The sequence below is a fragment of the Paenarthrobacter sp. CC6 genome (assembly GCF_040560085.1).
GTDB classification, from domain to species: domain Bacteria; phylum Actinomycetota; class Actinomycetes; order Actinomycetales; family Micrococcaceae; genus Arthrobacter; species Arthrobacter nicotinovorans.
Genome location: NZ_JARDAN010000017.1, coordinates 55,505 through 102,363, shown reverse-complemented (window position 1 = coordinate 102,363; position 46,859 = coordinate 55,505). Strand labels below are relative to the sequence as shown.

42 protein-coding genes (1 of these 42 cut by a window edge) are annotated in these 46,859 nt (G+C 63.7%); 14 read left to right on the top strand and 28 right to left on the bottom strand.

Annotated features, from left to right (window positions below; genetic code table 11):
* Window positions 1-113: 113 nt before the first annotated feature.
* The 5 genes from PV760_RS16560 to PV760_RS16540 form a co-directional block, all read right to left on the bottom strand.
* A complete protein-coding gene (locus PV760_RS16560; RefSeq protein ID WP_039239489.1) occupies window positions 114-812 on the bottom strand; it encodes a TrmH family RNA methyltransferase in 699 nt (232 codons plus the stop codon).
* A 78-nt stretch (window positions 813-890) separates the two neighbouring features.
* Complete coding sequence (locus tag PV760_RS16555; RefSeq protein WP_354628271.1) at window positions 891-2,165, bottom strand: hypothetical protein; 1,275 nt, start codon at window positions 2,163-2,165, stop codon at window positions 891-893.
* Between the two features lie 258 nt (window positions 2,166-2,423).
* Window positions 2,424-4,667, bottom strand: a complete 2,244-nt coding sequence (locus PV760_RS16550) for an FtsX-like permease family protein (RefSeq protein WP_354628270.1) — start codon at window positions 4,665-4,667, stop codon at window positions 2,424-2,426.
* An 11-nt stretch (window positions 4,668-4,678) separates the two neighbouring features.
* Window positions 4,679-5,389, bottom strand: a complete 711-nt coding sequence (locus tag PV760_RS16545) for an ABC transporter ATP-binding protein (protein ID WP_018779446.1) — start codon at window positions 5,387-5,389, stop codon at window positions 4,679-4,681.
* Window positions 5,386-5,913: a PadR family transcriptional regulator gene (locus PV760_RS16540; RefSeq protein WP_018779447.1), complete on the bottom strand. Its 528-nt coding sequence runs from the start codon at window positions 5,911-5,913 to the stop codon at window positions 5,386-5,388. Before PV760_RS16540 ends, PV760_RS16545 begins: the two co-directional genes overlap by 4 nt.
* A gap of 117 nt (window positions 5,914-6,030) precedes the next feature.
* Between PV760_RS16540 and PV760_RS16535 the strand changes: the two genes are divergently transcribed.
* Together PV760_RS16535 and PV760_RS16530 are read left to right on the top strand one after the other, a co-directional pair.
* The gene (locus PV760_RS16535; protein ID WP_110505386.1) at window positions 6,031-6,861 is read left to right on the top strand and encodes an HAD-IIA family hydrolase; all 831 of its coding nucleotides are present in this window, start codon (window positions 6,031-6,033) and stop codon (window positions 6,859-6,861) included.
* A 12-nt stretch (window positions 6,862-6,873) separates the two neighbouring features.
* Window positions 6,874-7,575, top strand: coding sequence for a tyrosine-protein phosphatase (locus PV760_RS16530; RefSeq protein ID WP_354628269.1), 702 nt, complete (start codon window positions 6,874-6,876; stop codon window positions 7,573-7,575).
* Window positions 7,576-7,589: 14 nt separating this feature from the next.
* On the opposite strand, the gene PV760_RS16525 is transcribed toward PV760_RS16530, so the two are convergent.
* The 16 genes from PV760_RS16525 to PV760_RS16450 form a co-directional block, all read right to left on the bottom strand.
* Window positions 7,590-8,714 carry a thioesterase domain-containing protein gene (locus PV760_RS16525; RefSeq protein ID WP_039239485.1) on the bottom strand — a complete coding sequence of 375 codons (1,125 nt, stop codon included), beginning with the start codon at window positions 8,712-8,714 and terminating at the stop codon, window positions 7,590-7,592.
* 105 nt (window positions 8,715-8,819) lie between these two features.
* Window positions 8,820-9,404 carry an orotate phosphoribosyltransferase gene (gene pyrE, locus PV760_RS16520; protein ID WP_018779451.1) on the bottom strand — a complete coding sequence of 195 codons (585 nt, stop codon included), beginning with the start codon at window positions 9,402-9,404 and terminating at the stop codon, window positions 8,820-8,822.
* A gap of 10 nt (window positions 9,405-9,414) precedes the next feature.
* Window positions 9,415-10,398 (bottom strand): LacI family DNA-binding transcriptional regulator, encoded by a 984-nt coding sequence (locus PV760_RS16515; RefSeq protein WP_039239484.1) that lies wholly within the window; start codon window positions 10,396-10,398, stop codon window positions 9,415-9,417.
* A gap of 90 nt (window positions 10,399-10,488) precedes the next feature.
* On the bottom strand, window positions 10,489-11,772 hold the full coding sequence (gene mmsB / locus PV760_RS16510; protein ID WP_018779453.1) for a multiple monosaccharide ABC transporter permease: 1,284 nt from the start codon (window positions 11,770-11,772) through the stop codon (window positions 10,489-10,491).
* Between the two features lie 5 nt (window positions 11,773-11,777).
* Window positions 11,778-13,307, bottom strand: a complete 1,530-nt coding sequence (gene mmsA, locus PV760_RS16505; protein ID WP_020608553.1) for a multiple monosaccharide ABC transporter ATP-binding protein — start codon at window positions 13,305-13,307, stop codon at window positions 11,778-11,780.
* A gap of 123 nt (window positions 13,308-13,430) precedes the next feature.
* Window positions 13,431-14,555, bottom strand: a complete 1,125-nt coding sequence (gene chvE / locus PV760_RS16500; RefSeq protein ID WP_026267409.1) for a multiple monosaccharide ABC transporter substrate-binding protein — start codon at window positions 14,553-14,555, stop codon at window positions 13,431-13,433.
* Window positions 14,556-14,898: 343 nt separating this feature from the next.
* Entirely contained in the window at window positions 14,899-15,447 is a 549-nt protein-coding gene (locus PV760_RS16495; protein ID WP_052247098.1) for a gluconokinase, read from the bottom strand.
* Window positions 15,437-16,666, bottom strand: coding sequence for a D-mannonate dehydratase ManD (gene manD, locus PV760_RS16490; RefSeq protein WP_039239482.1), 1,230 nt, complete (start codon window positions 16,664-16,666; stop codon window positions 15,437-15,439). The genes PV760_RS16495 and manD overlap by 11 nt, the downstream gene beginning before the upstream one ends.
* Window positions 16,667-16,688: 22 nt before the next feature.
* The gene (locus PV760_RS16485) at window positions 16,689-18,014 is read right to left on the bottom strand and encodes a mannitol dehydrogenase family protein (RefSeq protein WP_354628268.1); all 1,326 of its coding nucleotides are present in this window, start codon (window positions 18,012-18,014) and stop codon (window positions 16,689-16,691) included.
* Entirely contained in the window at window positions 18,011-19,405 is a 1,395-nt protein-coding gene (uxaC, locus tag PV760_RS16480) for a glucuronate isomerase (RefSeq protein WP_039239477.1), read from the bottom strand. Before uxaC ends, PV760_RS16485 begins: the two co-directional genes overlap by 4 nt.
* Before the next feature lie 2 nt (window positions 19,406-19,407).
* Window positions 19,408-20,340 (bottom strand): sugar phosphate isomerase/epimerase family protein, encoded by a 933-nt coding sequence (locus tag PV760_RS16475; RefSeq protein ID WP_193590783.1) that lies wholly within the window; start codon window positions 20,338-20,340, stop codon window positions 19,408-19,410.
* Window positions 20,337-21,533 carry a Gfo/Idh/MocA family protein gene (locus PV760_RS16470; RefSeq protein ID WP_018779461.1) on the bottom strand — a complete coding sequence of 399 codons (1,197 nt, stop codon included), beginning with the start codon at window positions 21,531-21,533 and terminating at the stop codon, window positions 20,337-20,339. The genes PV760_RS16475 and PV760_RS16470 overlap by 4 nt, the downstream gene beginning before the upstream one ends.
* Window positions 21,530-22,378: a sugar phosphate isomerase/epimerase family protein gene (locus PV760_RS16465; protein WP_079582481.1), complete on the bottom strand. Its 849-nt coding sequence runs from the start codon at window positions 22,376-22,378 to the stop codon at window positions 21,530-21,532. The genes PV760_RS16470 and PV760_RS16465 overlap by 4 nt, the downstream gene beginning before the upstream one ends.
* Before the next feature lie 2 nt (window positions 22,379-22,380).
* Window positions 22,381-23,316: a carbohydrate ABC transporter permease gene (locus PV760_RS16460; protein WP_018779463.1), complete on the bottom strand. Its 936-nt coding sequence runs from the start codon at window positions 23,314-23,316 to the stop codon at window positions 22,381-22,383.
* Window positions 23,313-24,374 carry a carbohydrate ABC transporter permease gene (locus PV760_RS16455; protein ID WP_039239471.1) on the bottom strand — a complete coding sequence of 354 codons (1,062 nt, stop codon included), beginning with the start codon at window positions 24,372-24,374 and terminating at the stop codon, window positions 23,313-23,315. The genes PV760_RS16460 and PV760_RS16455 overlap by 4 nt, the downstream gene beginning before the upstream one ends.
* A 12-nt stretch (window positions 24,375-24,386) precedes the next feature.
* Window positions 24,387-25,751 carry an ABC transporter substrate-binding protein gene (locus tag PV760_RS16450; protein WP_354628267.1) on the bottom strand — a complete coding sequence of 455 codons (1,365 nt, stop codon included), beginning with the start codon at window positions 25,749-25,751 and terminating at the stop codon, window positions 24,387-24,389.
* Window positions 25,752-25,878: 127 nt separating this feature from the next.
* Between PV760_RS16450 and PV760_RS16445 the strand changes: the two genes are divergently transcribed.
* From PV760_RS16445 to PV760_RS16420, 6 genes are all read left to right on the top strand, one after another.
* Window positions 25,879-26,895, top strand: coding sequence for a LacI family DNA-binding transcriptional regulator (locus PV760_RS16445; RefSeq protein ID WP_018779466.1), 1,017 nt, complete (start codon window positions 25,879-25,881; stop codon window positions 26,893-26,895).
* 68 nt (window positions 26,896-26,963) lie between these two features.
* Window positions 26,964-27,785 carry an NAD(+) synthase gene (nadE, locus tag PV760_RS16440; protein WP_039239469.1) on the top strand — a complete coding sequence of 274 codons (822 nt, stop codon included), beginning with the start codon at window positions 26,964-26,966 and terminating at the stop codon, window positions 27,783-27,785.
* A 217-nt stretch (window positions 27,786-28,002) separates the two neighbouring features.
* Window positions 28,003-28,656 (top strand): PadR family transcriptional regulator, encoded by a 654-nt coding sequence (locus PV760_RS16435; RefSeq protein WP_018779468.1) that lies wholly within the window; start codon window positions 28,003-28,005, stop codon window positions 28,654-28,656.
* A gap of 76 nt (window positions 28,657-28,732) precedes the next feature.
* On the top strand, window positions 28,733-29,491 hold the full coding sequence (locus tag PV760_RS16430; protein WP_281445283.1) for a MerR family transcriptional regulator: 759 nt from the start codon (window positions 28,733-28,735) through the stop codon (window positions 29,489-29,491).
* 44 nt (window positions 29,492-29,535) lie between these two features.
* The gene (locus tag PV760_RS16425) at window positions 29,536-30,132 is read left to right on the top strand and encodes a TetR/AcrR family transcriptional regulator (RefSeq protein ID WP_354628266.1); all 597 of its coding nucleotides are present in this window, start codon (window positions 29,536-29,538) and stop codon (window positions 30,130-30,132) included.
* Between the two features lie 53 nt (window positions 30,133-30,185).
* On the top strand, window positions 30,186-30,779 hold the full coding sequence (locus PV760_RS16420; RefSeq protein ID WP_354628265.1) for a hypothetical protein: 594 nt from the start codon (window positions 30,186-30,188) through the stop codon (window positions 30,777-30,779).
* A gap of 13 nt (window positions 30,780-30,792) precedes the next feature.
* On the opposite strand, the gene PV760_RS16415 is transcribed toward PV760_RS16420, so the two are convergent.
* Window positions 30,793-32,394 carry a molybdopterin-dependent oxidoreductase gene (locus PV760_RS16415; RefSeq protein WP_026267410.1) on the bottom strand — a complete coding sequence of 534 codons (1,602 nt, stop codon included), beginning with the start codon at window positions 32,392-32,394 and terminating at the stop codon, window positions 30,793-30,795.
* Window positions 32,395-32,532: 138 nt separating this feature from the next.
* Here PV760_RS16415 and PV760_RS16410 point away from each other — a divergent pair, with 138 nt between their 5' ends.
* The 3 genes from PV760_RS16410 to PV760_RS16400 all read left to right on the top strand — a co-directional run bounded on the left by PV760_RS16410 (window position 32,533) and on the right by PV760_RS16400 (window position 37,665).
* Window positions 32,533-34,044, top strand: a complete 1,512-nt coding sequence (locus PV760_RS16410) for an aldehyde dehydrogenase family protein (protein WP_018779473.1) — start codon at window positions 32,533-32,535, stop codon at window positions 34,042-34,044.
* Window positions 34,045-35,685, top strand: a complete 1,641-nt coding sequence (locus PV760_RS16405; protein WP_281444780.1) for a GMC family oxidoreductase — start codon at window positions 34,045-34,047, stop codon at window positions 35,683-35,685.
* 372 nt (window positions 35,686-36,057) lie between these two features.
* A complete protein-coding gene (locus tag PV760_RS16400) occupies window positions 36,058-37,665 on the top strand; it encodes an APC family permease (protein WP_052247096.1) in 1,608 nt (535 codons plus the stop codon).
* A gap of 93 nt (window positions 37,666-37,758) precedes the next feature.
* Here the strand turns inward: PV760_RS16400 and PV760_RS16395 are convergent, their stop codons facing one another.
* The gene (locus PV760_RS16395) at window positions 37,759-38,976 is read right to left on the bottom strand and encodes an acyl-CoA dehydrogenase family protein (protein ID WP_354628264.1); all 1,218 of its coding nucleotides are present in this window, start codon (window positions 38,974-38,976) and stop codon (window positions 37,759-37,761) included.
* Between the two features lie 132 nt (window positions 38,977-39,108).
* Between PV760_RS16395 and PV760_RS16390 the strand changes: the two genes are divergently transcribed.
* Window positions 39,109-40,827: an AMP-binding protein gene (locus PV760_RS16390; protein ID WP_079582487.1), complete on the top strand. Its 1,719-nt coding sequence runs from the start codon at window positions 39,109-39,111 to the stop codon at window positions 40,825-40,827.
* Window positions 40,828-40,851: 24 nt separating this feature from the next.
* Window positions 40,852-41,361 carry a MarR family winged helix-turn-helix transcriptional regulator gene (locus PV760_RS16385; RefSeq protein WP_018779478.1) on the top strand — a complete coding sequence of 170 codons (510 nt, stop codon included), beginning with the start codon at window positions 40,852-40,854 and terminating at the stop codon, window positions 41,359-41,361.
* Window positions 41,362-41,393: 32 nt separating this feature from the next.
* On the opposite strand, the gene PV760_RS16380 is transcribed toward PV760_RS16385, so the two are convergent.
* Entirely contained in the window at window positions 41,394-42,773 is a 1,380-nt protein-coding gene (locus tag PV760_RS16380) for an HNH endonuclease (protein WP_354628262.1), read from the bottom strand.
* Between the two features lie 127 nt (window positions 42,774-42,900).
* On the opposite strand from PV760_RS16380, the gene PV760_RS16375 reads away from it, so the two are divergent.
* Window positions 42,901-43,602 (top strand): TenA family protein, encoded by a 702-nt coding sequence (locus PV760_RS16375; RefSeq protein ID WP_189076707.1) that lies wholly within the window; start codon window positions 42,901-42,903, stop codon window positions 43,600-43,602.
* 49 nt (window positions 43,603-43,651) lie between these two features.
* Here the strand turns inward: PV760_RS16375 and PV760_RS16370 are convergent, their stop codons facing one another.
* The 4 genes in view from PV760_RS16370 to PV760_RS16355 are tightly spaced (at most 43 nt apart) and all read right to left on the bottom strand, a layout consistent with a single transcriptional unit that may run on beyond the window.
* Window positions 43,652-44,431: an enoyl-CoA hydratase gene (locus PV760_RS16370; protein ID WP_354628260.1), complete on the bottom strand. Its 780-nt coding sequence runs from the start codon at window positions 44,429-44,431 to the stop codon at window positions 43,652-43,654.
* A 43-nt stretch (window positions 44,432-44,474) separates the two neighbouring features.
* Entirely contained in the window at window positions 44,475-45,398 is a 924-nt protein-coding gene (mmsB, locus tag PV760_RS16365) for a 3-hydroxyisobutyrate dehydrogenase (RefSeq protein ID WP_039239434.1), read from the bottom strand.
* A 43-nt stretch (window positions 45,399-45,441) separates the two neighbouring features.
* Window positions 45,442-46,506 (bottom strand): enoyl-CoA hydratase/isomerase family protein, encoded by a 1,065-nt coding sequence (locus PV760_RS16360; protein ID WP_055973816.1) that lies wholly within the window; start codon window positions 46,504-46,506, stop codon window positions 45,442-45,444.
* A protein-coding gene (locus tag PV760_RS16355) for a CoA-acylating methylmalonate-semialdehyde dehydrogenase (protein WP_018779484.1) crosses the window boundary here: on the bottom strand, window positions 46,506-46,859 show its end. Its footprint extends 1,146 nt past the window's final position; 354 of the gene's 1,500 nt are visible here — the last part of the coding sequence; its start codon lies off the right edge, out of view; its stop codon occupies window positions 46,506-46,508. Before PV760_RS16355 ends, PV760_RS16360 begins: the two co-directional genes overlap by 1 nt.

Sequence of the window (46,859 nt, the reverse complement as noted above, 5' to 3'; positions counted from 1 at the left end):
ACGCGCAGCCTTGGGGAACAACTTGACCATAAAACGCTCCATCAATCAGAGCGTTGCAACGACCCTATGACTTTGCCGCACCGGGACTGTCATTAAGTGCCACCTCGGGGAAGCTACGAGACCGGCTGTTGGAACACGTGGCGGCGCACCCACGCGTGCATGGCGATGGCCGCCGCGGAGGCCGCATTCATGGACCGGGTGGAGCCGAACTGCTCAATGGACAGGGTTGCGACGGCGGCATCGTGCACCTCAGGCGTGAGGCCGGGGCCTTCCTGCCCGAACACCAGGACGCAGTTCTTCGGGAGATCGTACGTTTCAAGCGGTACGGAATCCGGGAAGATGTCGATGCCGATCACGGCAAGCCCCTCCCCCTCGGCCCACTGGACGAAGTCCTCAACCGTGGGGTGGTGGCGGACGTGCTGGTAGCGGTCGGTGACCATGGCCCCGCGACGGTTCCACCGCCGTCGGCCAATGATGTGGACCTCCTTGGCGAGGAAGGCGTTGGCGGTCCGCACCACGGTGCCGATGTTGAGGTCGTGCTGCCAGTTCTCAATGGCGATGTGGAAATCGTGCCGCTTCGAATCGAGGTCGGCGACAATAGCTTCGTGCTTCCAGTAGCGGTACTGGTCAACCACGTTGCGCCGGTCGCCGTCACGCAGGAGGTCCGGATCCCAGTGCTCGCCAACCGGCCACTCGCCTTCCCAGGGCCCGACGCCGACCTCCGCCTTCGCTTCGGCCTCGCCTTCTGCGGTGGTCCCCTCCGGGGACGCGGCAGGGGCGGGCAGGGCTGTGTTGGGGGGAAGGTCAGTCACCCCTCAACTTTAGCCCTGCCGTTTCCCCGCTTGGGTCCGTGGCCCGATTGAGCCCGTGGCCCGTTGGAGCACGGGTTCCTAGCCCATCTTCCACTTGTTGATGCGGTACGAGTTGGCCAGCTGCTCGAAGAGACCCGGGTGCGCGTCCCAGTAGGTCTTGTGTCCGCTGACACCGAGCATCTGCGGAGTGCCCCATGGCGTCACGGAGAACAGGTTCACTGCCTGGATGGCCTCGCCGCGGGCGTTGGTGCAGGTGAATCCGACAACCACAGCCGCGCCACGACGGAACTCACGGATCTCCGGTATGGAGGTCTTGAAGTCCGAGGCGCACTTGTGGCCTACCAGGTTCTGCGGCAGTTCAGTGGCTGTCATGCCCTTGTACCGGGCCTCGATATCTTCCAGGGCCTTCTTGATTTCCGCCGGATCCTTGCCGAACTTGCCTTCCTCGGATTCAGCGAAGAAGGCATAGGCGAGCGCGATCCCGTCGCCGTCGGTCTCCACCGTGCCTTGGGCCTTCTTCTGGATCTCTTCGCCCGTGGTGGGGTCCTTGGTGATGCCGAATGATTCGTCGTGGGTCCACTCGGCCAAGTACTGGAAGGACGATTCGCCCGTGACCCATTTGCTGAACAACGGGTCGCCGTCCGCTGGAACGTTGCTGGGGCCCGCGAAGTTCTCCCATGCTGACGGCAGCGGGATGGCCCCGGCCGGGATGTCGGTGGACGCCGACGCGTCACCGGAAGGCTCAGCCTCGGCGGACGGATCCGCAGACGGCTCAGCGGCCGCATCCGACGCCTCGTCCGAGGACGTGACCGAAGGCGACGGCGAGTCAACGGCAGTCGGCTTGGTCAGGGACGGAATCAACCAGGTGAACGCCACGACCAGGGCAATGATCACGACGACGGCGACACCGCCGAGGATCAGGAACAGGGACTTCTTGTTGTGGTCACCCGGGTTCTGGCCGGGTCCCGTTGGCTGGCCCGGGTAGGGGCCGCCGGGCGGTGGGAAACCGGGCTGGTTGGGGTTGCCAGGGTGGCCCGGGTAACCCGGCTGGTTGGGGTTGCCGTGCTGGGCCTGCTGCAAGGGGAAGGCCTGGGTGGGATCGTGCTGTGCAGGAAAAGCCTGCGTCGGCGCGTCCTGCGGCTGGGCTGGCTGCGGCTGGCTCGGTTGCTGGCCTTCCGGCCGTTGCTGGCCCTCCGGCTGCGGCTGGCCTTGCTGCTGGGCTTCCGGCTGGTACATGGGCTGCGCTTGCCCGGGCTGGTACTGGCGGTACTGCTCTTTGCCCGTGTCGTAGCGTGGCTGCGGTACGCCGTCCGGATTGTAGGGAGGCTGGGGTACGCCGTTGTTGTTGCTCATGGCAAGGCCCTTTCACATGCTGTGGGCACCGGAACATCCTTGCGGACACAACCGGTGGTCTATCCGGAACGAGGGACCTGCTGAAGCGGACGGCGTGGTGCTCACCGTGTCGATCCCCCGACCCACGGTGCCGGCGTGCGAGCACGCCGCAATCAGTCCAGCGCCGCATCCAGGCCGGCGCCGGAACAAGCGTAGACCAGGCCGGCGCGCCCAACGCAAGTCACGCCGTCGAAATGCCGGGGCCCAACGGGAAGCGCATCACTCAAAACGGGTGGCTGTCATGGCCGCATTTCCACGGATGAGGCCGAAGGTTCCCGCTACGGCGCAACAGGAAAGGGCAAGGCTCACCGCCAGAGCAACGAAGTAGCCGGGTTCCGGCCAGGCCACTTGATAGTTGTCGTTGATGGCCGTCACCATGAGCCAAGCGGTCAGGAAGCCGAGGCTCACGGAGAGCAGCAAAACACTAAGAAGGGGGACGACAGCTTCACGGGTGATGATCCCCCGAAGCACAGAAGCGGGCATCCCCATGAGCCGCATGAGGCCGAAGACGCGTTTGCGGTCCATGATGGCCGCAGCGGTCCCGACAGCCAGGGACAACCCGGCGATGGCAACCGCGACGAACATGCCCAGATATGCCAACGCAGCCAAACCCTGGATCAGGCGGCGGGACGATTGCAGTTGGACATCGGGGGTGGCACTCGCTGGTGTGGCCGTTGCGGCCGAGCTGTCCAATACTGTCCGGGCGCGGTCCATGGCCTCAGGCGTGCCGTCCGTCCCGAGCACCACCACCACGGGGACCAGACCCTCGAGGCTTCCGGCCGGCGCCGGTCTCAGCGACAGCGGTTGCGCGGTCCAAAAGTAGAGGAAGGTCCCGTCCACAGCGACGACCCCGGAGGAAGGGATGTCTTTGAACCCCAACTCCAAGGCGTCCTTGCTGGTGAAGACGAGCTCGGACCCAGCGCCGGCTTCAGACAACGCGGCGGGGCCGTATCCGATAACAGCACTCCGGATGCCGGGCTTGGATGTGGCCTCCGAGACGGTCCGCGCCACAGAGGCCTGCAGCTCCCCCGGCCGTTCTGTATCCCCGGAACGGACCGTCGCCTGCAGACTCGTGGGCTGAAGGAGACCGGGCCGCGCCACGGGACCCTCGTCCGACTGGACAATACTGGATGCCCCGGCAAACACGGACACGACGAAGACGGCGACAACCAAACCGGAGACCGAACGGAAAGTCGCCACCGGGGTCCTCTGGATGCGGCTGGCCGCGATGACCGCGGCTGCACTCCCGGCGTATCGCAACCCGGCACGGCTCACGGTCCTGGTCATCCAGGGGCCGATCACCACGATCCCCGCCAACACGGCCATGAAGCCAACTACCAACAAGGGCGACTCAAGCCAGGGAAGCCGGATTTTCAGGACACGGATGATAACCACAGCCGATCCCATGAAGAGCAAGCCAAGAAGCAGCGGCAATGCGCGCCAGGCCGTGGGGACTTTGTCGTGCACGGTCCTGTTCACCCCCAAGGGCCCCACGTCGGCACGGGCGGTCCTTAAAGCGGCAACCAGCGCTGAGGCTCCCACCACCATGGCCACCACCATCACTGCAGCAGTCCACCCGGTGTGCAGGTCCGTGGCGAACATCCTGCTGCCGTTGACCGGTACCTCCGCCGCCAACGGGGTCAAGACGACGGCCAAACCCGCACCCACGACCGCGCCGATAAGGCCGGGAATCATAACCTCAGCGGCGGCTATCCGTGAGACCGTGCGTGTTGACGCTCCGATGAGCCTCAGTGTGGCAAAGCGTTCCCGACGCTGCGCGGCACCCAGCCCAGTGACGATGCTGATCAACAGCAGCACCGGAAAGAACACCGCGAGGGCGCCGATCATCAATACTGTGACGTAGCTGGCCGCGCTGCCCCCGTAGGGGTTGCTGGTAAAGTCCGACACGATGGCGGCGCTACCGCCTCGGCGAAGCTCAGCTTCCTGCGCACCCGTGATGACCATCAGCGAGTCCGGGCCCGGGAGTGCCGAGTCATCAATGATGCCGGCGAATTTACCGAATCGGTCGCCCAGCTGGTCCCCGGGCGTGGATTCAATAAGCCTCTGCAGGGCCGGCGATGCGTAGTAGCTTCCTGGTTCAGGCGGCCTGCCGATCCCGGGAATTTCCATGGTGGTGGACGGCAAGGCGGCGAAGTCGCGCCGCTCGATGAGTTTGTCCCGGAAGACCTCTGCGCCCCTGGTACGCATCAGCACGCTATCCGGCGTCAAAGGTATGGGGGCTGCGCTCCCTGAAGCGTCGAGGGTCCCGGAGACGGAGGGACTACCCGATTCGCGGAGCCACGCGCCGCGATCGTCCCGTGCCTGCAGCCCGTTTGCTCCACCCCATAGCAATAACAACAGGCAAACCCCGACGGCGACGCCTCCCGCGATTCCGGCAAGCCTGCCGTAGGCGGACCGGCTTCCAAGCACCGCGAGGCGCAACAAGCCTGTGTTCAGTCGCATCTTTCCGGCATTCACGGGGACACCCGGTAGCCGGCACCCAGGACGCCGTCGCGGACGATGACTTCCCGGTCGGCGTAAGCAGCGGTGCGGGCATCATGGGTAATCATCACTACCGTGGTTCCCGCCTGACGCACAAGTTCCAGCATCAGGGTCAGGACAGCTTCCGAGGCCAGTGAGTCGAGGGCACCGGTAGGCTCGTCCGCAAACAACAAGGCAGGGGAGGTCACCAGCGCACGGGCAACCGCCACACGCTGGGCCTGGCCACCGGACAGTTCACCAGGCAACTTGGCACTCAGGCCGCCCAGCCCGAGCTGCTCCAGGAGGTCCGAAGACCTACGGAGGGCCTCCTGGCGGTTGATCCCGTCCAGGAGCAACGGAAGGCTGACATTGTCGGCGGCCGAGAGCTCCGGCAGGAGCTGCCCAAACTGGAATACGAACCCAAACTCCGTCAATCTCAGGCGCGAGCGTTGGGGTTCGCGCAAGGAACTGATGTCGCTGGGGGTTCGTCCGGAAGGGCTGTAGGTGACGGAACCGGCGTCGGGCGTCAGGACGCCTGCCAGGCAGTGCAGCAGGGTGGACTTTCCGGATCCGGAAGGGCCCATGACGGCAAGAACTTCTCCCGGGTGGACATCGAGGTCGATGCCTCGCAGTGCCTCCGTTGGGCCGAAGGAGTGGCGGAGACCGCGGGCACTGAGGATGGGGGCTGTGTTGTCTGTGGTCATGCGCCCAGCAGCTCCTTCGTGAGTTGGGTCAGACGGGCACTGGTAAGGTCCATCCACCGCAGGTCCGCTTCGATATGGAACAACCCGTGGTCACACATCAGGACCTGCAGCAAGTCCGCGTCCTTCTTGAGCCTGGTCAGTTCACGCATCCGGGCCATGTGCTCGCTGCGCTGCAGGTCAAGGAGCCGCTCAGCATCGTCGTGAAGGAGCAGGGCGATCACTGTCTTGGCGAACAGGTTGCTTTGCAGTGATTCCGAGGGGACGTCCGGGGTGAACAGCCATTCGCGGACCTTGGCCTCACCGGCCAGTGTGATTTCGTACTTTTTGCGGTCGGGACCGCCCCCGGTCTCTTCTCCCAGTGCGCGGATCAGTTCGTCGCGGACCATGCGCGCCAGAGTTGAATACACCTGCCCGAACGCCAGGGCTTTTCCGGCCCCGAAGTATCGGTCATAGGAGTGCTTGAGGTCGTAGCCGTAACTGGCTTCGCGGCTCAAGAGGCCAAGGAGGGTAAGTGAGTTGTTCACGACTCCATCTATACACTCAGTTTATAGTTAAACACCAGCACCGCTACGTGATGTCCGGCAGCCCGAATGATGAAAGACTGGGAAGCAGTGCATGACCAACCCCAGCCGGAGGCAAATATGGCAGAAGAAACCACGCCCCACCCGTCCACGTCGGTTTACCGTAATGGCCACGAGATCGAATGCTGGCTCACGGACATGGACGGCGTCCTCGTCCACGAAAACCAGGCCATCCCCGGCGCAGCCGAGCTCATCCAGCGCTGGGTGGATACGTCCAAGCGCTTCCTGGTGCTGACCAACAACTCCATCTTCACCCCGCGCGACCTCGCAGCCCGCCTCCGTGCGTCCGGCCTGGAAGTCCCCGAAGAGAACATCTGGACCTCCGCGCTCGCCACAGCCCAGTTCCTCAAGGACCAGGTGCAGTCCTCCGATTCGGGCAACCGCGCGTACACCATCGGCGAGGCCGGCCTCACCACCGCCCTGCACGAAGCCGGATTCATCCTCACGGACACCGACCCCGATTTCGTGGTCCTCGGCGAAACCCGCACCTATTCCTTCGAAGCGATCACCATGGCCGTCCGCCACATCCTGGCCGGCGCCCGCTTCATCGCCACCAACCCGGACGCCACCGGCCCTTCCAAGGACGGTCCGATGCCCGCTACCGGTGCCATCGCGGCCATGATCACCAAGGCCACGGGCCGCGAACCGTACATCGTGGGCAAGCCGAACCCCATGATGTTCCGCTCCGCCATGAACCAGATCGATGCCCACTCGGAGACCACGGCCATGATCGGCGACCGCATGGACACGGACATCGTGGCCGGCATGGAAGCGGGCCTGCACACGGTCCTGGTGCTCAGCGGAATTACGCAGCGCGAGGAAATCGTGTCCTTCCCCTTCCGGCCCAACCAGATCCTGAATTCAGTGGCCGACCTGAAGAGCCAGATCTAAGAAGGAACCACCATGGCTGTGCTCAATCTGCGTCCCCTGGCGGGGGGACGGATTCTCAGGGGGAGCCAGCCGTTCGGCTTGGATGCCGCGGCAACGTCAGGGTTCCTGGTGGAACACGGCATCCAAGCCATCGTTGACCTGCGCAGCGAGCTGGAGCGCTCGCTGGTTCCGTGGTTGGTTCACGACGGCGGCGGCGGGCCGGCCGCTGCAGCCCCACCCGCCGTCGAACTCATCCATAACCCATTGGACCCCAACACCATTGCGGGATCGCTCCAGGCCGTGGAGACGGCCGAGGACCTGGGCGAGCTGTACCTCGGCTGGATCCGGCTGCGGCCCGAATGGGTGGCTGAGGCCCTGCGACCCGTGGCGCGTGGCAAACGCACGCTGGTGCATTGCTCGCTGGGCAAGGACCGGACCGGCGTGGTTTCCGCGGTCGGGCTCCTGGCAGCAGGCGGGACCGAGGACGACGTAGTGGCTGACTATGTGGCGACCACCGCCAACCTGCCGGACGTCCTGGAGGTCATGGCCGAAACATGGCGGCTCAGCGTCCCATCAACTCCGGCAGAGTATTTCAGCCCCGACCTCATGATCCTGCAGAGCCCGGAAGCTGCCATGCGGCACTTCCTGGCCGGATTCTCCAAGGAATTCGGCGATGTCCGCGGCTTCCTGCGTGAAGCGGGCCTTACCGCCGTCGAGGTTGCAGCGTTGCGCTGAACGCTCCAGCCACCTTACGCAGGCCTGATGATCTTCCCATTGGGCTCCTGGTACGACGGTTCCTCCGGTTCGGGCGGCAGGGGCAGGAGCTCATCCTGTACCTTTTCCAGCAACGGCCGGTATACGCCGGCGTTCCACTGCGGACTCGCGTGCGCCGGCCGTGCGCCCTCGGTACTCAGGGTGGGCAGGGCCATGTTGGCGCCGAAAACCTTGCTCCATCCCGCACGCGCCGATTCGTAGTCCACGGTGCCGTCCTTGGAGTTGCCCATGAACGCCATCTTGGCGCCGCCGATCTTGCCCGCGAACCGCAGCCCGTCAAAGTGGTAGATGTAGGCCGACTCGGTCTGGATCAGCACACTGGAGGGCGCGATGGGCGAAAGCTGTTCCATCGTCTGATCGAGGATCTGCCGCCACGTGCGCTCGTCCTTGTGAACCACGCGCTCCCCCAGCTCATAGCCCCCGCGCAGCACCGAAGGAATGCGGAAGCCGTTCTCATAAAGGAACACAACGCCGTCGAACCAGCTCTGGTCCAGGACATCTGCGCGGCTGAACGGACTCGAATCCAGGACAATCACCTGCGTTTCCACGCCATGGAGTTCCAGCAGGCGTGCAGCAACCTGGGTCGCGAGCATTCCGCCAAAGCTGTGACCGTAAAAGTACAGCTTCTCCAGTTCCAGCTCGCGGACATGCAGGATGATTGCGCGGACTACTTCATCGACGTCCAGGCCCAGATTGGAATATCCGACGGCGGCCAGGCGGCCGCGTTGGTGCAGTGCAGGACGCAGCGAGTTGAGGATCCACTGCGCTTCTTCCCAACTGGTTTTGTACCCGGGAAAGAGGATCCAACTGGCTTTGGGAAAGTACAGGTCCGAGTACGGATCCGGGACCCGAAGGATCTTGGTGGCCCGGCGCTCCGCCTGGACACGCCTGGTGAATAGCATGTCCCCGGCCAGGGCTGCGGAAATGCCGGCGTAGGTCAGGAAATTACGGCGGGACGTCTTCTTGAGCCGGGCAGCGTAAGGCAGGATCCGGGCCCAGGAGCCCGGATCCCCCGCCGTTTCAGGTTCCGGAGTTACCGGCGCCGGAGGGTTTTCAGTCACCTCCGGCGGCGCCGGCAGCTTCCCTACTTGAACGTCCACGCAGCAAGCATAGGCTTCGGCGGCACTGCCTTACATCCCCGCAGTTTGTGCACAGCCGGTGCCCTTAAGATGTGCTCTTGCAATCAGGAACCGGACGGACTCTGTTTAGTCCAGGCCCAGTTCGTCCTTGCCGAAAGCGAAGAGGTACGGAACGCCGGTTTCGGCTTCGATCTTCTCTTTGGCACCGGTGTTGCGGTCCACGATCACAGCCACGGCCACCACGTTGCCGCCCGCCTTGCGGACACCTTCGACGGCGGTCAGCGCGGACCCGCCGGTGGTGGACGTGTCCTCGAGGACCACCACGTTGCGGCCTTCGACTGAGGGACCTTCCACCTGGCGGCCCATGCCGTAGGACTTCTGGGCTTTGCGGACGACGAAGGCGTCCACGGCACGGCCGGCATCGGCAGCAGCGTGCATGACAGCGGTACCGACGGGGTCGGCACCCATGGTGAGTCCGCCTGCGCACTCAACCGCAACGCCGGCGTCGTCGATCATTGCCAGCATGACCTGGCCTACCAGCTTGGAGGCCTCGTGGTGCAAGGTGATGCGGCGCAGGTCGATGTAGTAGTCCGCTTCCTTGCCGCTGGAGAGGATAACCTTGCCGCGGACCACCGCCAGCTCTTTGATGAGTTCAAGAAGGCGGGCACGGGCAGCAGCAGTGTCGACTGCAGGGAAACTGGTGGAAGTCATGGCTCCTAGTTTAGTGTGCCGGTGCAGCCGTGGTTGCCCTGATGACCAGGCGCGGATCCACGATCTGGTCCCGGGTTCCTGCTTTCCCCTCCAGCTGGTGCAGCATCTCTTCCATGGTTTTTCGCCCGAGTTCTTCGAAGTCCTGCTTGATGGTAGTCAAGGGAGGCATGAAGAACCCGGCCTCCGGCTGGTCGTCGTAGCCCACCACGCTTATATCGCCTGGTACGTGGCGGCCGGCTTCCTGGAGGGCGCGGAGGACGCCGACGGCCATCTGGTCATTCGCTACGAATACAGCGGTTACGGAGTCGTGGTCGATGAGTTCCCGTCCGGCCTGGTATCCGGATGCGGCATCCCAGGCACCCTGGAGCAGGACGCTCGCCTCGAGTCCGGCCGTGTCCATCGCCTCCCGCCAGCCCTCAATGCGCTCCGCCGCGTCGATCCAGTGCGTGGGCCCGGAAATGTGGGCAATGCTTCGATGCCCCAGCCCGATAAGGTGTTCCACGGCCAGCCTGGCTCCCAACCGCTGGTTGAGGGACGCTCCGGTGAGCTGGTTTCCCGCACCGGCGCCTACGGCCACGATCGGCACAGGGACTGAAACGTCATGCAGGGCCGCAAGGACATCGGGATGCGGAACCAGGATGACGATGCCGTCCACGGATTGGCTGCGGAAGTGGCCCATGGCGTCGTTGATACTGTCACTGGTCACTTCGCGAAGATTCGCGATGCTGACGAAGTACCCGGCTTCCCTGCCCGCCTGTTCGACTCCAAGCAACGTGTTCGCCGGCCCGAACTGTCCCGTTTCGCAGGCAAGGACACCAATGGTCCGCGACCGACGCGTCACCAGGCTCCGTGCTGCGGTGTTCCGGCGATAGCCGAGGCGGGCTATTGCCGCTTCCACCCGTTGCCTGGTGTTGTGGCTGACGTTCGGATGGTTGTTCAGGACACGGGAAACCGTTTGGTGGGAAACCCCGGCCATTTTCGCCACATCCCCCATTACCGGGGGCCGGCTCGGTGAGTCGGGGGCGGCCCCGGGCAATACCCGGGGCCGCAGTGTTGGCGGTTGCTCACCGCGTGGCATCAGATGCTACTTCGCGTCGACGCCCACAGGCTCCGCCGTGGAAGCGGGTGCCGCTTCGGCAGCTGGAGGCGTGGTCTTCCACTTGAACCGGCGGCCCATGGAGGAACCTCCGCCGGCACCGGTCCGGTTCTTGTTGAAGATGTCGAAGCCGACAGCCAGCAGGAGCACCAGGCCCTTGATGAGCTGCTGGTAATCAGTGCCCAGGCCGAGAATGGACATGCCGTTGTTCAGGACGCCCATGATCAGGCCACCGATCATGGCTCCTGCCACGGTGCCGATGCCGCCCTGGACAGCTGCGCCGCCGATGAACGCTGCAGCGATGGAGTCCAGCTCGAACCCGGTACCGCCGGCAGGCTGTGCCGAGTTCAGGCGGGCCGTGAAGACCAGGCCCGCCAGCGCGGCCAGGACGCCCATGTTGACGAAGAGCCGGAAGGTGACCTTCTTGGTCTTGATGCCGGACAGCTCGGCGGCGTGGAGGTTGCCGCCAATGGCATAGGTGTGGCGGCCAAAGATGCTGTTGCTCATCAGCGCCGAGTACAGGATCACAAGGACTGCCAGGACAACCAGGACAATCGGGGTTCCGCGGTAGCTGGCCAGCAGGAAGGTGATGATGAGCATCAGGAGTGCGATGAAACCGTTCTTGACGGCGAACCACGCCATCGGTTCGTTCTCCAGGTTGAACTTGCGGCGCACCCGGCGTTCCTTCAAAGCCTGGAAAAGGATGGCTGCCGTACCGCCGACACCCAGGATCACGGTCAGCCACTCAAGGACGGACGTGCCACCGGAGATGTCCGGCAGGAAGCCGCCGCCCAGGGCGCGCAATTCGTTCGGGAACGGGGTGATCTGCTGGTTCTTGAGGGTAATCAGGGTCAGGCCACGGAAGATCAGCATGCCGGCAAGGGTGACGATGAATGCGGGGATACCGACGTAGGCAATCCAGTAACCCTGCCAGGCACCCACGAGGGCTCCCACCAGGAGGCACGCCGGGATGGCGAGCCACCAGGCCCAGCCCCAGTGCACGATCATCACACCGGCCACGGCGCCGATGAAGCCGGCAATCGAGCCGACGGAGAGGTCGATATGACCGGCAATAATGACCATCACCATGCCGATGGCAAGGATCAGGATATAGCTGTTCTGGACCACCAGGTTGGTGACGTTCTGGGGTTGAAGGAGGATGCCGTCGGTGAGGACCTGGAAGAGGATGACAATCAGGATCAGGGCGACGAAGATGCCAACCTGGCGGAGGCGGCTTGTGAGGAAGCCAAGGGATTCTCGTAGGGCGGACATGGTGGCTATTCCTTCTCTTGAGTCATGTAGTGCATGAGGGTTTCCTGGGTGGCTTCGGCGATGGGGACCTCGCCGGTGATGCGGCCCGCTGAGAGCGTGTAGATCCTGTCGCAGATGCCCAGGAGTTCCGGCAGTTCGGAGGAGATCACAATGACCGCTTTCCCCGAGGCCGCCAGCTCGGCGATGATCGTGTAGATCTCAAACTTGGCGCCCACATCGATCCCACGCGTGGGTTCGTCCAGGATGAGGACGTCGGGGTCGGAGAACATCCACTTGCTGAGCACCACTTTTTGCTGGTTCCCGCCGGAGAGCTTGCCCGTGATCGCAGCGACCGAAGGCGCTTTGATGTTCATGCTCTTGCGGTAATGGTTGGCCACCGTGGTTTCCTGGTTGCCGTCCACCCAACCGCGTTTGGCCAGCTTGTTCAGGGCAGCCATGGAGATGTTCCGCTTGATGTCTTCAATCAGGTTCAGGCCGTAGTGCTTCCGGTCCTCGGTGGCGTACGCAATTCCGTGCTCGATTGCATCCGAAACCGTGGACGTGTTGATCTCCTGGCCGTACTTGTAAACCTTGCCGGAGACCGCACGGCCGTAGGTACGGCCGAAAACGCTCATTGCGAGCTCAGTCCTGCCCGCACCCATGAGGCCGGCCAACCCAACAACCTCACCCTTACGGACCGTCAGGTTGGCGTTGCTGACCACCATCCGTGAGTGGTCCTGTGGATGCTGGACCGTCCAATCCTCGATGCGGAGGACTTCTTCACCGATGTTTGGTGTCCGGTCCGGATACAGGCTTTCGAGATCGCGTCCCACCATGCCCCGGATGATGCGTTCCTGGGTGATCTGTCCCTGGTCCAGGCGCAGTGTCTCGATGGATTTGCCGTCGCGGATGATGGTGACGGCGTCGGCCACTTTGCGGATCTCGTTGAGTTTGTGGCTGATGATGATGCTGGTGACGCCCTGGCCTTTGAGGTGCAGGATGAGGTCCAGCAGGTGGTCCGAGTCTTCGTCGTTCAGCGCCGCCGTGGGCTCATCGAGGATGAGCAGCTTCACCTCCTTGGAGAGCGCCTTCGCGATCTCCACCAACTGCTGCTTACCCACGCTGATGTGCTGGATGGGCGTTACGGGATTCTCGCTGAGACCCACCCGGGCCAGCAGTTTGGCGGCCTCCAGGTTGGTCTTCCGCCAGTCCACCCAGCCGTTCTTCGCAAGCTCATTGCCCAGGTAGATGTTCTCGGCGATGGACAGATACGGGCTCAGGGCCAATTCCTGGTGGATGATCACGATGCCGCGCTTCTCGCTGTCCGTGATGCTGGAAAATTCGCAGGGTTCGTTCTCGAACAGAATGTCGCCGTCGAAGGTGTTGTGCGCGTAGACGCCGGACAACACTTTCATGAGGGTGGATTTCCCGGCTCCGTTCTCACCACAAATGGCGTGAACCTCACCTCGGTTGACGTCCAGGGTGACGTCCTGAAGGGCTTTTACACCGGGGAAGGTCTTGGTGATTCCTCGCATTTGAAGAATGGGTACGTTCATCGTCAATTCCCGCTGACTGGTTGAAACTGGGCCGGGTCGAGGACTCGACAGGCACTGGGATGCTGTGGCCCCACCGCTGCGCGCTGCAACACAGGGCGGTGGGGCCACAGATTGGGGAGGTGGTTACTTGACGTCGGCTTCGGTGTAGTAGCCCGAGTCGATGAGTTCCTTCTTGTAGTTGTCCTTGGTGATGATGACGGACTTCAGAAGGTATGCCGGAACAACCTTGACCTTGTTGTTGTAGGTCTTGGTGTCGTTGGTTTCGGGCTCACTGCCCTTGAGTACGGCGTCTACCATTTTCACGGCCTGGGCGCCGAGCTGGCGGGTGTCCTTGAAGATGGTGGAGTACTGCTCGCCGGCGATGATGGATTTCACGGAACCCTTTTCAGCGTCCTGGCCGGTCACGACCGGGAGCTTTCCGGTGGAGTAACCGCCGGTGCTGGTCAGAGCGGAAATGATGCCGATGGACAGGCCGTCATACGGGGACAGCACGCCGTCGAGCTTGGTGCCGGAGCTGTAGGCGGAGGTGAGGATGTCTTCCATGCGCTTCTGGGCAACGGGTGCCTGCCAGCGGAGGATGGCTGCCTGCTCGAACTTGGTCTGGCCGCTGGGGACCTTCAAGGTGCCTGCATCCAGGTAGGGCTTGAGGGTATCCATTGCGCCGGTCCAGAAGAAGTTGGCGTTGTTGTCATCCGGGCTGCCCGCGAACAATTCGACGTTGAACGGGCCCTTGCCCTCTACCTTCTTGCCGCTGGCATCAACGAGTCCCAGACCCGTCAGCAACGACGTGGCCTGCTGGACGCCCACGGTGTAGTTGTCGAACGTGGTGTAGTAGTCCACGTTCGGCGTTCCGTTGATGAGGCGGTCGTAAGCGATGACCTTGACGTTCTGTTCCTTAGCCTTGGCCAGGACGTCCGTCAGCGTGGTGCCATCGATGGCGGCGATGATGAGTGCCTTCGCACCCTTGGTCAGCATGTTCTCGATCTGGGAAACCTGCGTGGGGATGTCATCGTTGGCGAACTGCAGGTCCGTCTTGTAGCCGAGGTCCTTCAGGGATTTCTCAACATTGGCACCGTCTGCGATCCAACGCTCGGATGTCTGCGTCGGCATCGAAATGCCTACCAGCGAATCGCTGGGCTTTGCGGTGCTGGAAGACTCCGCCGCGCCTCCACGGCTGCCGCAGCCTGTGGCTCCGACGGTCAAGGTTAGGACGACCGCTACGGCGCCCAGGAGTTTTTTCAATCTCACGATGCTCTCCTTCCGCGGCAGCAGTGCCGCGAACTCTGATGCAGCCGGAGCATCTGCGCGTCCGGCACGGTGAAGCTGGATGTGGCCTGCGTGCTGGGGGCTGCACAAACCATTGAAAAGGTATTGCGAATGCCATTGTGAACGCTAACAATACCCGGGGTCAAGTGCTGTAGATCACGAATTGGTTGCAGGCAGTGCCTCTTCGCCAAAGTCTTGATTTACAACGTTGTTAGCGTTCACAATGACCCGCGTCACTCTCCAGAACAACAAACCCGGCACCGCCTGGTGGGCGATGCCGGGTTTGAGGTGTTGCTCTGCGATGGCAGGGAAGGACAATGGCGCTTCAGACGCGCTCCGTTGTTGGGGTATCCAGGCCAGCCAGCGCTGAGTCCACCTCATTCACGATGTCCTCGACGGGCTGTGCGATGTCCACCACTACCCCGGCTTCGTCGTCCTGCAATGGTTCCAGCGTGGCCAGTTGGGAGTCCAGCAACGAAGGCGGCATGAAGTGCCCGGGCCGCGCCTTCATGCGTGCGTCCAGCAGTTCGCGCGTCCCTTGCAGGTGCACGAACACGACGGACGGGTCGGCGTCGCGGATGATGTCCCGGTACGAGCGCTTGAGCGCGCTGCACGCTATGACAAGAGAAGATTCCGACGCCGGGAATCGCCTGCCGATCTCGGCCAGCCATGGTGCGCGGTCGTCGTCGTTCAGCGGGGTACCCGCTGCCATCTTGTCGATGTTCGCCTGCGGGTGCAGCGAATCGCCGTCGAGGAATCCAGCGCCGAGGCGTTCGGCGAGGGCCGCACCCACGGTGCTCTTTCCGCAGCCTGCGACGCCCATCACCACGATGTGGTGATGGGCGCTCGCACGGGACAGAGGTTTACCAGTCATGAACGGTGCCGTCCACGAGGCGGTTGTAGGGCAGGTAGGCCTGCTGGTACGGGAATGCGGCAGCGGCCTCCTCGTTGAATTCGACGCCGATGCCGGGGTTGTCGCCCGGGTGCAGGTAGCCGTCCTTGAAGGTCATGGACTGCTGGAAGACCTCGTTGGTCTTGTCCGAGTGCTGCATGTATTCCTGGATGCCGTAGTTGTGGATGGCCAGGCCCACATGCAGCTGCGCGGCGAAGCCCACCGGGGAAATGTCCGTGGGGCCGTGGAAGCCGGACTTGATCTGGTACTGCGCAGCGAAGTCCATGACCTTCTTCAGCGGTGAGATGCCACCGAAGTGGGTGGAGGCCGCCCGCACGTAGTCGATCAGCTGTTCCTTGATGAGGGTCTGGTAGTCCCACACGGTATTGAAGATTTCGCCAATGGCCAGCGGGGTGGTGGTGTGCTGGCGGACCAGGCGCAGGCCTTCCTGGTTCTCGGCAGGAGTGCAGTCCTCCAGCCAGAAAAGGTCGTAAGGCTCCAGGGCCTTGCCCAGTTTGGCGGCCTGGATGGGGGTCATGCGGTGGTGGCCGTCGTGCAGCAGCGGGATTTCCGGACCGAACTCGTTGCGCACTGCTTCAAAAACGGTGGGCAGGTGGCGGAGGTACGCGCGGGTGTCCCAGTCCTCTTCCTGCGGGAAGGCGCCGCGTCCGGCGGGCTCGTAGTCGTAACGCTCGCCAGAGGCTTGCGCCTGCGCGGCCACACCGTAGACGGCCTTGATACCGGGGATCGCGGTCTGGATACGGATGGACTTGTAGCCCAACTCCAGGTGCTCCCGGACCGAGTCGAACAGGGAAGGAATATCTGCACCCGAGGCGTGGCCGTAAGCGCGCAGCCCATTGCGGGAAGCCCCGCCCAGCAGCTGGTAGACCGGCATCCCGGCCACCTTGCCCTTGATGTCCCACAGAGCCATGTCGACGGCGGCAATCGCCGCCATGGTGACGGGACCGCGGCGCCAGTAGGAGCTGCGGTACAGGAACTGCCAGGTGTCCTCGATCCGGTGCGGGTCCTTGCCGATCAGCAGCTGTGCGACGTGTTCCTTCAGGTACGCGGCAACGGCGAGTTCACGGCCGTTGAGCGTCGCGTCCCCGATGCCCGTCACACCGTCCTCGGTGGTGATGCGCAGGGTGACGAAGTTGCGGGATGGGCTGGTCACGAAGACTTCAGCGGCAACGATTTTCATGGTGTGGCATTCCTTCCAGTGGCTATGCGTGGGTGCGGGCAGCGGCGATGGCGTCTTGCTGCCGGTGAACATGGGAAACCAAGGCACTGTCCCCGGCCAGCCCTGGGCTGAGGAGTGCCAGCAGCGCAGCGGTGCGTTGTTCGCCGTCGAGCGTCTTTGCGGTTTTGATGTCGTCTGCCAGGGGGTCCTGGAAGTCTTCAGCCGCGGACAAGTACGCGGCCCAGGCCGCGATCATGCGGGCAGCGCCGTCTCCTGAACGGCCAAGGGCACGTTCAGCGGCCAGGACAGGCAGGGCGCGCATACGCAATTTGGTGGTTCCGTCCATGGCAATCTGCGCCAGATGATGGGCAATCCGCGAGTTGCCAAAGCGGTCCAGGAGGGCCCTGCGGTATCCGGGAATATCCAGGCCTTCGCCGGGCAGATGGCGGGATGCTTCATCCCAAAATGCCTCCACGGCGGCCTTGCAGGTCCCGTCGGACAGCGCTTCTGCCACGGTTGTGTGGCCCCGGACCAAGCCAGCATAGGCAAGGATTGAGTGCGCTCCGTTGAGGAGCCAGAGCTTACGGTTTTCGTATGGCTCAATGTCGTCCACGAAAACCGCGCCGGCATCCTCCCACCGAGGACGGCCGCCCGGAAAGTCACCGCTGAGGATCCAGTTGTGGAAGGGTTCAGCCACCACGGCGGCCTCATCCCGGTAGCCGCACTGTTCGGCCACTTCCGCAAGGTCCTCCGGAGTGGTGCGCGGCGTGATCCGGTCCACGGAGGTACCGACAAAGCTCACGTTGGCATTGATCCATTCGCCCAGGGCCGGGTCAGTCGCCTCTGCGAGGGCCCGCACCGCCTTCCCGGCAACCAGGCCGTTTTCCGCAAGGTTGTCGCAGCTGACCACGGCGATCGGACCGGCGTCGGCGTCCTTGCGGGCAGCGAGCGCCGTGACCAGACGGGCCAGCGGCGTTTCCGCGCCAACCGCCGCATACGCCGCTTCCGTGATGGTCAGCGTGACCACGACCGTGGCGGGTGCGGCCAGAAGCCCGGCCAGCCGCCCGACGTCGGAACCATCCACGGCTTCCACAATGCTGCCGATGACCTCGAAGGTGTCGCCCGCGCCCGAGCGCTCCACCACAGTGAATACACCGTCCTGCCCGGCCAGCAGGTCAGCCGCGTCGGGCCTGCGTCCGGTGAAGGCCGCGATGCCCCAGTCAGCGGCATCGCCGGCGTGATGGGTGTACCAGGCCTGGTGGGAGCGGTGAAACGCCCCCAGGCCAAGGTGCACTATCCGGACCGGCGGTGTGGCTTGCCCCGGAAACGCGCTGGCGCGGCTGAGCCGCGGGGTCGTCTGGGCACTCACAGTTTGAAGACCCTTCGCGGGGAAGAATCGACGACGTCGACAATCAGCTCGTGTGCGCGGTCCTCACTGATGCGGTGCTCGGCAACGAGCCGTGCCAGGAACGAGGCCTCGATCCGTCGTGAGGCGTCGTGCCGGGCGGGGATGGAGCAGAAGGCGCGGGTGTCATCGATGAACCCGGATGACCTGGAGAAACCTGCTGTTTCCGTGACGGCTGAGCGGAACCGGAGCATGGCATCCGGGGCGTCAAGGAACCACCAGGGCGCCCCGATGTAGACCGAGGGGTAAAAGCCTGCCAGTGGTGCGAGTTCGCGGGAGAAGACGGTCTCATCGAGCGTGAACAACACCAAATGGAAGTCCTTGGCAGTGCCGAAGTCCTGCAGCAACGGCCGGACCGCTTCGGTGTAATTGACGGCGAACGGGATGTCGTGGCCCGTGTCGGCGCCGAAGGCTTCGAACGTGGGCTGGTGGTGGTTCCGGAAGGAGCCTGGATGGATGGTCATCACCAGCCCGTCCTCCACCGACATCCTTGCCATCTGGTACATCATGTGGGCTTCGAAGGCATCACGGTCCAAGGCCGTGGCGTGGCCGGCACGGGCCTTGTCGAACAGGGCCTCCGCTTCGGCCTCGTCCAGTTTCAGGGTTGCCGGTGTCCTCACGCCATGATCTGCGGACACTGCCCCGTGATCCACGAAATAACGACGGCGATTCTCCAAGGCGGTGAGGTATCCCCGGTAACCTGTGCCGCCGTCGGACGCTTCGGCAATGAGCCGATCGACGTTGGCCGCCCACGCCGGGTGCGCGATGTTGATATACGCGTCCGGGCGGAAAGTCGGCAGCACGCGGCCGTGGAAGGACGGATCAGCGGCCAACGCGGCATGGCTGTCCAACGAGTCAAGGGGATCATCGGTGGTGGCCAGGACCTCAATATTGAAGTCCTTGAACAATTCCCGGGGACGGAACCCAGGCTCCACCAGCTTGGCGGAAATGGCATCGAAGCTCGCGTCCGCGGTCTCCGCGGACAACTCCCCCCGCCACCCAAAAACCGACTCGAACTGCGTCCGCAGCCAGTACCCGGAGGCGGTGCCATCGAACAAGGGCCACGCCTCACAGAAGGACCGCCAGATACTGCGCGCCCCCGCCTGCGGCTGCAGCTTTTCCAGCGGAACACCGGAAGCATGAATCAGTCGCGTCACGTAGTGGTCCGGGGTGACCAGCAATGCCGCGGGATCCGGGAACGGCGTGTTCTGTTCGATCACTGCCGCGTCCACGTGGCCATGCGGGGAAATGATGGGCAGGTCCTGGACACGCCCCAGCAAGGAACGCGCGATGCTGCGCGTCCCCGGATCCGCTGGAAGGAGGCGGTCGGGATGGGTGGCAAGGGAATGGGACATGGTCAGCCTTTCGGGATGGAACCGGCGGAGAGATCGGCGCTGGCAGGAACTGACAGTCCGGCCAGCTCTGCTACCCGGCGCAGGTACTGCAGGTTTCCGGCGGTGCGTGCAGTGAGCGGGACGTCCGTGGAGAAGTCCTCTACTGTTACCCATTCGTCGTAGCCCACCTCGGCCAAGGCTTTGAAGTAGCCAAGGACGCTCCCCTGCCCCTCGGCCAGCGGCGCCCACTCATTCACCCAAACAGCAGCTCCGGCTTCGTCACGTTCCTCCGTACGGATCCACCGGGCATTCTTGACGTGGATGTGGGCAAGATACGGGCCGAGCAACTGCAGGGCGGGCAAAGGTGATTCCCAGCCTTCGATCAACAGGTTGCCCAGGTCATGAATGACTCCAACGTGCTGCGGGTCCAGGCCTTCCAGGAGCCTGCGGGCCGATGATGCCGAGGCCGTCACCGTGCCGTGGTGCAGTTCCACGAGTGCCTTGACGCCATGGTGCGCGGCGCGTTCGGCCACCCACTCGTAGTGTTCCCGGGTGGCCGCAAACAGCTCAGGGTAGGACAGGCCGCTGGGCTCGCCGCCCCCCATGGTGGAGTTCCCGAGCGGCAGGACGTTGACCCGGACCTGGCGTGCGCCCAAAGCGGCGGTGGCGGCAAGAACGCGCTCCACGCCGTCGTGATTGTCGCAGCGGGCGTAACCGCCCAGGCCGGAGTACTCCAATCCGGCATCCGTGGTGATCCGGGCAATCTCCGGCAGCGAATCCTCAAGGCCGGTCATGGGCCAGGTGGCCATGTTCCCTGCCCAGAAGCCGGGTTCGGGCGAATCAGCCTGGTCGGTGACCCGCCATTCGATGCCGTGCCAGCCCTGGGCCGCCAGCTCCGTCGCAGCTTCCTGCGGTGACCATTCCGGTGTGGAGGCCGTGAAGACCGAGAATTTCATGCCGTGACCTCCTCAAAGTGGCCGTTGCCGGTCCGAACCTCAACGTCGTTGTACTTGCCTGCAACCACGTCGGCGATGAGCACGGGGCGGCCAAGCGTGGCCGAAACGTACAGCGCGCGTACCGTGGCCAATGCCGTGACGGCATCCTGGATGGTGACGCCTGCCGGCCGGCCGTTCCTGATGGCGTCCACCACGTCCCGGTATTGGCGGATGTGGCCCGCGGGATAGAGGGTTGGGTCCAGCTTTGCCTGCGGTGCGGGGTCCGCGAACCTGGCCAGTTCCGCCTCAGCCTGGTTGCTGGCGCCGGGCATCCCCATCGGTCCACTCTGCGTCTCTTCTTCTGAGGCCGCAGTGTGGAAGAACTGGAGGTTGTCGCTGTCGATGACGGCTGATCCCATGCTGCCCATGACCTGCAGCCTGACGCTCAGCCCCGGGTAGGCGGCGGTGGTGGCGTGAAGTACTGCGAGGGCACCCGATTCAAAGGTCACGGTGGCCACCGCGGTGTCCTCGACTTCAACGCCGGTGTGTGCCAGGAGGGCCGTTTTGGCACTGATTTCGACCGGGGTGCCCAGGAACCACAGCAGGAGATCGACGGTGTGGACGCCCTGGTTCATCACTGCCCCTCCCCCGTCCATGGCCCAGGTGCCACGCCAGGCGCCGGAGTCGTAGTAGCCCTGGCTGCGGTACCAGCTCACGGAGGCGATGGCCGATGTTAGCCGGCCGAAGCGCCCCGCACGATTGGCTTCGTCCACCACGATGCTCGCGGGATCAAAGCGGTGCTGGCTGATGACGCTGGCTACAAGTCCCTTCTCTTCCGCTGCTTTCGCTGCAGCGAGGATTTCGTCGGCGCGGTTGAGGTTCACGTCCAGGGGCTTTTCGATCACCACGTGCTTGCCGGCGTTGAGTACCTCCAGAGCCTGCTCGATGTGCAGTCCGCTGGGGGTAGCAATGATGACAAGATCGACGTCGGCACCTGCGAAAGCTTCGTCCAGACTCCGGAACGTGGCCGGCCGTGCCGCCCCCTGGTCTTCTATGTGCTGGGCCAGCGCGTCTGCAGCTTCCGCGATCTCATCCACCAGGGCCGTGACCTGCAGATCACCGATTTCGGCGACGGATGCCGCATGGGTGCGCCCGATAGTGCCGCAGCCGGCAATGGCGACGTTGAGGATGGGGTTGGACGTTTCGGTGCTCACTTGGTTTCCACTCCTGCTTCGTTAACGACTTTGGCAAAGGCCCGGGCGGCCATCCCGAAAGCGGTCGGTCCCGAAAAACCGCCCAGGCCATGGGCTCCGGCCAGATGTGGTTCAAGGCTCGCGAATCCTTCGAAGCCGTCAGCTTTCAACGCCTCCACGGTGCGGAGCAGATCGCCGTCGCCCTCACCGGCAGGAACCACGACGCCGTCCGCGAACCGTGCGTCTTTGACCTGCAGGTACTCGAGGTGGGGGCGGAGTTTGGCATAGCCCTCGTCGAAGGGCTTGACGCCCACCTGGACGAAGTTGGCCGGATCCCACGCGACTTTCAATGCCGGCGAGTTCACGGACTCGATAATGTCGAGCACACGATCGGGGGTGTCACCGAAAATGTCCTTCTCGTTCTCGTGCAGGAGTACCACTCCGGAGTGTTCAGCGACGTCCGCCAGAGCACGCATCCGCTCGATGACATCGTCCCGGATGCTGTCCACGTCCACGCCTTCTCCGTAGTAGAAGGAGAAGATGCGGATGTAGCGGGAGCCTAGAACTTGCGCTGCGTTGGCTGCACGGCGAAGGCGTTCAACCTCGTGTTCCACCGGCAGCGTCACGTCCACCTTGCCGATGGGGGAAGCAATCGCCGAAACTCCCATGCCTGCCGCATCCAGGAGCTTCTTTAGTTCCGCCAACTGCTCGGGATCAAGGTCCACGATGTTGGTCCCCCAAGCACTGCGGACTTCGATGTGGTTCGCACCCAAAGCCTGGAGCACCGCGATCTGCAGGACCGGGTCGTCGTCGATCTCGTCTCCGAAGCCCGAAAGCGTCCACTGGACTGTTGCTGGACCGGTCATTGCTACTTAACTCCTCCGGCGGTGAGACCGCCCACTAGGTAACGTTGGAAAATCAGGTAGAGAATCACGACGGGCGCCGCACAAACGAGCGAGGCCGCCATCATTTGCCCGTACAGGGGAATGGCTCCACCCTCCTGCGAGGCTCCGAAGACCTGGAGGGCCACTGCTGCGGTCTGGCTGTCGGGCCGGGTCATCACCGAGGCGAAAAGGACATCGTTCCAGCCGAGCAGGAAGGCAAAGATCCCCGAGACCACAATTCCGGGCCAGCTGAGTGGAAGGATGATCCGGACCAGGACGCCCAGGTTGCTGGCGCCGTCGATCCTTGCAGCCTCTTCAAGTTCGCGTGGCAGCCCACGCAGATAGGTGACCATCACCCAGGTGGAGAAAGGCATCGCGAACGTCAGGTAGGTGATGAACAGTCCCCACTGCGTACCGATCACCTGTACGCCAAGGTAGCTGGCGGCCGAGGAAAAGAGCACGAAGACCGGAAGGACCATCAGGGTTCCCGGGACCGACTGCAGGGCAAGAAGTCCACGGAGGATGGAGAGCCGGCCACGGAACTGGTAGCGGACCAGGACATAGGCAATGGAGACGGACATCGCAGCCGAAACCACCGCAGTGGCTCCCGCGACCAGGACACTGTTGCCGAGGCCCTTCGCCAGGCCCACACTGGACCAGATCTTGGTGTAGTTCTCCAGGGAGAACGTGGAAGGCCAGAACTCACCATTTGCCACGCCGATGTCAGAGTTGACCGAGGCCAGGAAGATATAGGCCACGGGGATCAGGACGATGGCACTCAGGACTGTCAGGATGATCGCCAGCATGGGGCCGGGCAGGAGACGGGTTACTTCGTGCTGCCGCCTGGAACCGGGGCGGAACGTGGTTCCGGCCGGGACTCCGCGCGACGTGCCGCGGACCGAGGTGGTTGATGCGCTCACTTCTTGCCTCCCGGCGTCTCGGCGTCGTCCAGTTTGACGGCGCGCAGGTAGATGAACAGCGGAATGGCGATCAGCACCAAGGACACGAACGCCATGGCGGCGCTGAGGCCGAAGCGGAAGCTCTGGAAGCTGGTGACGTAGGTGAGGATCGGAAGCACTTCGACGTCGGACGGCGCCGGGACCCCGAACAGCACGAACGGGAGCGTGAAGTTGTTGATGTGATGGAGCATGCCGATCAGGAAAGCGAGTGCCAACGGCCCCTTGAGATAGGGGAAGATGACGTACCGCAGCTTCTTCCACCACAGCGCTCCGTCCAAGGCGGAGGCCTCGTGTACCTCGTGGTCCACGGATTGCAGGCCGGAAAGGGCCAGCAGGTAGATGAACGGCCAGGAAGCCCAGATCTGGACCAGGATCAGCGTCCAATACGTTTGCGGTCCGTTGAGCCACAATCCACCGTCCATGCCAAAGACACCCAGCGCCGAGTTGACCACTCCGTCCGGCTGGAACATGGTCCGCCACACCGTTGCCACCACGAAGGAGGGCAACACGTACGGGATCAGGAAGATCGAACGGACCAGCGCGCGGCCCTTGAAGGCATTCTGCGTGGCTACAGCCGCGGCGATCCCCAACGGCAACGTGACCACCATGGCGATCAGGGAGTAGCTGACGCTCAACCACACCGAGTGGAGCAGCGGTGAATCAGTCAGGGCCTCCACAAAGTTGTCGACACCAATGAACGGTGCGCTGACCCATTTGCGCAGTGAGTATTGGTCGAGGTTGAGCGCCGACATGTAGATGCCCAGGAACAGCGGGACCACGATGATGACGAACATCAGGACGCCGCCGGGGATCAGCATCCACAGTGGACGGTTGCGCTCACTCAAGCCCTTGCGACGGGCGGGTTTCCGGCCATTGCCGGCCGGCTGGGTGGCTCCTGTGCCTGCGTTTGGTGAGGCACCGGCGTCGAGCGCTGGTTCTGTCGGCCCGGACCGGGCCAGCTGCCCGCGGGCAGCCGGACCAGCCACGGTTTTCATTTCCCTGAAGGAATCAGTGGACATGGGAAACCCTGCCTAGGACTTCGCGGCCCGGTCGAGGGAGGCCTGCCCCTTGGACTGTGCATCCTTCAGCCGTGTCTCCAGTGCGCCGTTATCTACAGAGCCCTTGGCCAGGTCCGGAATGGACTGGACGGTGACGTTCAGGAGTCCCAGCTGGATATCGCCCCAGGCGCCTGTGAAGGGGGTTGCCTTCGACTTGCTCGCGGCATCGGCGATGGGCTGCAGTTTGGGATCAGCCAGTGACGCGAGTGCCTCGGCATTCGCAGGGAGCTCACCGAAGATCTTCTGGTAGTTCAGCTGCTCTTCCTTGGAGGTGATCAGCTCGATGTAGGCGAACGCAAGGTCCTTCTGCTGGGAGTAGTCGGCAACCACTACGTTGTCGCCGGAGAGGATGCTCGCGGCCTTGTCGCCGTCGCCCTTGGGGGAAGATTCCCCGGGAGCCGTAGTGGGCATGATGGAGTAGGCGTACTTACCGGCGATGGCTGACTTGTCCAGGGTGGGGATCGAACTGGATGTGGTCATCATCAGGTATCCGGCCTTGCCGGACGCGAAGGCCGCTACGGCGTTGCTGTTGCTCCAACCGATGGCTGCCGGATCCACTACCTTGTCCTTGGTGAGCCAGCCGAAGTAGGTCTCGTACGCTTTCTTGACGGTGGGGTCATCCATCTTCAGCTTGTCGCCGTCCACCAGGGGGTTTCCTGCCTGCACGGACATGGCCCAGATGAACTTCCACGGGTCGAAGTTGTCCTTGTACCCGGTTGCCAGGCCATAGGTTCCGGTGCCTGCGTTGGTCATCTTCTTGGCCTGTTCGGCAAGCTCATCCCAAGTGGTTGCGGGCTTTTCGATTCCTGCGGCGGCGAGGAGGTCCTTGTTGTACGCCATGACAAACGGGCGGCTGACGAAGGGGATGCCGGCCTGGTGCTCGGAGTCAGGACCTGAAATGCCCAGTGCGGCCGGGTTGAAGCGGTCCTTACCGCCGACCTTCTTCCAGTCATCCTCCGACAACGTCACGAAGGCCTTGGTGGCGTAGGCGGTGGGCGTGAAGGTGGTGCCCAGGCTGTAGACGTCCGGGCCCTGGCCGGAAACAACGGAAGTCTGGATGCGGGTCAGCTCATCGTTGGCTGAAGCAAAGGTCTCGAACTCGACGTCGGCTCCGGTCTTCGCCTTGAACTTTGCGGCGATGTCCTTGAACCATTCCTTCTGCTGCTCGGGGTACTGGTTGTTGACGCCGGTCAGGATGTTCAGTTTCTTGCCCGTTCCGTCAACGGCGCCCCCGGAGCTGTTGGACGTGCTGCTGTTGTCGCTCCCCCCACACGCTGTCAGTGCCAGGGCCGCCGTCAGAGCGACGGCGGCAAGTTTGGCTGATGGTGCAAACCTCATTGTTTCCTCCTTGGATACACAGCCCGTTAGTGGTCTACGTCACAGGGGCTTCGGCATCGAGTCTATGAGTCCGGCAATGGTGCGGCAAGCGGTTGCCAAAAGTTGCCATGAATGGTGCAATCTTCCTATGGCTGAGACAAACGCGCGGGGATCCGCACCCACCATCCGGGACGTCGCCGCATTGGCGGGAGTGGCCACGTCCACTGTCTCCCGGGCCCTGTCCAACCCCGACCGCGTCAACAGGGCCACCCGCGAACGCATCGAAAAGGTGGCTGCCGAGCTCAACTACGTCCCCAGTTCACAAGCCCGTGGACTCAGCTCGGGGCGCACCAACGCAATCGCGCTCCTTGTTCCCGACGTCACCAACCCGTTCTACTTCGACATCATCCGGGGCACCCAGAACCAGCTCAAGGCAGCGGGTTACACGCAGTTGCTGGTTGACACCGAAGAGTCTGCGGAAATGGAGGCCGATACGCTCCAGAAGATGCAGCGGACAGCTGACGGGTTCATCCTGGCCGCCTCCCGCCTCACCGACGCCCAGATACTCGAAGCGGCGACGTCGCAGGCAATCGTCACCATCAACCGGTCATCAGCCAATGCCCCCACAGTCGTCATCGATACCCCGGGCGCCGTCGTCCAGGCGCTTGAGCACCTGACATCACTGGGCCACACCAGGATCTGTTACGTCGGTGGCCCGGCGTCGTCATGGTCGAACGCCAAGCGTTGGAAGACCTTCGAAGACGAAAGCCGCGACAGGGGACTGACGACGTCCCGCGTCGGGCCGTTCACGCCTAAGACGACCTCCGGGGCAGCAGCAGCCGACGCTGCGGCGCGCACCGGGGCAACGGCTTGCATCGTGTTCAACGACCTGCTGGCCATTGGCATGTTGCAGCGCCTCAGGGAACGCGGGATCCGTGTGCCGGAAGACATGAGCATTGTGGGTTGCGACGACATCTTTGGCGCCGACTTCTGCAATCCGCCGCTCACCACCATGGCTTCACCGATTGAACAGGCAGGGCGGGTGGCCGTTTCGATGCTCCTGGCGCAACTCGACCCCCTGCACGCAGGCTCAAGCCGGCGCCTTGCGGTCATGCCCACCCATCTCACCGTGCGGGGGTCAACGGGGCCGGTGTCCCCCAACTAGCTGACACGTGGGCTGGATGTGTGCAATATGGTTGAGCGTCCGCAGCCATGCTGACTAGTGTGGAACACATGCGCGAACTCCAGGCCAAGATCATTGAGGAAATGGGCGTCCAGCCCCGGATCGATCCTGCGGAGGAGATCCGCAAGCGGGTCACCTTCCTGAAGGATTACTTGAAGGCAACAGGAACCAAAGGCTTTGTCCTGGGCATTTCGGGCGGCATCGATTCGTCGTTGGCCGGCCGCCTCGCCCAGCTCGCAGTGGAGGAACTGGAGGCCGAAGGTGTCGATGCAAACTTCGTGGCTGTCCGCCTTCCCTACGGCGTGCAGCACGACGAGGACGACGCCCAGGCAGCACTGGACTTCATCAAGGCCAAGACCGAATGGACCTACAACATTTCCCGGGCTGTTGACGGTTTCGAGGACGAGTTCGAGAAAACCACCGGCGCTCCGATCTCCGACTTCCACAAGGGCAACACCAAGGCACGCGCACGGATGATCGCCCAGTACGCACTGGCCGGCGAACACAACTACCTGGTGATCGGAACCGACCACGGCGCCGAGTCCGTGACGGGCTTCTTCACTAAATTCGGCGACGGCGGTGCGGACATCCTGCCGCTGTTCGGCCTCAACAAACGCCAGAACCGCGCACTCCTTGCCGAGCTCGGAGCTCCGTCGCGCGTCTGGGAGAAGGTCCCCACGGCCGACCTCCTGGATAACAAGCCCGGCCGCACCGATGAGGACGAGCTCGGCATTACCTACGACCAGATCGACGACTACCTTGAAGGCCGCGACATCGACCAGGAGTCAGCGGAACTGATCGAGCAGAAATATCTCCGGACCCGCCACAAGCGGACGGTGCCGGTCACGATCTTCGATACCTGGTGGAAGTAGGCGCAGCCTTCCAGGGACGCCACTAAAGACATCCACGACGGCGGGTGCGGACTTAGCGATAAGTCCGCACCCGCCGTCGTTCTTTAACCCTCCCTCACCTCCCGCGCCCTTCAACCAAACCCTCCCTCACCTCCATTGACACTGCGATAGCTACCGATATATCGTTAACTATCGCCGATACTCCTTCGGTGACAACTATCGAAAGGACGATGCTGTTATGAAAGGCATCCACAATCACGAAGAAAACTCTTTCCCGGAACACGGCGAAGGTCCCCACGGCCGCAGCCGCTTCAACCGCAGTAAGGGCCGTCGCGGTCCGGGCGGGCACGGCGGAGGCGGCTTCGGGCCAGGGCGCGGACCAGGCTTTGGCCCGGGATTCGGCCCCGGCGGATTCGGTCCCGGCGGATTCGGGCCGAGAGGGTTCGGCCCGGGCGGCCCCCGCCGTAACCGCGGCGATGTCCGAGCGGCAATCCTCTCCCTGCTCGCTGAGGCTCCGTCCAACGGCTACGGCCTGATCAAGACCATTGCCGAGAAGACGTCCGGAGCGTGGCGCCCGAGCCCCGGCTCTGTCTACCCCACCCTCCAGCAGCTGGTTGATGAAGAGCTCATCACGGCAGTGGGCGAGGGGCGCCGGACGGAATTCACCCTCACCGATGACGGCCGCGCCTACGTTGCCGAGCATGAGGAAGAACTCGCCAACGCTTGGAATACCGAGGCCGACGGAAACATGCAGGAGTTCCACCAGAGCATCGGCAAGCTGATGGGGGTCATCCACCAGTTCCGCGGCGCGGCCACGGAGGAACAGCGCCGGGCCGCAATCGAGAAGCTGGACGAAACCCGCCGGGCGCTCTACCTGATCCTGGCCGACTAGTGGCAGGCACAATCCCCTTGACCTTGACGTAACGTCAACCTCTAATGTCGAAGCACAAGGAGGAGACGGAGGACAGATGGACTGGTCAATCCAGGAAATCGCAAGGATCGCAGGGACTACCAGCCGCACACTGCGTCACTACGACGACATCGGGCTGCTCAAGCCAAGCCGGACCGGTCATAACGGCTACCGCTACTATGACGGTCCGGCCTTGGTCCAGCTCCAGCGCATCCTCCTGCTCCGGGAACTGGGGCTCGGCCTGCCGGCCATCGCCGAAGTGCTCCATCGCGAGACGGACACGGTCAAAGCACTGAGCAGCCATCTGGAATGGCTCGGCCAGGAGCGGGACCGGCTTGCCCGGCAAATCGCCTCAGTCCGGCAAACAATCGACACGATGCAAGGGGATGGAAAGTACATGGCACAGGACATGTTTGATGGCTTCGACCACACACAGTACAAGGACGAAGTCGAGGAACGCTGGGGCAAGGATGCCTACGCCGCCGGCGATTCCTGGTGGCGCGGCATGAGCGCCGAAGAAAAGCAGCAATGGAAGGACCGTGTCCGGAAGCTCGGCTCGGACTGGATTGCGGCCGCCGAATCCGGCGTCGAACCGGACAGCGCTGAAGCGCAGGACCTCGCGAAACGGCACGTCGAGTGGTTGCGCGGCATCCCGGGAACCCCGACGGCGGCACCTGGCGGAGACGTCAAAGGTTACGTCACGGGCCTGGGCGAAATGTATGTGGCAGATCCGCGTTTTGCCTCCAATTACGGCGGGGAATCCGGGGCCGCTTTTGTGCGGGATGCCCTGCGTATCTACGCGGAAAGAAACCTCTAGGCGGTCGGGATGCGCTGATCCGGGTTTGGCAATAGTCTGGCCGAATGGGTACAAGCACCGTAAAAACCGGCGAACAGGCTGACAGGCAGACACGCATCCTCGAAGCAGCCCTGGAGTTGCTGTCCCGCCACGGCATTTCGGGCATCAACATGCGTGCGGTGGCGCGCGAAGCCGGCGTCGCCCTGGGGCTTGTGAACTACTACTACGAGGACAAGTCGAGCCTGATCCGTGCGGTGCTGCACCAGATTGAGGAACACGACCTTCTGTTGGTGGAGCCCGAACCGGCTTCAAATCCCGAGGAGCAGCTGCGGGAGGCTCTTCGGCGCGTTGCCGACCCCGGACTCCTGACAACGAGGTATCTGTCCCTTCGCCTTCACTTGTGGGCCCTCGCCCAGGCCGATGAGGAGTTCGCACAAATCAACGCCGCAGCCTTTGACCGGTACCTGCAGGGGCTGGCTGCACTGATCGGAAACGCAGTTCCCGGGCTCTCCGCCGATGAATGCAAGGCCCGGGCGGACGACGTCGTCGTCGTGCAAAACGGCATGTGGCTCACCACGCTTCTGGGCATCGACAAGGCGGCCATCGAGCGGGGAATTGCGCGTACTGAGGAGATTGCTTTTGGCCGGACCGTGGGGACCTGAGGAAACAGCCACTGTCCCTGAAGCCTCAGCCGGCAGACCCTATGCTGGACACCATGGATAGTCCCTTGGCACATTCTCCGGTGCAACCCGTCAAGTCGCTGCTTTACTGGCGCAAGAGCAAGGTGAACGGAGCTGCGACCGTCCCGGTGATCCTGGCTCTGGATCCCTCCGGAATACTGACCATGAAGGATGCCGGGCCGGAGATGGTTTTCGCTGCGCCGGTGAGCCAAGTCTCGGTCCGCTTTACAAGCTGGGGAACAATGATAGTTCAGGCCCAAGGCCGGCAGCACGACATCGTCGGCGTCGGCGCATCGTTGTCCCCCAGCCCTTCCGCAGCGCAGCTGGATGAACTTGCCGTAGCCCAGGGAGGAAACACGGGTAACGATGGAACTGCGACCCGGTTGGGTTCCTCAGGTGCAGCCCTGAGCGCGGTGGACGGGATGGGAACTGCCGCAGGCGTTGCCGGAGGTATCGCCATGGAATACGCCTACTTCCGTGGACTGGAAGCAATCAAGGCGTGGCAGGAAACCTTGCCCTTGGCCGGTGCCTCTGTCAAGAAGAGTTCCATGAAGGCCATGAAATACTTCACGGCTGCTGTCCTCGCGGCCTTGGTCATCGCCCTGTTGGTGGGCATGTTCATCAAATAGCTTCGGGCGCAAATTACTCCACCGTCACCATCACCGACGGCCAGCCCGAGGCGCCGTCAGGTACAGGATCTGCGCGCTTTTCCGTTTGGACTTCTCCGGTACCGTCGGTGGCGCGGGCCTTGACGTAATGGATCCCGGGTGTGGCATCCCATTCATAGGACCACTGGCGCCAAGTAATTGTGGATGCCTCATCGGAGAGGGTTGCTTCGACCCACTCGCCGTCGTCGATCTGCACTTCCACCTTGGTGATTCCCCGCGTCTGCGCCCATGCACTGCCACCCACGGCGACCTTGCCTGCCGGGAATTTCGCAAAGGACTTGGGTACGTCCACACGTGCCATCGTCTTGATGGGGCCGCGCTCCGACCAGCCACGCTCAGTCCAGTACGCCTTACTGTCCGCGAAGCGGGTGACTTCCAGGTCCACCACCCATTTAGTGGCTGAAACGAACCCGTACAGCCCCGGAACCACCATCCGCACAGGGTATCCGTGCTCCACCGGAAGCGGCTCCCCATTCATGCCGATCGCCAGCATGGCATCGCGGTCATCCTGAAGGACCTCGAGCGGGGTGGAAGCACTGAAGCCGTCGATGGATTTCGAAAGCACCATGTCCGCGCCTTCCTTGGGTTTGGCCCTGGCCAGGACCTCACGGATGGGAAGGCCCAGCCACTTGGCGTTGCCTGCCAACTTTCCGCCCACAGGGTTGGACACGCAGGTCAGCGTCACATGCGATTCGATCAGTTCGGCATCGAGCAGGTCCTGGAAGCTGAGGGTGACCTCTTCCTCGACCATTCCGTGCACCCGCAATTGCCAGTCATCAACGTTGATTTCCGGGACACTCAGGGCGGTATCAATACGGTAGAACTCGCTGTTGGGTGTCAGCCATGGAAAGACTCCCTCAACCGGGGATTGGACGCCGGCCGGCACGGGAGGCGCGGCCTTGACCGGCGCGGGGAGCTTCAGCGCGTTCCGGGCCTCGGCTATGTTGTTGCGCGCGGCTCCGAGCAACCGCCCACCGGTTGCGGCGATGCCGGCAGCCACCGCGGTGATTCCGGCAGCGGCAAAGAAACGACGGCGGCTGGTCCCGGCGGTGCCAACGCCGGCACTGCCGTTGCGGACTTCGGCGTCGGCCGCCATGTCCGCGGGAGCTTCCGGCCACGCCTTCATCCCCCACAACGGCACCATGAGGCGCCGCAGGACAAGAAGCCCGGCGATGGTTCCCAGGATCGAGGGGATGGCGTCGGCGAAACCCACCCCTGCACGGGTCAGGACGCAGGCCACGATCACTGCGCCCATGAACAGCACGCCCAGGACGCCGAGGGCCCACTTACGGTAGGCCACCACACCCAGTACGCAGGCAAGCACGGCGATGGTTACGCCCATGCCCACGAACAGGGCGGCCTTGTCGTTGGTGCCGAACGTGGCGATCGCAAAGTCCTTCATCCAGGGCGGCGTGAAGTCGATGAAGGTGGATCCCAGTGCAAACACCGGGGTTGCCCTGGCAGTGAAGAACGCGCCGATCAGTTCCGCTACGGCGAGCACGACGCCGGCCGACACCACGCCTGCCAGCGCCGCCATGCTGTCGGTACCTCTGGTCCGGGATCCAAGCTTTTTCATGCAACTGATTCGTAGCGGCCCGGGTCTTGGATGGGTTGACGAATGCCGCGTCACCGGAAGGACGAGACAGCTACCACTTTGAACACCTGTTCATGATTTTCCTTGAACAGATGTTCAAAGTGAACTAACCTGCTTCGTATGACCCAAGCCACATTTTCTGATTCCGCATCCACTCTTTTCATCAACGGATCGTGGGAGCCGGCTGCGTCCGGCGCGGTCCGCGACATTCACAACCCAGCCGACGGCGAGTTGGTCGCCACGGTATCCGAGGGCGGCCGCGAAGACGCCGAGCGCGCAATTGCCGCAGCCCGCGCCGCCTTCGACTCCGGAGTCTGGTCCTCCGTCCCGGCCCCCGAGCGGGGCGCATTCCTGCTCAAAGTCGCCGCGGAACTGCGCGAACGCCGCGAGAAGTTCGCCCGCGCAGAATCCCTGGACACCGGCAAGCGCATTATCGAGAGCCGGATCGACATGGACGACATCGCGGCCTGCTTCGAATACTTCGGCAGGCTCGCGGGCCAGCAGCCGGGCCGCGTTGTGGACGCCGGAAATCCCGACGTCGTCAGCCGGATCGTCTACGAACCCGTAGGCGTCTGCGGCCTGATCACACCGTGGAACTACCCCCTGCTGCAAGCAGCCTGGAAGATCGCCCCGGCACTGGCCGCCGGCTGCTCTTTCGTCCTCAAGCCCGCCGAGCTGACGCCGTCCACCGCCATTCTCACCATGCAGCTCCTGAAGGATCTTGGCCTGCCCGACGGCGTCGCGAACCTTCTCACCGGACCCGGCCGCAAGGTGGGCGCACCGCTGACGGAACATCCCGACGTCGACCTCGTTTCCTTCACCGGCGGCCTGGAAACCGGCAAGAGCATCGCCGCGGCCGCAGCCGCCACCGTCAAGAAGGTGGCGCTGGAACTCGGCGGCAAGAACCCCAACGTTGTCTTCGCCGACGCCGACTTCGATGCCGCCGTCGACAACGCCCTCAACGGAGCCTTCGTCCACTCCGGGCAGGTTTGCTCCGCCGGTGCCCGACTGGTGGTGGAGGAGTCCATCGCAGAACGTTTTGTCGACGAGCTTGTCCGCCGCGCCGAAACCATCCGCCTGGGCGGGCCGTTCGATGAGGACGCCGAAACCGGCCCGCTGATCTCCGCCGAACACCGCGACAAAGTCCACGAGTACGTCCAGCGCGGCATCGCGGAAGGCGCCCGGCTGCGGACCGGCGGCTCGGCGCCTGAAGGACAAAAGTACGACGCCGGGTTCTACTACCAGCCGACCATCCTGGACCGCGTCACCCGGGGAATGTCTGTGGTGGTCGACGAGGCGTTCGGCCCGGTCGTAACGGTGGAGACCTTCCGGACCGAGGACGAAGCCGTGGCCATCGCCAACGACACCATCTACGGACTGGCTGGAGCTGTCTGGACGCAGGACGCCGGCAAGGCACAGCGCGTGGCCGGCCGGTTGCGCCACGGCACCATCTGGATCAACGACTACCACCCCTACCTCCCCCAGGCGGAGTGGGGCGGCTTTGGCCAATCGGGAGTAGGCCGCGAGCTCGGCCCCACCGGCCTGGCTGAGTACCAGGAAGCCAAGCACATTTACCAGAACACCAGCCCCCAGGTGACCGGCTGGTTCGCTGACCACGGCAAGGAGAACTAGATGCACAGCGACAACATCGAAACCCTCGGCGAGCGCGCGTTCGACTACGTCGTCATCGGCGGCGGGTCCGCAGGGGCCGCGGTTGCCGCCCGGTTGAGCGAGGATCCGGACGTGACGGTGGCCCTCGTTGAAGCCGGTCCGGATGACCGCAACCTGCCCGAAATCCTGCAGCTGGACCGCTGGATGGAACTGCTGGAGTCGGGGTACGACTGGGACTACCCGGTGGAACCACAGGAGAACGGCAACTCCTTCATGCGTCACGCCCGCGCCAAGGTCATGGGCGGCTGCTCCAGCCACAACTCCTGCATAGCTTTCTGGGCTCCCCGCGAGGACCTGGACGAATGGGAATCCAAGTACGGGGCCACGGGATGGAACGCCGACGCCGCCTGGCCGCTGTACAAAAGGCTCGAAACGAACGAGGACGCCGGCCCTGACGCTCCCCACCACGGCGATTCCGGCCCCGTCCACTTGATGAATGTGCCCCCGGTGGACCCGGCCGGAGTGGCCCTGCTGGACGCCTGCGAGCAGACAGGGATCCCCCGGGCCAAGTTCAATACGGGCACCACTGTTGTGAACGGAGCCAATTTCTTCCAGATCAACCGCCGCTCGGACGGAACCCGCTCGTCCAGCTCGGTGTCCTACATCCACCCGATCATTGACCGCCCCAACTTCACGCTCCTCACGGGCCTCCGGGCCCGCCAACTGGTGTTCGACGCGGACAAGCGCTGCACCGGCGTCGACGTGGTTGATTCAGCCTTCGGCCGCACCCACCGCCTCTCGGCACATCGCGAGGTAATCCTCTCCACCGGCGCCATTGATTCCCCGAAGCTCCTCATGCTCTCCGGCATCGGCCCCGCCGACCACCTGGCGGCCCATGGCATCGAGGTGCTGGTGGATTCGCCCGGCGTGGGCGAGCACCTGCAGGACCACCCGGAAGGCGTCGTACAGTTCGAAGCCAAGCAGCCGATGGTGCAAACCTCCACCCAATGGTGGGAAATCGGGATCTTCACCCCCACCGAGGAGGGATTGGACCGTCCGGACCTGATGATGCACTACGGCTCGGTCCCCTTCGACATGAACACCCTGCGCTACGGCTACCCCACCACGGAGAACGGCTTCAGCCTCACCCCGAACGTCACCCATGCCCGTTCCCGCGGGACTGTGCGGCTCCGCAGCCGGGACTTCCGGGACAAGCCCATGGTGGATCCCCGGTACTTCACCGATCCGGAAGGCCATGACATGCGCGTCATGGTGGCCGGGATCCGCAAAGCCCGGGAAATCGCGGCCCAGCCGGCCATGGCCGAATGGGCCGGCCGGGAGCTCTCCCCCGGCATCGAAGCGCAGACCGACGAGGAACTGCAGGATTACATCCGCAAGACGCACAACACTGTCTACCATCCCGTCGGGACAGTCCGCATGGGCCCGGTGAGCGACGACATGTCGCCCCTGGATCCCGAGCTGCGCGTCAAGGGCGTAACGGGCCTTCGCGTGGCCGACGCCTCCGTTATGCCCGAACACGTCACGGTAAACCCCAACATCACCGTGATGATGATTGGCGAGCGGTGCGCAGACCTCATCCGCGCCGGCCGGTTGGGCGAAACGACGACGGCGGAGGCGGACTTCAGCTTGTCCCTTGCCTGAGCGGGCACGGGACATCATCCGAAACCAGCGGTGAAGCGGGCGCGCCTTCACCGGCGCTTCCGCGCACCCCCAGGGGCGCGGCGGTGAACGGAAAGGCGCGCGCATTATTCTTGAACATTTGTTCATTCACAAGTCTTGAACGCATGTTCAAACTGAACTAACCTGCTTCTTATGACCCACGCCACACTTAAACGGAAGTGGCTTGGCGGACCGGCCCGGACATCGACCACCTCGAACGTCCCGGCCAGCCACGCAACATCAACGGGGGAAACAGCCTGAGGCACGCAGATGTGCCCGGCCTTTTGATTTCGACTGCGACCAATGGCGGCCGCAGGTCATCACCATTCGTGCATGTCTGAGTTAGGAGTTCGAATGTCAGAACCCAGCAAATTAGGACCCTGCAAGAGCGATGCAAGCGGTATGGACGAGTTTGGCTATGCCCAAACCCTGGACCGCAGCATCGGAAAGTTTGCCAGCTTCGCAGCCGGCGTCAGTTACATCTCCATCCTCACCGGCGTTTTCCAACTGTTCTACTTCGGCTTCTCCACGGCCGGTCCCGCGTACGCGTGGTCATGGCCCATCGTGTTCGTCGGCCAACTCATGGTTGCCCTGTGCTTTGCGGAATTGGCCGGACGCTACCCCGTGGCCGGCTCGGTCTACAACTGGGCCAAGCGGCTCTCAACAGGAACCTGGGCGTGGCTGGCCGGATGGCTGCTGCTGCTCTCGTCCATCATGGCGCTGGGATCTGTTGCCCTGGCCCTTCAAATCACCTTGCCGCAGATCTGGAGCGGTTTCCAACTGGTCGGCGACGGTACCGGTCCGTACGACTTCGCCGTCAACGGGGTCATCCTTGCCAGCATCATGATCGGCATCTCCACGCTCATCAATGCGTTCGGCGTAAAGCTCATGACCATGATCAACAGCGTGGGCGTGTTCGTGGAACTGGTGGCGGCCGTCCTGCTCATCGTGGCCCTCATCTGGCACTCCGTGCGCGGACCGGAAGTTCTCCTGGACACCGCCGGGTTCGGCGAGGAACACCCCTTGGGCTTCTTCGGCGTGTTCCTCATCGCCGCAATGGCTTCCGGCTACGTCATGTACGGATTCGATACCGCCAGTTCACTCGGTGAAGAAACCAAGGACCCCAAGCGCACGGCCCCCAAAGCGATCCTGCGTGCCGTCACAGCATCCTTCCTGCTGGGCGGGCTGCTCCTCCTGGGCGGAATCCTGGCAGCCCCGGATCTTTCCGATCCCAAAATCGGAGCGGCCGATGGCGGCTTGCAGTACATCGTACTTTCGGTGCTGGGCGGCCCCTTCGGCAAGGCCTTCCTTGTCTGCATCGTCGTGGCCGTCGTCGTCTGCACCCTGGCCGTCCACGCAGCCGCCATCCGGATGATGTTCGCCATGGCGAGGGACAACAACCTTCCCTTCAGCCGCCAGCTCAGCAAAGTGCATCCCACCCGGAAAACCCCCACGGTGGCCGCCATCGTCATCGGCGTCGTGGCAGTGATCCCGCTGATCGTCAACATCTCGCAGCCTGCAATCTTCACTATTCTCTCCAGCATCAGCATCGTCCTGATCTACCTCTCCTACCTGCTGGTCACCGTGCCGATGCTGCGGCGCCGGTTCCTCAAAAAGTGGCCACTGAAGGACGACGGATCAGAACCCGGATTCAGCCTCGGCAAGTGGGGGCTGCCCGTGAACATCCTGGCAGTCCTGTGGGGCGGCGCGATGACGCTGAACCTGGTGTGGCCGCGACCGGAGATCTACAACTCAGTCCCGCCCTTCGAGTGGTACCTGCAATGGGGCGGTGTGATGTTCGTTGCCGCAGTGGTGGTGGGCGGAGCCCTCCTCTACCGCCTCCGCATCAGGCACAAGACAGGGGTCCTGGCCGAACACGCTGCCGTGCCGGCTGCCGCGCCGGAAGACCAGGCAGACCCGGCAAAGGCCGACCCCTCCCTCGCCGCGGCCCGCAATTCCTAGCAAGCACACCCCTGGCAATCACACCCCATAGCAAGCACGACAAGGGCATCCCTTCGCTGGTTCCGCACCAGCGAAGGGATGCCCTTTCCACTTTTAGACGAACGCCGATTTCCCCGTCACCGCGCGGGCCACGATCATCGAGTTGATCTCGTAGCTGCCCTCGTAGGTGTAGAGGATTTCGGCGTCACCGAACAGCTTTCCCATCTCGTAATCGGTGGTGATTCCGTTCCCGCCCAGGAGGGACCGGCCCATGGCCACCGATGAACGCGCCAGGCGTGTGGTGGTGGCCTTGCACATGGCGGCCTGCACCATCTGGAGCTTTCCCGCCTGCTGGATCCGCGCCAGTTCAACCATCATGGACAGGGAAGCATTGGCGTTGCCCAGGATGTCGGCGAGCTGCTGTTGCACCAGCTGGAAGCGGGCGAGTTCCTTGCCGAACTGCTTCCGCTCCAAGGCGTAGGACCGCGCAATATCAAAAGCGGCCAACTGGATGCCCGCAGCCTGCCAGCCCACCCACGCACGGGAATCCCGCAGGAGATCGTTCGCCCGGGAGAACTCTGTTGCGCCCGGCAGGAGGTTCGACGCCGGGATCCGGACCTCCTCCAGGACAATATCGGCATTCTGCATGATGCGGAGGCCGATTTTGTTGGAGATTTTCGTCGCAGAATAGCCCGGCCGGTCCGTTTCAACAATGAAGCCCTTGACGTGGCCGTCGGAAACATCACGCGCCCAGACCAAAGCGAAGTCGGCGATGGTGCCGGCCCCGATCCAGCGCTTGGCACCGCTGATGACCCATTCGCCGCCGTCGCGCCGCGCCGTCGTCGAGAGTCCGCCGGCGATATCCGAACCGTGGTCCGGTTCCGTCAACGCGAAGGCGCCCAGCTGGGTGAAAGCCTGCAGGCCGGGCAGCCACTTGCGCTTCTGCTCCGGGGAGCCGAGCTCGTTGATCATGCCGACGATGAGTTCATTGTGGATGCCCACCAACGCGGAAAGGGACACGTCGGCGCGTGCAACTTCGGTGTACATGAGCCCCTTGAACAGCTGCGAGGAGCCGTCCGTTTGCAGCCCACCCAGCCCGAACCCCGCCATCTCCGCGAGCAGTCCGAAGGGAAATTCTTCCCGGTTCCAGTAGTCGATACTGGCTGCACGGACGTGTGACTGCAGGAACTCCCTGATCTGCACGTACCGCTCCCGTTCCCCGTCGGGGAGCAGGTCGACCACGTGCATGAGGTCCGCCTCCGGGTAAGGAGGGAGGACGCGTTCTGAAGCTGGACCGCTGGTAACGGTGCCGGCAGCTTTTTGCTCGAGCATTAGACCCCTTCGTCATGTCCCGGAAGGCTCTTCCAAACCCTTGGATGTCCTAGTATATTGCAAGGTGATGTGGACCACTAGGCGGGATGCCGGGCAAGGGTGCCCTGGCAATCCCACAGCGAAAGGCGGACTATGACAGTCACAGAAGACTTCCGTGCGGCCCGCGACCGGCTGCTGGCATTGCGCGAGGACTACGCGACCGCGCACGCAGAATTCCAGTGGCCCCGCTTCGATGAGTTCAATTTCGCCTTGGATTGGTTCGACCAACTCGCAGCGGACGGGGAACGGGGCAACAAGCCCGCGCTCATCATCGTGGAGCAGGACGGCAGCTCCACGCGGCGCACGTTCAAGGAACTGTCGGACAGATCGTCACAGCTCGCCACTTGGCTCCGCGGCCAGGGGGTACGGCGCGGCGACCACATGATCATCATGCTCGGCAACCAGGTGGAGCTCTGGGAACTCATGCTGGCGGGCATCAAGCTGGGCATCGTCATGATCCCCACCACCACGCTCATGGGAGCCAGGGACCTCCAGGACCGTGTAGAGCGCGGCGGCGCAGCCTGGGTGGCGGTCGGCAGTGCCAACATCGGCAAGTTCGCCGACGTCGAGGGCAACTACCAACTCATTGAGGTTGGCGCGGAGCGCACCAACGCGGACGCCAAACAGTACACGGATTCCTACGACGCCGGCACGGACTTCACTCCCGACGCACCCACCAAGGCGGACGAGACCCTTCTGCTCTACTTCACGTCCGGCACCACATCCCGCGCCAAGCTGGTGGAGCACACCCACACTTCCTACCCAGTGGGCCACCTTTCCACCATGTACTGGATCGGCTTGGAACCGGGCGACGTGCACCTGAACGTCGCGTCCCCGGGCTGGGCAAAGCACGCCTGGTCCAACGTCTTCACACCATGGATCGCCGAGGCTACGGTCTTCATCTACAACTACGAACGCTTCGACGCAGCAGCCCTCATGGAACAAATGGGCCGCGAAGGCGTGACAAGTTTCTGCGCCCCGCCCACCGTGTGGCGCATGCTCATCCAGGCCGACCTCACGCAGCTGGCCACCCCGCCACGGAAGGTAGTCTCGGCAGGCGAACCGCTCAACGCGGAGGTCATCGGCCAGGTGGAGCAAGCCTGGGGCGTCACCATCCGCGACGGCTTCGGCCAAACCGAATCGACAGTCCAGATCGCCAACACCCCCGCCCAGCCGGTCAAGATCGGCTCCATGGGCCGGCCGCTGCCCGGGTACGACGTCGTCCTCGTGGACCCGGTCACCGGAGAGGAAGCCGACGACGGCGAACTTTGCCTACGCTTGGACCCCAGGCCCGTGGGGCTGATGAAAGGCTACTTCGGCGATGCAGCCAAGACGGCCGATGCCTTCCGCAACGGTTATTACCACACCGGCGATATGGCCAGCCGGGACGCCGACGGGGTGATCACCTACGTCGGCCGGGATGATGACGTCTTCAAGTCCTCCGACTACCGGTTGTCCCCCTTCGAGCTCGAAAGCGTCCTGATCGAGCATCCCGCTGTGGCGGAGGCCGCCGTCGTGCCTTCGCCTGATGCCGTGAAATTGTCGGTGCCGAAAGCTTTTGTGGTGCTGGCCGCGGGCTACGAGCCCGGCCCTGCCGTGGCGGAGGACATCCTTAAATACTGCAGGGAACAACTTGCACCCTTCAAGCGGATCAGGCGCCTGGAGTTCGGCGAATTGCCCAAAACGATTTCAGGCAAGATCCGGCGGGTGGAGCTCCGGGGAACGGAAGTTGCCCGGCATGGAGACGGTCCGCTTCCCACAGGTTTAGGGGTGGAATACACCGAAGAAGAGTTCCCGAATCTGAAAGACTAAGCACCCGAGCAACCAAGGAGGCCCATGGGCACCCCACTCCCCCGCGATCCCATCGCCGATGCCCAGCGCAACTGGGAACGGCATGGTTGGGGCGACGTCGCCGCGCCCATGGCAGCCATCACCGCGATCATGCGCACGCAACAGATCCTGCTCGCGCGGATCGAAACCGTCCTCAAACCGTTCGGGCTGACGTTCGCAAGGTACGAGCTCCTGGCGCTGCTGAGTTTCGCCCGCAGCGGCGCGCTGCCTATGAACAAGGCGAGCGCCCTCCTGCAGGTGCATCCCACCTCGGTGACCAACGCCGTCGACCGCTTGGAAAAGGCCGCCCTGGTGGCGCGTTCACCGCACCCCACTGACGGCCGCACCACGCTCATTGAGCTGACTGCAGAGGGCCGCACCCTCGCAAAAAAGGCGACGGCGGCTCTCAACTCGGAGGTGTTTGGCAAGTCGGGTTTCGGGGACGACGACGTCGACCACCTCATCCGCGTACTCGGCGCCTTCCGAAGGGATGCCGGAGACTTCACGGAAGAATAACGCCCACGTCAACGCCGAGGGCAATGAGGGCCCTACGTTCTGGAGGGTCGGTATCCAGGTAGTGGCGGGGCCTTTGACCGGTAGCTGTGTCCTGTGGGGGTTCTGATTTCGAGCGTATGCACGTCACCGTGGATGGCTCTGGCGGACCAGCCGGGGTTTTCCTTGGTGTGATTGCAGGCTTCGCACAGTCCTGCGCCGTTGGCGAGGTTGGTCTCGCCTCCGGAACGCCAAGGCACAATGTGGTCGATATGCCGGATGGGTGCATCGCAATACGATGTCCGGCAGGTATCGTCGCGGGTTCCGATGAATCGCCGAAGTCGACCAGTAAAGAGCCGCGCTTTGGAATCGGTGGCAAGCAGCTCTCCCGTGGACGGCGCGGTGTATAGCCGGCGAAGCCAGACAGTGAGCTCGTTGGCATGGTTCTCATCAGGTTGATCCTGCTCAACTTGGCCCTCGGCGACCATTGATCTGGCCCACTCGGCAGGGACGATTCCGTAGCCGTTGAGGCGTGCTGGTTCGCTATCGCCCTGAAAAAGGGTCCGGTCGGTCATGACGAGGTCCAGATTGATCCCGGAGATTCCGCCCGGGGTACCAGTGACGCGCTCAACCAGAGTATCGGCCATGAGCTGGCCGCGTGTCGGGACGACCCCGGCAGATACGGCATCCCCACCAGCCAGTTCACTGTGGCAGCGGGCCGAATCAGCAGCCTTGGTCAGGGCTGCGTAGACCGCCACTCCTTGGGCGACGGGAAGCAGCGCGGTCAGGTACGTCATGGTGTCCGGCGCAGGACGCAGGCTCACGGTTCGTTCGGCCGCGGCACGGCTGGCACGCCCGACCACCGACCTCGGATCCCGTCGATACGCCGCCGCCTTCGCAGCTGCAATGATCGCCCGGTCGCCCTTGCCCGCAAAGGTCCCGGTATCGGGCGCGAGTTCCTCATCCACTGCGCACCGATCCTCAACAGACAGACACGCAGTCTCCTTCACCAGCAGTGTGGCCCGCCACTCATTCAGCTGCCCGGACTGCAGCGCTGCCAAAGTCCGCGGCATCTCCATAACAAGGGCTTTCGCCAAACCAAGCAGCCGGGAACCACGGTTCGGTGACTCCCGCCGGGCCAACGCAACCTGGGTACCTACTCCTTGGCCACGCTTCGATGCGGGGACGTTGGCCTCGGCTTGTTCGGCGCGCTGGGCAAGGTCAAAGGCGACGGCAACCCGCGCCTGCAATCCGCAGATGGCTGACTTCATCTCCTCCAGGACACGCAACTGCTCGATCAAGTCCGCGCTGACGGTGCTGGCCGGAAGTACGCCGACACCGGGCGGAAGGAAGCCCGGTTGACCAGCATCCGGCGCGGAGCGACCACGCCCAAGCGCCACTGCTGCGCCCGGTCCACTCTCCCCAATCAGCCCCATGTCCCAACTCTGGCAGCAGGCACCGACAATATAACGAAGGAAGTCGCAGGGGCCTTGGACCTCCATAGAGGAGGGGGCAGAGCCCCGCTGCTAAGCTCCGAGGGCCGACAACTCAGGAGGAAACAGCGTGAGCTTTGCCAATGAACTCAGGAACCAGCACGCCGAGGACTGGGACGCCGCCGTCAACCATCCGTTCGTGGACCAGTTGTTGGACGGTTCCCTCCCCGATGAAAACCTGCGCCACTACCTCGTGCAGGACTATCAGTTCTGTGATGCCTTCACAGCCCTGCTGGGCCAAGCGGTGGCCTCAGCGCCGTCGTTGCCCTCCCGGTTGGTCTTCGCCGGTGTACTGGGAGGCTTTGCCTCCGATGAGAACACCTACTTCCAGGATTGCTTTGCCGAGCTCGACGTTCCCGAGGCAGATCGCGCGGCGCCCGCACTCCACAGGGTGACCCGCGACTTCGATGCCCTCATGCGCAGCGCCCTCGGCACTCGCTCCTACCCCGAGGTCCTGGCGGTCCTTCTGGTGGCAGAGTGGCTGTACGGCGATTGGGCAGCCCGCGCCGGCGACCCCGCTCAGTGGCCCACCTCGGCAAAGCACGCCGAGTGGATCCGTCTCCACAACAACCCGGAGTACAACGCATGGGTGACCTGGCTGCGCGACGAGTTCGACGCCGTCGAGCCTTCAGACGCCGCGGCACGGGCGCGGGTCGCCGCCACTTTCGGGGAGGCCGTGCGGCTGGAGCGGGCGTTCTTCGACGCAGCGCTGGTCCCGGCGGAGGTCCGGGGGATGGAACGTGAGCCGGGCCCCGCTGCATTGCGGAAGTAAACGCGGAGAACAGCCGCTGCGTGTCGGCCGGCCCGGTTTGAGCGATCTCCTACCGGTGCTTGAACTCCGGCTCCCGTTTTCCGCTGAACGCGGCCATGCCTTCCTTCTGGTCTTCGGTGGCGAAGAGCGAGTGGAAGATCCTGCGCTCGAAAAGTACCCCTTGCGCCAGCCCGGTTTCGAAGGCCGCGTTGACGGCTTCCTTTGCCATCATCGCCACGGGCTTGGACTTGGACGCGATGACTTCGGCTGCTTTGACGGCTTCCTCAATGACCTCCGCGGCCGGCACCACCCGGGACACCAGCCCGGAACGCTCAGCCTCTTCAGCATCCATGTACCGTCCGGTCAGCACCATGTCCATCGCTTTGGCCTTGCCGACGGCGCGTGTCAGCCGCTGCGAACCGCCCATGCCCGGAATGACGCCCAGGTTGATTTCGGGCTGGCCGAACCGTGCGTTGTCACCGGCGATGATGAAGTCAGCCATCATGGCGAGCTCGCACCCTCCACCCAGGGCAAAACCGGAAACGGCCGCGATGACGGGGATCCTCAATCGGGTGAGGTCCTCCCAGTGCCGGAACCAGTCCGCCGCGTACATTTCCATATAGCTGTTGGAAGACATTTCCTTGATGTCGGCGCCGGCCGCGAAGGCCTTGGCGGATCCCGTGATCACTACCGCCCCAACATCGGGATCGGTGTCCATGGCGGACACGGCTTCCACGAGTTCGTTCATGAGAGCAGTGTTCAGCGCGTTCAGCGCCGACGGCCGGTCCAACGTCACCAAGCCAACCCTGCCCCGCCGTTCCACCACAATGTTCAGGTACTGCTCCGTCATGCTCTCCCTCTCATCAAAACCCTCATGGACACAGCTCAAACTCTCACACGGATTTGTCCCGGATCTCGGTGATGATTCCGGAGAAGTCCCTCCCCGCGCCCTCGCCTGCCGCGAAAGCGTCGTAGATCCGGGAGGCCAGCGGACCCATCTCGGCGGCAACGCCTGTGCTTTCCAAGGCGTTCACGGCCAGCCGCAGGTCCTTGGCCATCAACGCGCCGGCGAACCCGGGCTGGTAGTCACGGTTGGCGGGGCTGGTGGGAACCGGCCCGGGGACCGGGCAGTTGGTGGTCAGTGCCCAGCACTGGCCGGAGGCATTGGAGGCGACGTCGAACAGCGCCTGGTGCGTGAGGCCCAGCTTCTCGCCGAGTACGAAGGCTTCCGCAACTGCGATCATGGACACCCCCAGGATCATGTTGTTGCACACCTTTGCGGCCTGCCCGGCACCGTGGTCACCGCAATGGACAATCCTCTTCCCCATCAGTTCAAGGATCGGTTTTACGGTTTCGAAGTCCTCCGGCAAAGCACCCACCATGAAGGTCAGCGTGCCTGCCTCGGCCCCCACCACACCACCGGAAACCGGCGCGTCCACGGACCGGTGGCCTGCTTCCACAGCAATGACGGCGGCCTGCCGGGCCTCGTCAACGTTGATGGTGGAACAATCCAGGAACAAGGTGCCCGGCTTGGCGACGGAAAGCAGTCCCGGCCCGTCCACACCCCGGTACGCATCCAGCACGTGCTTGCCGCTGGGCAGCATGGTCAACACCACCGCGGCTTCAGCTGCAGCCTCGTGTGCCGAGGCAGCCATGGGAATCCCGTGCGCTTCCGCAGCCTCAACGGCCGCGGGGACGGGGTCATAGCCAATCACCTGGTGGCCGGCCTTGATCAGGTTGGCGGCCATGGGTCCGCCCATATGACCCAGGCCGAGGAAAGCGATGAGTCCCGTTGCGGATGCTGCGTTCTCTGTCATGTCGTCTCCTTCGACTGGCTGCTGAATAGCTGCTGACTGCAGGTCATGTGGTTTTCGCGCCCAAAGCGGCGAGGCCCAACTCCCGTTCGCCGAGCGGCGCAAAGTAGCCCTCGACGTCGGATGCCTGGACGTCCGCGAGGTTTGCCGGCTTCCATTGCGGATTGCGGTCCTTGTCCACCACCTGGGCCCGGATGCCCTCCCGGAAATCGGGCCCGGCCAGGCAACGCAGCCCCACACGGTATTCCTGGTCCAGCGCTTCCTCCAGCGTCACTCCCCGGACGCGGCGCAAGGACTCCAAGGCCACCTTCACGGACGTGGGCGATTTTGCCTCGATCGTGTCCGCCGCGGACGCTGCCTCTCCCCCAGCTTCGCGCAGGCTCCGCACGATTTCCTCCGCGTCGTCATACGCGTAGGCGGGATCGATCCACCCCCGCTGTGCCGCAAGCGCCGAGTCCGGCGCGGCTTGCGCAAAGCGCTCGACGGCGGCCTCCGCCGTCGAGCTTTCCAGCGCTGCTGCCAGCGCGGGAAGGCTGTCGGACGGCACAAAGTGATCGGCGAGCCCAAGGAACAGCGCGTCCCCACCGGATAGGTGGGCGCCGGTGAGTGCAGCGTGGGTGCCCGCTTCACCAGGTGCGCGGGACAGCAAGAGCGTGCCACCGACGTCGGGCACGAAACCGATGGTGGTTTCCGGCATCCCGGTGCGGGTCCGTTCGGTGACCACACGGACCGAGCCATGGGCCGAAACGCCAACGCCCCCGCCCAAAACCAGCCCATCCATGAAAGCCACATAGGGCTTGGGGTATTGCGAAATGAGCAGGTTCAGCCGGTACTCGTCAGCCCAGAACGCAGCCGTTTCCGTGCCGCCGTGCAGCATGTCCTTGTAGATGGCCACGATGTCGCCGCCGGCGCACAGCCCACGGTCTCCGGCACCGCGCACCAAGACAGTTTGCACCGAATCGTCATCAGCCCAGGCAACCAGTTGTCGAAGCATGGCTTTGACCATGCCGTGATTCAGGGCGTTGACCGCTTTGGGACGGTTGAGCGTGACAACCCCCAAGTGCCCGCGACGCTCAAACAGGACTTCGTCTTCCTCCTGCAGATCTCCCATCAGCTGCCTGCCGGCATCACGAAGCTGGCGCCCTGGCGGATGCCGGAGGGCCACCGCGAGGTGACGGTCTTGGTCTTGGTGTAGAAGCGGAAAGCGTCGGCGCCGTGCTGGTTCAGGTCGCCGAACCCGGAGGCCTTCCAGCCACCGAAGGTGTAGTAGGCAATCGGGACGGGAATCGGCACATTGATCCCCACCATGCCCACCTCGACGCGGCTGGCGAAGTCGCGTGCGGAGTCGCCGTCGCGGGTGAAGATTGCGACGCCGTTGCCAAACTCGTGCTCGCTGCAGAGCCTCAACGCTTCGTCGTAGTCAGCTGCCCGCAGCACGCTGAGGACGGGGCCGAAGATCTCTTC

Bases quoted from the DNA above. Each gene is read 5' to 3' on its own strand.
- PV760_RS16465 (WP_079582481.1), bottom strand. From the start codon at position 22,378: ATGACCGGTCCAGCAACAGTCCAGTGGACGCTTTCGGGCTTCGGAGAC.
- PV760_RS16475 (WP_193590783.1), bottom strand. From the start codon at position 20,340: ATGAAATTCTCGGTCTTCACGGCCTCCACACCGGAATGGTCACCGCAG.
- PV760_RS16535 (WP_110505386.1), top strand. From the start codon at position 6,031: ATGGCAGAAGAAACCACGCCCCACCCGTCCACGTCGGTTTACCGTAAT.
- mmsA (WP_020608553.1), bottom strand. From the start codon at position 13,307: ATGAACGTACCCATTCTTCAAATGCGAGGAATCACCAAGACCTTCCCC.
- PV760_RS16530 (WP_354628269.1), top strand. From the start codon at position 6,874: ATGGCTGTGCTCAATCTGCGTCCCCTGGCGGGGGGACGGATTCTCAGG.
- PV760_RS16495 (WP_052247098.1), bottom strand. From the start codon at position 15,447: ATGACTGGTAAACCTCTGTCCCGTGCGAGCGCCCATCACCACATCGTG.
- PV760_RS16390 (WP_079582487.1), top strand. From the start codon at position 39,109: ATGACAGTCACAGAAGACTTCCGTGCGGCCCGCGACCGGCTGCTGGCA.
- uxaC (WP_039239477.1), bottom strand. From the start codon at position 19,405: ATGTCCCATTCCCTTGCCACCCATCCCGACCGCCTCCTTCCAGCGGAT.
- mmsB (WP_039239434.1), bottom strand. From the start codon at position 45,398: ATGACAGAGAACGCAGCATCCGCAACGGGACTCATCGCTTTCCTCGGC.
- PV760_RS16410 (WP_018779473.1), top strand. From the start codon at position 32,533: ATGACCCAAGCCACATTTTCTGATTCCGCATCCACTCTTTTCATCAAC.
- PV760_RS16385 (WP_018779478.1), top strand. From the start codon at position 40,852: ATGGGCACCCCACTCCCCCGCGATCCCATCGCCGATGCCCAGCGCAAC.
- PV760_RS16360 (WP_055973816.1), bottom strand. From the start codon at position 46,506: ATGGGAGATCTGCAGGAGGAAGACGAAGTCCTGTTTGAGCGTCGCGGG.
- nadE (WP_039239469.1), top strand. From the start codon at position 26,964: ATGCGCGAACTCCAGGCCAAGATCATTGAGGAAATGGGCGTCCAGCCC.
- manD (WP_039239482.1), bottom strand. From the start codon at position 16,666: ATGAAAATCGTTGCCGCTGAAGTCTTCGTGACCAGCCCATCCCGCAAC.
- PV760_RS16420 (WP_354628265.1), top strand. From the start codon at position 30,186: ATGGATAGTCCCTTGGCACATTCTCCGGTGCAACCCGTCAAGTCGCTG.
- mmsB (WP_018779453.1), bottom strand. From the start codon at position 11,772: ATGTCCGCCCTACGAGAATCCCTTGGCTTCCTCACAAGCCGCCTCCGC.
- PV760_RS16435 (WP_018779468.1), top strand. From the start codon at position 28,003: ATGAAAGGCATCCACAATCACGAAGAAAACTCTTTCCCGGAACACGGC.
- PV760_RS16380 (WP_354628262.1), bottom strand. From the start codon at position 42,773: ATGGGGCTGATTGGGGAGAGTGGACCGGGCGCAGCAGTGGCGCTTGGG.
- PV760_RS16445 (WP_018779466.1), top strand. From the start codon at position 25,879: ATGGCTGAGACAAACGCGCGGGGATCCGCACCCACCATCCGGGACGTC.
- PV760_RS16550 (WP_354628270.1), bottom strand. From the start codon at position 4,667: ATGCGACTGAACACAGGCTTGTTGCGCCTCGCGGTGCTTGGAAGCCGG.
- PV760_RS16545 (WP_018779446.1), bottom strand. From the start codon at position 5,389: ATGACCACAGACAACACAGCCCCCATCCTCAGTGCCCGCGGTCTCCGC.
- PV760_RS16430 (WP_281445283.1), top strand. From the start codon at position 28,733: ATGGACTGGTCAATCCAGGAAATCGCAAGGATCGCAGGGACTACCAGC.
- PV760_RS16425 (WP_354628266.1), top strand. From the start codon at position 29,536: ATGGGTACAAGCACCGTAAAAACCGGCGAACAGGCTGACAGGCAGACA.
- PV760_RS16400 (WP_052247096.1), top strand. From the start codon at position 36,058: ATGTCAGAACCCAGCAAATTAGGACCCTGCAAGAGCGATGCAAGCGGT.
- PV760_RS16405 (WP_281444780.1), top strand. From the start codon at position 34,045: ATGCACAGCGACAACATCGAAACCCTCGGCGAGCGCGCGTTCGACTAC.
- PV760_RS16370 (WP_354628260.1), bottom strand. From the start codon at position 44,431: ATGACGGAGCAGTACCTGAACATTGTGGTGGAACGGCGGGGCAGGGTT.
- PV760_RS16555 (WP_354628271.1), bottom strand. From the start codon at position 2,165: ATGAGCAACAACAACGGCGTACCCCAGCCTCCCTACAATCCGGACGGC.
- PV760_RS16455 (WP_039239471.1), bottom strand. From the start codon at position 24,374: ATGTCCACTGATTCCTTCAGGGAAATGAAAACCGTGGCTGGTCCGGCT.
- pyrE (WP_018779451.1), bottom strand. From the start codon at position 9,404: ATGACTTCCACCAGTTTCCCTGCAGTCGACACTGCTGCTGCCCGTGCC.
- PV760_RS16515 (WP_039239484.1), bottom strand. From the start codon at position 10,398: ATGGGGGATGTGGCGAAAATGGCCGGGGTTTCCCACCAAACGGTTTCC.
- PV760_RS16415 (WP_026267410.1), bottom strand. From the start codon at position 32,394: ATGAAAAAGCTTGGATCCCGGACCAGAGGTACCGACAGCATGGCGGCG.
- PV760_RS16395 (WP_354628264.1), bottom strand. From the start codon at position 38,976: ATGCTCGAGCAAAAAGCTGCCGGCACCGTTACCAGCGGTCCAGCTTCA.
- PV760_RS16450 (WP_354628267.1), bottom strand. From the start codon at position 25,751: ATGAGGTTTGCACCATCAGCCAAACTTGCCGCCGTCGCTCTGACGGCG.